Source organism: Pseudomonas lini, from assembly GCF_030812475.1.
Lineage (GTDB): Bacteria > Pseudomonadota > Gammaproteobacteria > Pseudomonadales > Pseudomonadaceae > Aquipseudomonas > Aquipseudomonas lini_A.
This window is the reverse complement of record NZ_JAUSSR010000007.1, coordinates 285,757-341,315: the sequence shown is the minus strand read 5'-3', so window position 1 is coordinate 341,315 and position 55,559 is coordinate 285,757. Positions and strand designations below refer to the sequence as shown.

General features: G+C 59.9%; 61 protein-coding genes and 1 tRNA gene (2 of these 62 only partly in view). 53 read left to right on the top strand and 9 right to left on the bottom strand.

All coding sequences use genetic code 11. From position 1 onward, the window contains the following. The 5 genes from J2W17_RS16025 to J2W17_RS16005 form a co-directional block, all read left to right on the top strand. Positions 1-742, top strand: partial view of a DUF5906 domain-containing protein gene (locus J2W17_RS16025; protein ID WP_307335728.1) — the final stretch only. Its footprint begins 1,955 nt before the window's first position; 742 of the gene's 2,697 nt are visible here — the last part of the coding sequence; its start codon lies off the left edge, out of view; it ends in the stop codon at positions 740-742. A 328-nt stretch (positions 743-1,070) separates the two neighbouring features. Further along, positions 1,071-1,553 (top strand): hypothetical protein, encoded by a 483-nt coding sequence (locus tag J2W17_RS16020; RefSeq protein ID WP_307335725.1) that lies wholly within the window; start codon positions 1,071-1,073, stop codon positions 1,551-1,553. A gap of 176 nt (positions 1,554-1,729) precedes the next feature. Next, on the top strand, positions 1,730-2,080 hold the full coding sequence (locus tag J2W17_RS16015; RefSeq protein ID WP_307335722.1) for a phage holin family protein: 351 nt from the start codon (positions 1,730-1,732) through the stop codon (positions 2,078-2,080). 134 nt (positions 2,081-2,214) lie between these two features. Beyond that, complete coding sequence (locus J2W17_RS16010) at positions 2,215-2,778, top strand: hypothetical protein (protein ID WP_307335718.1); 564 nt, start codon at positions 2,215-2,217, stop codon at positions 2,776-2,778. Positions 2,779-2,782: 4 nt separating this feature from the next. Next, positions 2,783-4,804: a phage terminase large subunit family protein gene (locus J2W17_RS16005; protein ID WP_307335716.1), complete on the top strand. Its 2,022-nt coding sequence runs from the start codon at positions 2,783-2,785 to the stop codon at positions 4,802-4,804. 4 nt (positions 4,805-4,808) lie between these two features. Here J2W17_RS16005 and J2W17_RS16000 read toward each other — a convergent pair whose 3' ends face one another. Then, a complete protein-coding gene (locus J2W17_RS16000; RefSeq protein ID WP_307335713.1) occupies positions 4,809-5,246 on the bottom strand; it encodes a hypothetical protein in 438 nt (145 codons plus the stop codon). Between J2W17_RS16000 and J2W17_RS15995 the strand changes: the two genes are divergently transcribed. The 28 genes from J2W17_RS15995 to J2W17_RS15860 all read left to right on the top strand — a co-directional run bounded on the left by J2W17_RS15995 (position 5,245) and on the right by J2W17_RS15860 (position 29,120). Next, entirely contained in the window at positions 5,245-5,496 is a 252-nt protein-coding gene (locus J2W17_RS15995) for a hypothetical protein (RefSeq protein ID WP_307335710.1), read from the top strand. The genes J2W17_RS16000 and J2W17_RS15995 overlap by 2 nt on opposite strands. 44 nt (positions 5,497-5,540) lie before the next feature. Next, positions 5,541-5,747 (top strand): phage head-tail joining protein, encoded by a 207-nt coding sequence (locus J2W17_RS15990; RefSeq protein ID WP_307335707.1) that lies wholly within the window; start codon positions 5,541-5,543, stop codon positions 5,745-5,747. After that, complete coding sequence (locus J2W17_RS15985) at positions 5,747-7,228, top strand: phage portal protein (protein ID WP_307335704.1); 1,482 nt, start codon at positions 5,747-5,749, stop codon at positions 7,226-7,228. Before J2W17_RS15990 ends, J2W17_RS15985 begins: the two co-directional genes overlap by 1 nt. After that, positions 7,225-8,379 (top strand): head maturation protease, ClpP-related, encoded by a 1,155-nt coding sequence (locus J2W17_RS15980; protein WP_307335701.1) that lies wholly within the window; start codon positions 7,225-7,227, stop codon positions 8,377-8,379. Before J2W17_RS15985 ends, J2W17_RS15980 begins: the two co-directional genes overlap by 4 nt. Next, positions 8,376-8,723 carry a head decoration protein gene (locus J2W17_RS15975; protein WP_307335698.1) on the top strand — a complete coding sequence of 116 codons (348 nt, stop codon included), beginning with the start codon at positions 8,376-8,378 and terminating at the stop codon, positions 8,721-8,723. The genes J2W17_RS15980 and J2W17_RS15975 overlap by 4 nt, the downstream gene beginning before the upstream one ends. Positions 8,724-8,784: 61 nt before the next feature. Continuing rightward, a complete protein-coding gene (locus J2W17_RS15970) occupies positions 8,785-9,780 on the top strand; it encodes a major capsid protein (protein ID WP_307335695.1) in 996 nt (331 codons plus the stop codon). A gap of 2 nt (positions 9,781-9,782) precedes the next feature. After that, entirely contained in the window at positions 9,783-10,097 is a 315-nt protein-coding gene (locus J2W17_RS15965) for a head-tail joining protein (protein ID WP_307335691.1), read from the top strand. Then, the gene (locus J2W17_RS15960) at positions 10,094-10,759 is read left to right on the top strand and encodes a hypothetical protein (RefSeq protein ID WP_307335688.1); all 666 of its coding nucleotides are present in this window, start codon (positions 10,094-10,096) and stop codon (positions 10,757-10,759) included. The genes J2W17_RS15965 and J2W17_RS15960 overlap by 4 nt, the downstream gene beginning before the upstream one ends. After that, positions 10,752-11,276, top strand: coding sequence for a hypothetical protein (locus J2W17_RS15955; protein ID WP_307335684.1), 525 nt, complete (start codon positions 10,752-10,754; stop codon positions 11,274-11,276). Before J2W17_RS15960 ends, J2W17_RS15955 begins: the two co-directional genes overlap by 8 nt. Further along, positions 11,273-11,872, top strand: coding sequence for a phage baseplate assembly protein V (locus J2W17_RS15950; RefSeq protein WP_307335682.1), 600 nt, complete (start codon positions 11,273-11,275; stop codon positions 11,870-11,872). Before J2W17_RS15955 ends, J2W17_RS15950 begins: the two co-directional genes overlap by 4 nt. A gap of 56 nt (positions 11,873-11,928) precedes the next feature. Beyond that, positions 11,929-12,135, top strand: coding sequence for a hypothetical protein (locus J2W17_RS15945; RefSeq protein ID WP_307335679.1), 207 nt, complete (start codon positions 11,929-11,931; stop codon positions 12,133-12,135). Between the two features lie 4 nt (positions 12,136-12,139). Next, positions 12,140-12,466, top strand: a complete 327-nt coding sequence (locus tag J2W17_RS15940; protein WP_307335676.1) for a GPW/gp25 family protein — start codon at positions 12,140-12,142, stop codon at positions 12,464-12,466. Beyond that, the gene (locus J2W17_RS15935; RefSeq protein ID WP_307335672.1) at positions 12,463-13,353 is read left to right on the top strand and encodes a baseplate assembly protein; all 891 of its coding nucleotides are present in this window, start codon (positions 12,463-12,465) and stop codon (positions 13,351-13,353) included. Before J2W17_RS15940 ends, J2W17_RS15935 begins: the two co-directional genes overlap by 4 nt. Continuing rightward, positions 13,346-13,984: a phage tail protein I gene (locus J2W17_RS15930; protein WP_307335669.1), complete on the top strand. Its 639-nt coding sequence runs from the start codon at positions 13,346-13,348 to the stop codon at positions 13,982-13,984. Before J2W17_RS15935 ends, J2W17_RS15930 begins: the two co-directional genes overlap by 8 nt. Continuing rightward, positions 13,981-14,508: a hypothetical protein gene (locus J2W17_RS15925; RefSeq protein WP_307335666.1), complete on the top strand. Its 528-nt coding sequence runs from the start codon at positions 13,981-13,983 to the stop codon at positions 14,506-14,508. Before J2W17_RS15930 ends, J2W17_RS15925 begins: the two co-directional genes overlap by 4 nt. After that, positions 14,489-17,323 carry a phage tail protein gene (locus J2W17_RS15920; RefSeq protein WP_307335663.1) on the top strand — a complete coding sequence of 945 codons (2,835 nt, stop codon included), beginning with the start codon at positions 14,489-14,491 and terminating at the stop codon, positions 17,321-17,323. The genes J2W17_RS15925 and J2W17_RS15920 overlap by 20 nt, the downstream gene beginning before the upstream one ends. Before the next feature lie 54 nt (positions 17,324-17,377). Further along, entirely contained in the window at positions 17,378-18,955 is a 1,578-nt protein-coding gene (locus tag J2W17_RS15915; protein WP_307335660.1) for a phage tail protein, read from the top strand. A gap of 66 nt (positions 18,956-19,021) precedes the next feature. Beyond that, positions 19,022-20,182, top strand: a complete 1,161-nt coding sequence (locus J2W17_RS15910; RefSeq protein WP_307335658.1) for a phage tail sheath family protein — start codon at positions 19,022-19,024, stop codon at positions 20,180-20,182. A gap of 12 nt (positions 20,183-20,194) precedes the next feature. After that, positions 20,195-20,698 carry a phage major tail tube protein gene (locus J2W17_RS15905; RefSeq protein WP_307335653.1) on the top strand — a complete coding sequence of 168 codons (504 nt, stop codon included), beginning with the start codon at positions 20,195-20,197 and terminating at the stop codon, positions 20,696-20,698. Positions 20,699-20,709: 11 nt separating this feature from the next. Then, on the top strand, positions 20,710-21,027 hold the full coding sequence (locus tag J2W17_RS15900; RefSeq protein ID WP_307335650.1) for a phage tail assembly protein: 318 nt from the start codon (positions 20,710-20,712) through the stop codon (positions 21,025-21,027). Between the two features lie 132 nt (positions 21,028-21,159). Then, positions 21,160-23,682, top strand: coding sequence for a phage tail tape measure protein (locus J2W17_RS15895; RefSeq protein ID WP_307335647.1), 2,523 nt, complete (start codon positions 21,160-21,162; stop codon positions 23,680-23,682). A gap of 9 nt (positions 23,683-23,691) precedes the next feature. Further along, positions 23,692-24,537, top strand: a complete 846-nt coding sequence (locus J2W17_RS15890) for a phage tail protein (protein WP_307335644.1) — start codon at positions 23,692-23,694, stop codon at positions 24,535-24,537. Next, positions 24,512-24,721 carry a tail protein X gene (locus tag J2W17_RS15885; RefSeq protein ID WP_030130864.1) on the top strand — a complete coding sequence of 70 codons (210 nt, stop codon included), beginning with the start codon at positions 24,512-24,514 and terminating at the stop codon, positions 24,719-24,721. Before J2W17_RS15890 ends, J2W17_RS15885 begins: the two co-directional genes overlap by 26 nt. 72 nt (positions 24,722-24,793) lie before the next feature. Continuing rightward, positions 24,794-25,834 (top strand): phage late control D family protein, encoded by a 1,041-nt coding sequence (locus J2W17_RS15880; RefSeq protein ID WP_307335640.1) that lies wholly within the window; start codon positions 24,794-24,796, stop codon positions 25,832-25,834. Positions 25,835-25,888: 54 nt separating this feature from the next. After that, positions 25,889-26,548, top strand: coding sequence for a glycoside hydrolase family 19 protein (locus J2W17_RS15875; protein ID WP_307335637.1), 660 nt, complete (start codon positions 25,889-25,891; stop codon positions 26,546-26,548). After that, a complete protein-coding gene (locus tag J2W17_RS15870; protein WP_307335634.1) occupies positions 26,539-27,084 on the top strand; it encodes a lysis system i-spanin subunit Rz in 546 nt (181 codons plus the stop codon). Before J2W17_RS15875 ends, J2W17_RS15870 begins: the two co-directional genes overlap by 10 nt. A gap of 150 nt (positions 27,085-27,234) precedes the next feature. Next, positions 27,235-28,029, top strand: a complete 795-nt coding sequence (locus tag J2W17_RS15865) for a DNA adenine methylase (RefSeq protein ID WP_307335631.1) — start codon at positions 27,235-27,237, stop codon at positions 28,027-28,029. A 38-nt stretch (positions 28,030-28,067) separates the two neighbouring features. Further along, on the top strand, positions 28,068-29,120 hold the full coding sequence (locus J2W17_RS15860; RefSeq protein ID WP_307335628.1) for a hypothetical protein: 1,053 nt from the start codon (positions 28,068-28,070) through the stop codon (positions 29,118-29,120). Between the two features lie 199 nt (positions 29,121-29,319). On the opposite strand, the gene J2W17_RS15855 is transcribed toward J2W17_RS15860, so the two are convergent. Both J2W17_RS15855 and J2W17_RS15850 read right to left on the bottom strand, forming a co-directional pair. Beyond that, a complete protein-coding gene (locus J2W17_RS15855; RefSeq protein WP_307335625.1) occupies positions 29,320-29,631 on the bottom strand; it encodes a hypothetical protein in 312 nt (103 codons plus the stop codon). A 161-nt stretch (positions 29,632-29,792) separates the two neighbouring features. Beyond that, positions 29,793-29,981, bottom strand: a complete 189-nt coding sequence (locus J2W17_RS15850; protein WP_307335623.1) for a hypothetical protein — start codon at positions 29,979-29,981, stop codon at positions 29,793-29,795. A 708-nt stretch (positions 29,982-30,689) separates the two neighbouring features. On the opposite strand from J2W17_RS15850, the gene J2W17_RS15845 reads away from it, so the two are divergent. The 4 genes from J2W17_RS15845 (at position 30,690) to J2W17_RS15830 (ending at position 34,066) form a co-directional block, all read left to right on the top strand. Continuing rightward, positions 30,690-31,154: a hypothetical protein gene (locus tag J2W17_RS15845; protein WP_307335620.1), complete on the top strand. Its 465-nt coding sequence runs from the start codon at positions 30,690-30,692 to the stop codon at positions 31,152-31,154. Between the two features lie 113 nt (positions 31,155-31,267). Then, a complete protein-coding gene (locus tag J2W17_RS15840; RefSeq protein WP_307335618.1) occupies positions 31,268-32,353 on the top strand; it encodes a hypothetical protein in 1,086 nt (361 codons plus the stop codon). A 506-nt stretch (positions 32,354-32,859) separates the two neighbouring features. Then, positions 32,860-33,249, top strand: coding sequence for a (deoxy)nucleoside triphosphate pyrophosphohydrolase (locus tag J2W17_RS15835; protein ID WP_307335616.1), 390 nt, complete (start codon positions 32,860-32,862; stop codon positions 33,247-33,249). Next, a complete protein-coding gene (locus tag J2W17_RS15830; protein ID WP_307335614.1) occupies positions 33,242-34,066 on the top strand; it encodes an HNH endonuclease in 825 nt (274 codons plus the stop codon). Before J2W17_RS15835 ends, J2W17_RS15830 begins: the two co-directional genes overlap by 8 nt. 363 nt (positions 34,067-34,429) lie before the next feature. Here J2W17_RS15830 and J2W17_RS15825 read toward each other — a convergent pair whose 3' ends face one another. From J2W17_RS15825 to J2W17_RS15815, 3 genes are all read right to left on the bottom strand, one after another. Beyond that, positions 34,430-35,080 (bottom strand): DUF4145 domain-containing protein, encoded by a 651-nt coding sequence (locus tag J2W17_RS15825; RefSeq protein ID WP_307335612.1) that lies wholly within the window; start codon positions 35,078-35,080, stop codon positions 34,430-34,432. A 311-nt stretch (positions 35,081-35,391) separates the two neighbouring features. Further along, complete coding sequence (locus J2W17_RS15820) at positions 35,392-35,601, bottom strand: hypothetical protein (RefSeq protein WP_307335610.1); 210 nt, start codon at positions 35,599-35,601, stop codon at positions 35,392-35,394. A gap of 209 nt (positions 35,602-35,810) precedes the next feature. Then, positions 35,811-35,898, bottom strand: a tRNA-Ser gene (locus J2W17_RS15815). 123 nt (positions 35,899-36,021) lie between these two features. Here J2W17_RS15815 and J2W17_RS15810 point away from each other — a divergent pair. Then, complete coding sequence (locus J2W17_RS15810; protein ID WP_150748592.1) at positions 36,022-36,693, top strand: Bax inhibitor-1/YccA family protein; 672 nt, start codon at positions 36,022-36,024, stop codon at positions 36,691-36,693. A 459-nt stretch (positions 36,694-37,152) separates the two neighbouring features. On the opposite strand, the gene J2W17_RS15805 is transcribed toward J2W17_RS15810, so the two are convergent. Beyond that, on the bottom strand, positions 37,153-37,593 hold the full coding sequence (locus J2W17_RS15805; protein WP_307335584.1) for an Lrp/AsnC family transcriptional regulator: 441 nt from the start codon (positions 37,591-37,593) through the stop codon (positions 37,153-37,155). A 136-nt stretch (positions 37,594-37,729) separates the two neighbouring features. On the opposite strand from J2W17_RS15805, the gene J2W17_RS15800 reads away from it, so the two are divergent. After that, positions 37,730-38,623: a DMT family transporter gene (locus J2W17_RS15800; RefSeq protein WP_307335581.1), complete on the top strand. Its 894-nt coding sequence runs from the start codon at positions 37,730-37,732 to the stop codon at positions 38,621-38,623. Positions 38,624-38,630: 7 nt separating this feature from the next. Here J2W17_RS15800 and J2W17_RS15795 read toward each other — a convergent pair whose 3' ends face one another. Beyond that, positions 38,631-39,662 carry an FUSC family protein gene (locus J2W17_RS15795; RefSeq protein ID WP_307335578.1) on the bottom strand — a complete coding sequence of 344 codons (1,032 nt, stop codon included), beginning with the start codon at positions 39,660-39,662 and terminating at the stop codon, positions 38,631-38,633. A gap of 56 nt (positions 39,663-39,718) precedes the next feature. Then, complete coding sequence (locus tag J2W17_RS15790; RefSeq protein WP_307335575.1) at positions 39,719-41,344, bottom strand: NADP-dependent glyceraldehyde-3-phosphate dehydrogenase; 1,626 nt, start codon at positions 41,342-41,344, stop codon at positions 39,719-39,721. A 340-nt stretch (positions 41,345-41,684) separates the two neighbouring features. Here J2W17_RS15790 and J2W17_RS15785 point away from each other — a divergent pair, with 340 nt between their 5' ends. The 14 genes from J2W17_RS15785 to J2W17_RS15720 all read left to right on the top strand — a co-directional run. Continuing rightward, complete coding sequence (locus J2W17_RS15785; RefSeq protein ID WP_307335572.1) at positions 41,685-42,572, top strand: Dyp-type peroxidase; 888 nt, start codon at positions 41,685-41,687, stop codon at positions 42,570-42,572. A 158-nt stretch (positions 42,573-42,730) separates the two neighbouring features. Further along, positions 42,731-43,699 carry a Gfo/Idh/MocA family protein gene (locus J2W17_RS15780; RefSeq protein ID WP_307335569.1) on the top strand — a complete coding sequence of 323 codons (969 nt, stop codon included), beginning with the start codon at positions 42,731-42,733 and terminating at the stop codon, positions 43,697-43,699. Positions 43,700-43,894: 195 nt separating this feature from the next. Next, entirely contained in the window at positions 43,895-44,647 is a 753-nt protein-coding gene (locus J2W17_RS15775) for a GntR family transcriptional regulator (protein WP_307335565.1), read from the top strand. Continuing rightward, complete coding sequence (locus tag J2W17_RS15770; RefSeq protein WP_307335563.1) at positions 44,644-46,389, top strand: fumarate reductase/succinate dehydrogenase flavoprotein subunit; 1,746 nt, start codon at positions 44,644-44,646, stop codon at positions 46,387-46,389. Before J2W17_RS15775 ends, J2W17_RS15770 begins: the two co-directional genes overlap by 4 nt. 22 nt (positions 46,390-46,411) lie before the next feature. Beyond that, positions 46,412-46,657: a 4Fe-4S dicluster domain-containing protein gene (locus J2W17_RS15765; protein WP_007946457.1), complete on the top strand. Its 246-nt coding sequence runs from the start codon at positions 46,412-46,414 to the stop codon at positions 46,655-46,657. Between the two features lie 312 nt (positions 46,658-46,969). Then, the gene (locus tag J2W17_RS15760) at positions 46,970-48,376 is read left to right on the top strand and encodes an ABC transporter substrate-binding protein (RefSeq protein WP_307335549.1); all 1,407 of its coding nucleotides are present in this window, start codon (positions 46,970-46,972) and stop codon (positions 48,374-48,376) included. Between the two features lie 262 nt (positions 48,377-48,638). Further along, a complete protein-coding gene (locus J2W17_RS15755) occupies positions 48,639-49,421 on the top strand; it encodes an ABC transporter permease (RefSeq protein WP_307335546.1) in 783 nt (260 codons plus the stop codon). After that, positions 49,421-50,269: an ABC transporter ATP-binding protein gene (locus tag J2W17_RS15750; RefSeq protein WP_307335543.1), complete on the top strand. Its 849-nt coding sequence runs from the start codon at positions 49,421-49,423 to the stop codon at positions 50,267-50,269. The genes J2W17_RS15755 and J2W17_RS15750 overlap by 1 nt, the downstream gene beginning before the upstream one ends. Next, positions 50,266-51,228, top strand: coding sequence for a HEAT repeat domain-containing protein (locus J2W17_RS15745; RefSeq protein WP_307335541.1), 963 nt, complete (start codon positions 50,266-50,268; stop codon positions 51,226-51,228). The genes J2W17_RS15750 and J2W17_RS15745 overlap by 4 nt, the downstream gene beginning before the upstream one ends. After that, positions 51,225-51,500, top strand: a complete 276-nt coding sequence (locus J2W17_RS15740) for a DUF971 domain-containing protein (RefSeq protein ID WP_307335538.1) — start codon at positions 51,225-51,227, stop codon at positions 51,498-51,500. Before J2W17_RS15745 ends, J2W17_RS15740 begins: the two co-directional genes overlap by 4 nt. 120 nt (positions 51,501-51,620) lie before the next feature. Beyond that, positions 51,621-52,238 (top strand): transcriptional repressor LexA, encoded by a 618-nt coding sequence (gene lexA / locus J2W17_RS15735; RefSeq protein ID WP_307335535.1) that lies wholly within the window; start codon positions 51,621-51,623, stop codon positions 52,236-52,238. Beyond that, entirely contained in the window at positions 52,238-52,855 is a 618-nt protein-coding gene (imuA, locus tag J2W17_RS15730) for a translesion DNA synthesis-associated protein ImuA (RefSeq protein ID WP_307335531.1), read from the top strand. The genes lexA and imuA overlap by 1 nt, the downstream gene beginning before the upstream one ends. 7 nt (positions 52,856-52,862) lie before the next feature. Further along, the gene (locus J2W17_RS15725) at positions 52,863-54,278 is read left to right on the top strand and encodes a Y-family DNA polymerase (protein WP_307335529.1); all 1,416 of its coding nucleotides are present in this window, start codon (positions 52,863-52,865) and stop codon (positions 54,276-54,278) included. After that, positions 54,254-55,559 carry the start of an error-prone DNA polymerase gene (locus J2W17_RS15720; RefSeq protein ID WP_307335525.1) on the top strand. The gene runs 1,790 nt beyond the window's last position, so only the first 1,306 of its 3,096 coding nucleotides appear in the window; it begins with the start codon at positions 54,254-54,256; its stop codon lies beyond the right edge, outside the window. Before J2W17_RS15725 ends, J2W17_RS15720 begins: the two co-directional genes overlap by 25 nt.

The following is a 55,559-nucleotide window of genomic DNA, read 5'->3' as shown; positions in this document are numbered from 1 at the left end:
AGAGGTGGTGAGCCGTGATCAGCGGTACAACCAGGTGGGCAAGATCAAGCACCTAATCACCGGCAAGACGGTGCGGATGGAATCAAAGTTCATCAACGGTTGGGAGGAAGCCAACCATATGAACGCGGTGTTCCTGAGTAACGAAATTCTGCCGTGGCCGATCAGCGACAGTGATCGGCGGATGTTGGTGATGTGGCCTATGGAAACCTTGCCGGTCGAGCGGCAAAAAGCGATCGGACGCGAGCTGGAGCAGGGCGGCGTCGCTGCACTCTATGGCTGGTTGTTGTCGATCGATCTGGGCGACTTCAACCAGCGGACACGACCACCCTCAACGGATGCCCGTGAGCGCTTGGTGGCCTTGAGTCGTGCCGGATGGCAGACGTTCTTGCATCTGTGGAAGTACAGCGAGTTGGGCCACGGTCTTTGGGGGCCGTGTCTCTCGACCGACCTCTATTCGCTGTTCCTCGAATGGTGCCAGCGCAATAAAGAGCATGTGATGAGTCAGACGAAGTTCTCGCTGTTCATCAGTTCCGAGGTTGATAAGACGCGTGCCATTCCCTGGACCGATGGCAACAATCGGCGCTTTGGCGCTTTCTTCTTTCCCGTCGATCAGGACGCTTCCCCGCCCCCATCACTGAAGGCGGCCGAGCTGGGCAAGCAGGTCGAAAACTGGCGGGCCAAGGCGAAGCTGGCGGGCTGGCATGTGGACAGCTGGGACCACATCAAGGCGGCCGCCGCATGACTACATCTAAAAGTGTGTTAGGTGTGTCGGGTGTGTGTTGGGTTGATTTCAGGTACCCCACACAGATTGGAGCATTCATTTTCGGCGGTTTGCGGACGTTATGTCGGGTGTGTTGGGTTTCGCTACGCGTGCGCGCATGCGTGACGTTAGATAGTCGGTTTCTGATGGCTGATTATTTTCTTCATGCGAGAACAGAAATACCCAACAAACCCAACACACTAAACACAATTCGATTAAACCTGTTGATTTTAAAGGGTTTTATTTGTGTTGGGTTTGTGTCGGGTTGGGTGTTTTTTGTGTTGGGTTCGGTTTTCGGTGGAGTAGGGCGATGATCGAGGCAATGGAAGTACTGCTGAAGCACTGGGGTGAGCAACTTCGGCTTAATGGCGAAAGCGGCGGAATGGGCAGCCCAATGGCAACGATCATGGAGTGGGGTGGCTGCGCACCACGCGGCACGCCCGGGTCCCGAGTCATCCTCGGCGCAGGAGCAGGGCCTGATGCAGTTGCACAGGAGATTGCCGCCGCGCTGTCGGAGATCGGGCGTCAGGGCGAGCAGGGTGATCGGCTGATGCGGTTGGCGGGCCTGCGTTATGGCGATGATCCGGCGCCGACCTGGCTGATGCAGTTGCATCTGCTTGGGATGGAGTCGAGAGCGAAACAGACTTACTACGACCAGGTGCACCGTCTGCATGAGCGGCTGCTGGAAGTGCTGGCCGAGCGTGCTGATGCCCGTAAGTGGCTTACCGCTGGTCGGGGCGTTTTGCCTCAAAGTCTTCTCAAAGTTGCGTCAAAGCTGCGTCGAGTTGGATAACCGAAAACGCCCCCTTTTCGGTTCCGTACTCAGGAGGTAAAAAGTCTCCACGATATGAAATTTGCGCCTCGGCGCTGACCTCGCACGTGCTGTGCAGATTCACCCGGCTCTCCCTGTGCCGGTCATCTAACCCCGCTTCGGCGGGGTTTTTCATTTCATTGCCGAGGAGGCAACGCATGTCGACTGAACAGGAGGTGCAGCAGTCGCTGGCCGATCTTCCAACCTGGCTACTGATTCTGGTGGCGCTCGCGGGTTTAACCGGGGAAATGTGGCGTGCTGATGCGGCAGGGATGGCGGTGCCGGTGTTGGTGAAGCGCGTGCTGTTGCGCTTCGGTGCTTCTGCAGTTTTTGGTCTGGCGACGGTGATGCTCGCCACGGCGCTGGGATGCAGCTTGATGACTGCCGCTGCAATAGGCAGCGTTGTCGCTTGTCTCGGCGCCGATGTGGCCAGCGGTTTGTACGCTCGGTGGTTGGCAAAGCGGGCAGGGATCTGCGACGCGCCGCCGAGCGGTGACGGGCAGGCATGAAATCGCCGGGGACCCTGGGGTTTTTTGGCGGGTACGGGGTCGGAAACCCGCGGGAAAGTGTTAGCGGCAAATTTTTTCACGTTGGTTGACAGAGGTTGACGTGGTTGACAGTCCTTGGTTGATAGGAGGTTTACATGACCATTTTGACCCGTACTGAGTACGCGGCCAGTAAAGGCTGGTCTCGCCAATACGTTGGCAAATTGGTTCAACGTGGCCGCCTGGTCCTGACCCTCGACGGCAAGGTTGATGTCGAAGCAAGCGAGCAATATCTTACGATGACCAGCGACCCCTCGCGCAGCAACTCGCTTGGCAATCTTCCGGTGGTCCTCAACACCCAAGAGAGAGAGCCAGAGTTCCCGCATGTATCGCCAGGAACGATTTCCCCCGCAGCGCCGGACTATCAAAAGGCACGAACTCGGCTTGCCCTCGCGCAAGCTGAAAAAGCCGAAAGTGAAGTGCGTAAAGCTAACGGTGAGTTGGTGGAGCGTTCGGTGGTGGATGAGGCCGCCTTCTCATCGGGTCGAATGGTGCGCGATCTATTGCTGGCGCTACCTGCGAAGCTCGCCCCAGAGCTTTCAGCAATGGGTGATCCTTGGGATATCGAAAAGCATCTGATGCAGGAGATTCGTAGCGCTCTTGAGGATGCCGAACGCATTTCCACAGAAGACTTTATTCACGCTGTAACGACGACGAGCTAAGCCTATGCCTGCTGAATATGCCAACGGTGCAGAGGTGTACCGCGAGGCGTATTACCGTGGGATCCGTCCAGAGCCAGCGCTTTGGGTTGATGAGTGGGCGGATGAGTACATGCGTATCCCGCGTGATACTGGCGCTGCTGAGCCCGGTCAATACCGCACCTCTCGCACACCTTATGCACGCGAACCTATGCGGTGCTTGTCACCGTCACATCGTTGTAAGCGAGTGGTCACTATGGTGGCTTCGCAGTTGATGAAAACGCAGATTGCGCTGAACTGGATTGGCGGTCTGATCCACATGGCACCATCCAATATTCTGACCCTACTGCCCAGCCTTGGCCTCGCCAAGCGGGTGTCATCGCGGATCGGCAAGACAATCAAGGCCACGCCTGTGCTGCGAGAGCGTGTGGCGTCAAGCCGTTCGCGGGACGCACGCAACACCATGGACACTAAAGAGTTTGAGGGTGGTTCACTGTACGTGACTACTGCAGGCTCGGCGGCCAACCTGTCGGAACTCTCGGCCCGTTACATTTATGGCGACGAGATTGATCGTTGGGAAGTGGACATCGGTGAAGAGGGTGACCCCATCGAGTTGGCTGAAACCCGCGGCAGTACTTTCGGGCGCAATGCCAAGTTCTATTTTTCCAGTTCTCCCACGATCAAGGGCGCCTCGCGTATAGCTGATCTATTTGAGGGCAGCGACCAGCGTTATTACTACGTGCCATGCCCGACCTGCAAACACATGCAAACCCTTGAGTGGGAACGACTGCACTACTCGAAAGATTTCAGCGTGGTGCATTACCAGTGCGCGGGCCCTGATTGTGACGTTCTGATCGACGAGTACCACAAGGGCGAGATGCTTGCCAAAGGCGAATGGCGCGCTCATGCCGAGGGTGATGGTGAGACCGTTGGCTTTAATCTTAATGCGCTGTATTCGCCCCTGGGCTGGATGGACTGGAAGTCTTTGGCCAAGCAGTTTGAGAAGGCCAAAAAGGCTCAAGCCAAAGGAGACTTGGAACCGATGCAGGTGTTCTATAACACCCGTCTCGCAAAGGTATGGGACAGTGCGCAGGAGCAAACTAAGGCCGAGGTGCTGATTGCTCAGGCGCGGTTGGAGGCGTACACCCTCGGCTCTATGCCTATCGGTGTATTGATGTTGACTGCAGCAGTCGACGTTCAAGCAAATCGCTTGGAATTGATGGTGATGGGTTTTGGCGTCGGCATGGAGCGTTGGGTCGTCGATCACCAAGTAATCTGGGGCGATCCGGCGGATGAGCGCACTTGGGCGGTTCTCGATGAAAAACTCAAGGCTCGTTATCTCCACCCATGCGGTGTTGCTCTCGCTATCTTGGCGGCAGGCGTTGACTCGGGCGGTCACCATACCGACGAGGTCTACCAATTTTGCCGCGTGCGGCGCTGGCGAAATGTGTTCGCCATTAAGGGTGCCAGCAAACCGGGCCGGCCGGTGATTGCCCAGCGGCCTTCCATGGTCGACGTAACTTGGAAGGGACAGACCGAACGCAACGGTGCTGAGCTTTGGTTCGTTGGTACAGACACCGCAAAAGACTGGATCTATAACCGCTATGGGTTTCCTCCTGGGCCGGGGGCACTGCATTTTGCTAATGATCTACCCGATGACTTCTTCGCGCAGTGCGTTGCGGAGCGCAAGGTGGCTCGCTACATTCGGGGCCATAAACGTATCGAATGGATCAAAGGCAAGGCCGAGCGCAACGAAGCACTCGACCTGATGGTGTATTGCTTGGCGATGGCGCATTACTTGGGTATTAATCGCTACCAGGAGCATGATTGGGAGCGGGTGCGTCAATCGTTGGCGCAGTCTGGTCTATTCGACGAAGCGCCAAGCATCAAGCCCGCGCAAATCGCGTCGCGTAGTAAAGCCGCAACGGTAGCGCCGGTTACCACCATCTCGCCACCGGCATTCCATACTGCTGCCCCGGTCATATCACGACCCGTAGCACCGCCACCCCAACGCCGCAGTTCCACCAGTGGTTACCTGAAAAGGCGATAAGCAATTACGGTAGACCTATTGCTGGGCCCAGTACGCGTGCGCCTAATCCCAGCAACTCAGAGACCGTTGCGCGCAAGGTTTCCTTGCCTCCTTCCTTTGCAGCGGTAGTAATGCTCTGTCCGAAAGACGGTCCTTTGGCCAAGCTGCTCGGGGAGGCCTTCAGGACTTCGAGCCCGGCTGCAGTAAGGACAGCATCCTGTGCGTAATAGTGGGTGCAATCCTTGAATGTAAGGTATCCAGAAGACTCTAACCAACGAACTGTAGCAATGAAGAACTCTGCTTTTTCGTTAGGTACATCTGCGCAAACGATGTCACACCAGCGTGTTGCGGGCTCGACGAAATGTTCAGGAACGAGAGATTTCGGCACCGGAAATTTGGCATACAGCTCGGCCAAAACCAGCCCGGTAGTTTCATTAAATTGGTCAATATTGGAGACGGCCATGTCAGAAAACTCTGTGGAAAAAGCGCAACGTGCGCAAAAAGTTAAATCAGCAGCAGAACTCCAACAGGAGCTACGCCAGGTAATTGCAGATCAGCTCACAGGACGAATGGACTGGGTACGCGCCCGTACTTACTGGCGCATGCGTTTACCAGATATTCCAGCAGAGGAATTGGCTGATGCACTGACCCATATCTTGGCGGGTGGTAGCTTTCGGCAAGAGATCCAGTCGAGAAACCAGAACTTCGTCTGACGTTTTTTTATATCACATTGCCAGCATCCTTCGAGCAAACTCCCATGTCTTTCACTCAAAAACACCTCGAAGTCATCGAGCGCGCGATTGCACGCGGTGAAAAAATAGTGCGCTACAACGACCGCACCGTGGAGTACCGCACGGTTGATGAATTGCTCAAGGCACGTGAAGAGATTCGCTCGTCGTTGATCAATGCTGCTGGCCCACGATCGCGTGTGGTTCGGCTGTATCACGGGGGCAAGGGAATCTAATGGCTCGACATTTTCCGACGCTAACCCGTAACGGATTTTTGCTGCCGTCGAACATCAAGGCCAGCTACGAAGGCGCTGGGGAAGGCCGACGATCAGCGAACTGGGATGCTCCCGACAACGGCATCAACAGCATCAACACGCCGGCGTTGCGCAACCTACGGTCGCGTTCTCGGGCAGCCGTACGCAATGACCCCTACGCCTTCAACGTCATCGACAAGCGTGTCAGTAACTTGATTGGCACGGGGATCAACCCTCGGCCAAAGACCGATGATCCAGTGCTGCGCAAGTTGTTGCAGGATCTCTGGGAAGACTGGGTCGACGAAGCGGATGCTGATGAACGCACGGATTTTTACGGTCAGCAGGCACTAATTGCCCGCACGGTCGAGACCTCGGGCGAGTGCTTTGTGCGCCTGCGTCCACGTAGCCGAGACGAAGGATTGGCCGTGCCGCTGCAGCTGCAGGTGTTGGCGCCTGAGTTCGTTCCGCACGATAAATTCGAGACCACGAAAGCCGGCAACATCATTCGCGCGGGCATTGAGTTCAATCCCGAAGGCAAGCGGCTGGCTTACTGGATGTACCTCTCGCACCCACGTGATTCCTCATCGCTGAACGCTGGCTACAACCAACTGGTACGTGTACCGGCGGCGCAGGTGCTGCATATTTTTGAGCCCGTTGAACCAGGCCAGCTGCGAGGGGTTCCGCGTTTATCGCCGGTCTTGAAACGCCTGCGCAGTCTCGACAATTACGACGATGCCGTGTTGTTTCGCCAGGAGGTGGCCAACCTCTTTGCCGGTTTCATCAGCCGCCCGGCTCCAGACTCCGGTCCTGTACCGCGCGATCCAGTCACGGGGCAGCCCCTGGTCACAGACGGTGATGGTTTTACGCCGATGGTGGCGCTGGAGCCCGGCACCATGCAGGAGCTGGGACCCGGTGAAGAGGTCGAGTTTTCCAAGCCTCCGGATGCCGGTAATAACTACCCGGACTTTATGCGGCAGCAATTGATGGCCGCAGCGGCCGGTTCAGGTACGCCTTACGAGATCCTCACCGGTGACATGCGCGAGGTAAATGATCGAGCATTGCGCGTCGTGCTCAACGAGTTTCGGCGACGCCTGGAGCAGCTGCAATTCGGTGTATACGTGCACCAGCTGTGCCGCCCGGTGCGGGCGGCTTGGATGGACATGGCGGTGCTGTCGGGGACCTTGGCGCTGGCTGACTACGCACAACGACGCCGCGAATACCTGCGTACCCGTTGGGTGCCACAAGGCTGGGCATACATTCAGCCAGTACAGGACGTCCAGGCTCGACGGATGGAAGTGCAGGCAGGGTTTGCTTCGCGCAGTGAAATGGTCTTGCGCACCGGCTACGACGCCGAAACTGTCGACGCAGAAAACGCTGCCGACCTGGCCCGTGCCACAAAGCTGGGCCTCAATTACAACACTCTCGCCGTCCTCGAAAAGATCGACGACAAGGAGCAAGAATGAGCAAGAAAACCCGCCCGCGCATTTATGACAAGGCCGGCAAGCTGGTCAAAGTCGAGGACAAGAGTTGGTATGCGTTGCAAGCCAGCGGCGAAGCTAATCAGCGCACGATCGAAGTGTTTGTCTATGGCGAGATTGGCGGTTGGGGCATTACCGCGAATCAGTTCTCCCAGGACTTACGGGCCATGGATGACGGTGTGTCGCCCGTCATCGCGGCCTTCAACAGCGTCGGCGGTGATCTGTTTGATGGTCTGGCCATGCATAACGCCTTGGCTCGGCTGGGTGAGCGTTGTACTGGCCGCATTGATGCATTGGCCGCCAGTGCCGCCAGTGTCGCCGTCTGCGGCGCCCATCGAGTGGTGATCGCGGCCAATGCCATGATGATGATTCATAACCCCTGGACTTACATGGCCGGTGATGCCGAGGACTTTCGCAAGGTCGCCGACGTGCTCGACCAGACGACGGAGGCAATCATTGCTTCCTACAAAGCGAAAGCGCCCAACATCGACGAGGTCGAGCTTCGGCGATTGGTCGCCGCCGAAACCTGGCTCACCGCCAATGAAGCGGTGGCACTGGGGTTGGCCGACGAAGTCGGGGATGGCGTCAAGGTCAAGGCCTGTCTCGGTCAGGGCGCGGTGCTGCAGCGTTACCAGCATGCACCGGCTGAGTTGCTGGCCCAACTTGAGGCTCCCGAGGAGCCGGATCCGGATAATGAGCCTGAAGACACGCCGCCGACGCCGCCCGTGGTTGACTCGACCAAGTTGGCGCTGATGATCACCCAGCGTTGCGCTGAGGCAGGGATCAGCAACCTGGTCGCGCCTCTACTCAGTTCGACCAAGCTGGAAAGCGAAGAAATCGTGCAGGCCGGTTTAACCCGCGCTAAGGCCGTCAACGACCTCTGTGTTGCGGCGCGATTGCCTGAATTCAGTGCCGAGTATGTCGCGGCCGGCTTGGATGCGGTGGCGGTTCGGGCACGCCTATTCGACAAGATCGTCAGCAGCGGCAAAGGCTTCGAGATTGATAACAGCTTGCCGCTGGACGACGACACACCGCTGCAGCCCCAAGCCAAACAACCCAATTCCGGTTCGATCTGGGCGGCGCGCAAAGCTGCTCACGGTGGTAAACCCAACACTGCTCGAGGAGCGCATTCATGAGTCACATCCAACGCGAACCGGTTCACGCCGGTGAGTTCCTGCTGTCCGAAGGTGCCGGGCAAATTTCCCGCGAGGTGATCAACGTCGCCGCCGGTGCCGCCTTGATGCCTGGACAGGTGCTCGGTCTGGTCACGGCGACAGGTTTTTTTGCTCCGTACAATCCGGTGGCCACAAACGGCAGCGAAGACGCTGCCTGCATTCTGTTCGGGCCCTTGGGCGAGTCCGATGTCACCCGTCGTGCGCGGGCTGTCGTGCGCTTGGCGGAAGTCAGTGAAGCCCATCTGACCGGGCTTGATCCCACTGCCGAGCAAGCCCTGGCCGAGCGATTCATCATCGTTCGATAGCCCATCTGACACTTCCCCCAACCCCGCCTCGAGCGGGGTTTACTTTTTCTGGAGTACTTTCATGGCTGATATCGCCATTTTTGAAGAGCAGGCGTTCTCTGTTTCTTCCCTGACCCATGCCATCAATGAGCAGGCCTATCTGCCCGGACGCATCAGCAGTCTCGGCCTGTTCCAGGAGGAGGGCGTCACCACGCTGACCGTGCAGATCGAAAAGGACGGCGACACCTTGGCGCTGGTACCGGCCGGCGAACGCGGCACTTCGGGTTTGGTGGTCGGTGCCAGCAAGCGTGATCTGATCCCGTTTAACACCGTGCACCTGCCGGAGCGCTTCACCATTCGCGCGGATGAGGTTCAGGGCATCCGGGCCTTCGGTGAGCAAACCGAGCTGCAGGCGGTGCAGGACGTGGTCAACGCACGGCTGGCCAAGGCTCGCCGTCAACTGGATGCTACCCACGAATTCCAGCGAGCCGGCGCCCTCAACGGCCTGATTCTGGATGCAGATGGTCAACGTGTGCTGCTTAACATTTATGACCGCTTTGGCGTGCAGCGCCAAGAGCTGTCGATGGGCCTGAACGCCGCGGACACCGAAGTGCGGGTCAAGTGCGGTGACGCCCTGGACATGCAGGAGGATGCGCTGGGCAGCACCACCAGCTCGGGCTCCCGTGCGTTCTGTGGCAAGACGTTTTGGAACAAGCTGGTTGCGCATAAGTCGGTTAAAGACACCTACCTGAACACCATCCAGGCCGCAGCGCTGCGCGGTGATGCACGCGATAGCTTCGAGTTTGGCGGGATTGTTTGGGAGCGTTACCGGGGCAAGGTCGGCGGTGTGGCCTATGTGCCGGACGATGAAGCGCGGTTGGCACCGGAAGGGGTACCGGATTTGTTTATCTCCGCATTCGCTCCCGCTGACTACATGGAAACGGTCAATACCCTGGGTATTCCGTACTACAGCCGAATCGAAACGCTGCCGTTCGGCAAGGGCGTGGCGGGCGAAGCCCAATCCAACCCCTTGCACCTGTGCACGCGTCCGCGCGCACTGATTCGCCTGAAGCTCTGACCATGAGCTTTCGGGACCTGGTCGATGACATCGACAGCACCGTGTTCGACACCCTGGCTGACACTGGTTACATCGAAGGTCGCCAGGTCCTGGGCATGTTCTCCGCCCCTTGGCTGCAGCCGCAGATGGGGCGGCTGAACACCGGCTTGCGGGAGCCGCGCTTTGTCATTCGTGTGGTCGATGCCGAGGGTGTGGACAAGGCGCAGACGGTGCGTATCGATTTGCCGGCGCTGGATGGCGGCGGCGTTTACACCCTGGTCAATGTCGAACCCAGCGGGGATGGTCTGGTGGCACTGATATTGAGGATGCAGGCATGACTGTTGGGAGTTACTACAAGACATCCGCCACCAGCGCGATGATCACGCTGCAGCCTTCAGCCTCCGATCTACAGGCCTTCCAGGAGTTTTCCGCACGGGTGCCGAAGGCTGCAGCAAATGCCCAGCGGCGGGCGATCAACAAGACTCTGAGATGGTTGCGCACCCAGATTGCGCGCACGGTCGGTAAACAGGAACGCATCGCGGTGGCTGCAGTACGACAACGGCTGCGCAGCTACCCGGTCAAGGGAGATACCGGACAAGGCAAGCTCTGGTTCGGTATCAACCCGATCGAAGCCAGCCGCATCGGTCGACCTCGGCAGGGCAAGGCGGGCGTGTCGGTGGCCGGTCGTCGGTACCGTGGTGCGTTCTTCAAACGGGTTTACGGCAGTCGGGCCGATATCTGGATACGCACCGGCAGCAAGCAATTTGCTGCCGATGATTACCCAGACACTCACGCGTCCACTGGCGGTGGCCACCGCTCTGGATGGATCTCGGAGAACGACAACCGATTCCCCTTGGCGAAAGCCAAGGTGTCGCTCGAAGACGTTCGTCCGCATTTCGAGTCCTGGACCCGGCGGGCCAATGAGCGACTGCTTGTGGTGCTCAAGCAAGAGCTGAATTTTGAACTGCAGAAATCTTTGAAGGGGCGCGCTCGTGTCTAATCAGCCATTCAGCCTGGATCAACTTTACAGCGCGATCGAGCAACATCTACGCGAGGCATTGCCGGCGGTGCAGTTCGTCGCGACCTGTCCGGATATTCGGGATCGGGTGGCTCTGCCGGCGGTGTTTCTTGAGCTGGCCGAGTTGGAGCCGGGTCGAGACATCGGTACCGGCGAGACGACGCTGGTGGCCAAGTTTGAGGCGCGGGTGATCGTGGCGCCTGAGCAGGCCCATCATCAGCAGAAGGCCGCGCACTTGGCCGCGCAAATTGCGGTGCTGCTGCGCATGCAAAACTGGGGCTTGGCGGTAGAGCCTGCCGAGTTCATTCAGGCCTCGCAGGACTGGACCAAACCCGAACTGGATGGTTACACCGTCTGGGTCGTGGAATGGATTCAGCAGATCTACCTCGGTGAGATCAAATGGCCCTGGCCGGATGAGCCGCCCGGCACGCTGCTGTTCGCCATCCACCCGGGCGCGGTGGATCCTGACGCGCCGCTGGTGGCGCCGGAGGACGCATGAGTTACGCCGGCGCCGAGCATGACCGCATGCTGGCCGGGCTGGTGAAGCCGTGCTTCGTGGTCGCTTTGGACCTGGCGGCGGTGCCGCCGGTGTGCCGGGTGTCGGACGGCGAATGGGTCAGTGCCTGGGTGCGTTGGCACAGCCTGGCCGCCGGCAAGGCGCGGCACTGGCGAGTGCCCAGCATGAACGAGCAGGGCGCGTTGATCAGTACCAGCGGTGACGTGTCACAAGGCACCTTTGTGCCGGGGCTGTACGGCAACGCGGGACCGGCCCCGGACACCCGCGACCATGTCGAGCGCTGGCTGTTCGACGATGGCGGCTCGCTGACTTACGACTGGCAGGCCAAGCGGTACAGCATTGTCTTGCCGTCTGGCACCGTCGCGATTCAGGTTGCCGGCTCGGATCTGACCGTGGCGGATGACACCGTGACGGTGAAGTCGGGGCATATCACCCTGGACGGTCCTGCGCTGCTCAAGGGTGACGTGCAGATCGAGGGCGACGTGCTGATCACTGGCGCGTTACGCGTAACGGAGGACATTTTCGGCGGCGGCCAGATCGTCGACACCGCCGGCAACACTGCGAACCACCAGCACTAAACGCAACCCATTAACCAGCCCGCCGCGTGCGGGCTTTTTGTTACCTGGAGAACACTGTGGCCAATCCCACTACCCCCAAGGCCGAGGCCGAAAGCCCGCGGCCGACCACTTACCAGGACAGCGCGTTCACGTCGCGGACCCTGATCATGACCAGTGGCCGACAGCACGCGGTAGCCGCCGGCAAAGTCACGGTCAGCAGTGCCGACGCCGAGGCGCTGGCGTTCCTCGACAGCGACCCGGCTTTCCAGCGCTTGCCGGAGTAAACCCATGATCGGAATGGACCGCCATACAGGGTTGCCGATCTCGGGCATCGAGCATTTGCGCCAGTCCATTGCCGACATCCTCGGCACGCCGCTGGGCTCGCGGGTGATGTTGCCCGAGTACGGCAGCAAGGTGCGCCGCTTCGTCGACCTGCCGGTTAACGCCGGTTGGAAAAGCGCGGTGCAGGCCGAGGCGGCCCGCGCCCTGGGACGCTGGGAAAAACGCCTGGTGCTGGAAAGCATCCAGGTGTTAGCGGTGCTGGATGGGCAAGTGCGCTTTCGCTTGCGCGGCACCTTCAACGATGTGCCGATTGATATGGAGGTTGCCGCATGAGCACTCTGGACCTGGCCAGCCTGCCGGCGCCGACCGTGATCGAGGCGCTGAGCTTTGAAGAGTATTACCAGCAGGCGTTGACCGAGTTTCGCGCGCTGATGGGGGCCAACTGGAACGCCGCCCTGGAGTCGGACCCGGTGGTCAAGCTGCTGGAACGGGCGGCCTATGAAAAGCTGATGACCCGGGCGCGGATCAACGACGCGGCCAAGGCGCAGCTGGTGGCCTTTGCGCGCAAGTCCGACCTCGATCACCTGGCGGCCAACTACAACGTCAAGCGCCTGACAGTGATCGAGGCCGACCCCACGGCCGTGCCGCCGATCGAGGCGCAGTACGAGGAAGACGATTCACTGATGGAGCGGGTCTTGCTGGCGTTCGAGGGCATGGCCGTGGCGGGCCCGAGCGGCGCCTATGAATTTCACGCGCTGTCGGCCGATGGCCGGGTCGCCGATGCCAAGGCCAGCAGCCCGAGCCCGGCCACGGTGCTGGTGAGCATTCTCAACCGGCTCAATGGTGGCGTTGCCACCGAAGACCTGTTGAACAATATCCGCGTCGCGCTGAGCGACGAGACCATTCGCCCGGTCGGCGATCGGGTGATTGTGCAGTCGGCCGAGCTGATCGATTACGCAATTGAGGCGGTGCTGTACCTGTACCCCGGGCCGGAAAACGAACTGAGTCTGATCGAGGCCAACGCGTCCAAAAACCGCTACATCAACACCCAGCGCCGTTTGGGTCGGGACATTCGGCGTTCGGCGATCCATGCCGCGCTGCATGTGTCGCGGGTGCAGCGGGTCGAGTTGATCAAGCCGGCGGCGGATGTGGTGATCGCCGATCACCAGGCGGCCAACTGCATCAGTTCGCTGGTGACGATCGGGGGCACCGATGAATGACGCCAGCCTGTTGCCGTCCAACCGCACGCCGCTGGAGCAGGCCCTGGCGCAAGTGGGCCTGGAAAACCCGGGCCTGGCGGACGTGCTGCGCGACACCAAGTCGCCTGAACATTGCTCGGCGAACATGCTGCCCTGGCTGGCCATTGAACGCAGCGTGGACCGCTGGGACCCGGAATGGTCGGAGGACATCAAGCGCAAAGCGGTGCGCGCCTCGTTCGAGATTCACAAGCGCAAGGGCACGATTGCGGCCCTGCGTCAGGTGGTCGAGCCGTTCGCCGACATCATCGACATTACCGAGTGGTGGCAGCTGGAACCGATGGGGCCGCCGGGCACCTTTAGCCTCGGCCTGGCGTTGCTCGATACCGGCCTGAGCGATCGCGGCATTGCCGAGCTGGAACGGATGATCACCGACACCAAGCCGATCAGCCGGCACCTGGTGGGCCTGAGTATCACCTACAGCCCGAACGGGATGTTTCACCTGGGCGCGGCCGTGTTCTCGGGCGATGAAACGGAAATCCTGTCGCCGGAGCTGATGGCGGGGGACTTCCTCGACCTTGAGTTGATCATGCTGGCCAACGACCTGAGCTATTTCAGCCACCAACTATTACCCGCACTGATGAGGGTTACATGAGCGAACTTTCAGACCGCCAGCGCGCCGCCATCGAATTGCTGGAGGCGGCGGCGCAAGTGGCGCACGACATCGTGCACAAGCCGGCCGGCGAGGTCGTCGACACCGAGTCGGGGCCGTCTCCGACCTTTCAGACGCTGTCGGGGCTGATTCTCGACCTGGTGGGAGGGCTGTTGCTGCCGCGCCGCGTGGCAATCGCCTCGGCGGGCCCGGCGCTGGCCTTGGACGTGGCCTATACCGCCGGGATGTCGTTCTTTGACGTGACCCTGGATCAGCCGAACTGCGCGCTGACGTTTCTCAACACGGCGGTGCCGGCTGGTTATACCTGGTCGTTTACCGTGCGCCTGGTACAGGGCACCGGGGCCAATCAGGTGACCTTTCCGGCCGCCATCCACTGGCCGGCCGAACGGCCGCCGCTGCTGTCGTATGAGTCCGGCTCGGCCGACCTGGTGACGTTCACCTGGGACGGCGCGCACTGGCTCGGTCTTCATGAGGGGAGCTGGTTCAATGTTTCAAACCCCGCTTAACAGTCGGCGACCGACATGCCAGAAAGCCGCGCTGGCCAATGCCCTGAACATGATCGAAGGGCACCACCGTTTCTTGCAACGCAACACCGGCGACACCACCGACGCCACGCTGCAGCACTTTGTGCAGAACACCCAGGGCGTGCTGGCGAACAACCGGCATTTCATCGCGCATTCGCAGATGGAGTACCAGCCCAACGGCGACGGCACCACCGAAGGCCAGTCCTTGCACATCCTCGGGTATGCCCATGCCTACCTGGCCACCCGGGACCCGCGTTACCTGGAGGCGGCGGTATGGTACTGGGAAGCCTATGAGGCGTATTTCTACGCGGGCCAGCCGATCCCGGACACGCCGCAACGCCGGATTGCCAACTGGATCGTTAATGCCAAGGAGCCGGTGCTGGCCAACTGGCCGATCAACGTCGCCGAGCCGACGCACAGCGGCTTTAAGGGCGTGGAATTCACTTTCAGCAACGGTGCGCTGGCGATTCCGCACGGGGCGCCGCACTGGGGCGAGTATCTGGACAAGGCCACCTTTGCCTTTGACGGGGCGCTGGCCTGGGATGCGATCAACGCGACAGTCCAGGGCGTGAAGCCGGATGGGGCAACCGACTGGGACCAGGGCGGTGTGCAGTATGACGTCGACTGGATCATTGCCTGGACCGGGCAAAAGATTAATTGGGATGGCGACGTATTGTCGGCGGGCCATCCGCTCGCCGAGCGCGGTCAGGTGCAGCTGAAGAACACCGGCGTCAACGGCGCGCACAAGTTCAACTATGCGACCCGGCAACCGGTCGAGCATGGGGGCTATCTAATCCCGCGTAACGCGGTGCAACACAACCGGCCGCTGCATGTGCCGCTGCTGGGCAGCGTCAACCAGATGGGCAACGCGGCGGACGGCGAAGAGTGGTACATGGACGCCTGTTACCTGCTGTGGCGGATCACCGGTGAGAGCCGCTACAAAAAGGCCATGGACGCGTGCCGTTTTACCGCGCACGAGTACACGCAAATCGACTCGACCGACCGCTTTTTTCGGCAGAGTACGACGGCGGGCACGCCGTTTACCGATGGCATTTCCTACGAGTTCACGTACCCGAGCGAGGTCACGCCGGTGCTGGGTCGCGATTCGCTGGGATACATCACGATGCAGACCGACGCGGCCGCCCAGGTGTCGATCGAGCAGCAATCGGTGTGGTTTCGCATTAGCCCGGATTCGCTGGTGCGCACCTGTTACGGCGGCGTGGACATCAACAACGGTCCGCTGACGGCCAAGGTGGAAGTGACCATTTCCCAGGACAAGGCCGAGGGCAGTGGCATCAAGTACGGCTGTGCGCTGCCTAAGTCGGTGTCCAGCGTCGAGCTGGTGACGCACGACATACCGTTATCGCAGTTCACCCGCCTGACCAAGGACGACGGCAGTGAGTACATCATGGCCGACCTGCGTGCCGTGTCGAGTTCGGACGATATCGTTTCGGTGGAGAGTTACGAACCGGCGATTTTTGAAGGGCGCGCCGGCACGGTGGTGAAATCGTTTTTCCCCGATGATGAGGGCTGGTACTCGATCGGGCATTACCTGCTGGCCGGCGAAAAGGCGCCGATGCACAGCATCACTTATCGGGCGGACGGCTATTTCAACTTGCGCTTTGCCGATGACGACGGGTGGCGTTGGTGGTGGATGCTGCCGCCGACTGGCGGCGCCTTTGTCACCCTGCAGATTCGCCCGGAGGACGCGACGCTGTCGGGCTATCAGCCGGGCGCGGCGGGGCGGCCTGACCCGGCGGCGCCGGTGTATTCGCAGATCGAGGAATTCAGCATTTTGATGGATTCCTCGGACACGAATCTGACCTTTGAATATTACTGCATCAACGAACTGCCGCCGGCCTTCGCCGAGCAAGACGGTTACACGCTGCAGTATCGGTTGACGGTCAGCGGCCAGGCGCAGTTTCGGGGGCTGGTGGGCGATTGCACGATCCGCAATTACCGCAACGATTCGTTGGCTTATTGCCCCGGGGTGATCCCGTTCTCCAATATCTATTCGGAGGGCACCGACCAGATCGGCGCGTGGCACGGCATGCCGTACCCGGGCTATCAGTACCCGTTTATTTACTGCATCGATCCGCTGGACCAGTACGTCGGCGAACTGCAGAACATGGTCGAGTTCCTGTACGACTCGCAGCACTGGTATCAGCAGCGGTTCGGCCAGCTCGGCCCGGGCGCCTCGGCCTACGTGTGGAACCGTTGGGACAACTACAAGTACGGCGAGCCGGACACCTGGACCATGCACCACTGGGGCACCGGCACCGCCTGGAGCGGCTACCAGCCCCGGGCCATGATGGGCGCCTGCCGCGCCTGGTATGAGCTGGTGCACCAGGGCAAGCCAGTGCCATCCAAGCTGATCGCCTACGCGGAAAACTGGATCACCTGGTTGATTCAGTTTGTGAAGGCGCACGACGGCATATTGCCCACGGATTTTCCCATGGCCAGCGTGCCGCAACCGGTGCCGGACGACTTCACCGGGCACATGACCGGACTGTGGCTCGCCGGCGCCTGTCTGGCGGGTTTGGCGGGCAGTCAGGTGGCAGAGCTGGACGTGTTGATCGAGGCCTGCGTCAGCGAGCTGCAGCAGTACTACGTGGTTACGCCCGTGCCGGGTCAGCCCATGAACGGCAGTTGGTCGCCGGCGGTTCGCCTGGGCACCGATAACGGCATGTTCTTCGGCTTTTGGGCCGGGGAGATCCTGCGCGGCCTAAGTCTGTACATCCAGTACCGCACCCTCGGGGCGGGGGCGAACATCTACGGCGCGCCGCTCCCGGCGTAGCCATTCAAGGCCTGGCCAGCAAGGCGGGCGCAGACTTCAAGACAAGGCGCAGGTATGGCAGAGCAGGATATTCTTTATATCGCGATGCTGACGGAGGTGGGCGCGGCGCAGTTGGCCAAGTCCATTGCCAACGGCACGCCGTGGAAAATTCCCAAGATGGCGGTCGGGGATGGCAACGGGGTAACGCCGCTCCCGTCGAAATTGCAAAAGAAGCTGATCAACGAAAAGCTGCGTTTCGACCTCAACCGGCTGACGGTGCAGAGCGAAAAGTCGGCGATCGTCGCCGAGGGCATTTTGTTGCCCGAGATGGGCGGCTGGTGGGTGCGCGAGGTCGGCCTGTACGACGACGCCGGGCTGTTGATCGCGGTGGCCAGCTACCCGGCCACCTACAAGCCGATTCGCGAGCAGGGCAGCGGGCGCACCCAGGTGATCCGCCTGGTGATCCAGATCAGCAGCACGGCCACCGTGCAAATCATCAACGACCCGAACACGGTCACGGCGACCCTCAGCGTGGTCCAGGAAGCGATCGACCAGGGCGAAGCGGCCAGCGCGCGCAAGCTGAAGACGTCGCGCGCCATTGCACTCACGGGCGACGCCACGGGGGAAGGGCAGTTCGACGGCTCGGCGGCCTTGAGTATCGCCTTGGCGCTGTCCAAGACCGGCGTGGCCGGCGGCACCTACACCAAGGTCACGGTCGACGACAAAGGCCGGGTGAAATCGGCGGCCAACCTGGCGGCGGCGGACATTCCGGCGCTCGATGCCGCCAAGATCACCAGCGGCACGTTGGACCGCAACACCACCGGCAACGCCGGCACGGCGACCAAGTTGCAGGCCGCGCGCAAAATCAGCTACAGCGGCGACCTGGCGGGCAATGGCCTGTTCGACGGCTCGGGCAACGTGGACATCAACCTGACGCTGCGCAACACCGGCGTGCTGGCCGGCAGTTACGGCAAGGTCCGGGTCAATGCCAAGGGCCTGGTCTTGGAAGGTATGGCGCTGACGGCGGCGGACATTCCGGCGCTCGATGCGAGCAAGATCACCACCGGCACGCTGAGCCGGCCCACCAGCGGCAACGCCGGGTCCGCGACCAAGTGGCAGAACGCCCGGGCGCTGACTTTTAGCGGCGCGGCGACTGGCGGGGGGTGGATGGATGGCACCGGGAACCTGGACATTGGTTTGACCTTGGCCGGCTTTGATGCCAGCAAGATCGTTTCGGGGGCGGTGCCCATGGCGTGCGGTGGCACCGGCGGCTGGAACGCGGCGTCGGCCCGGGCCAGCCTCGGGGCCGCGTCGCCGGCCTTGCTGTGGCACAGCGGCAACGGTTTTTGGTGGGACAAAAACACCGGGCTGTTTGTGCAATGGGGTGTCCGCGAACTCGGGGATATGCCCGGGGGGATGTGGAACGTGCCGTTTGGTTTCAACTGGGCCTTTGATACGCCGCCGTTTATTTTGATCCCCGTGATTACCCAACTGTCGGGCGGCAATGTGGCGGCCGCGACGGTGACGTGTGCCATGAACGAAGGAACATTGACCAACGGCGGCTTCACCCTGAGTTTCACTGAACATGCCAACAACGTGCAGAACTTCGGTGTGCGCTGGCTCGCCGTGGGCTACCGCTTGAGCCCGATGTAATTCAGGCAATACCCGTTTCACGCAACCGCCGACTGGCGGTTTTTTCGTTTCTTAGGAGAGCGTTTTATGAGTGGCTTCTTTCACGGTGTCACGACCAGCCTGGTCGAGTCCGGCGCCCGCATCATCAGCTTGCCGTCGTCGTCGATCATCGGTCTGGTCGACACCTTTACCCCCGGGCTGGGTCTGGTCCAGGACAACGTGCCTACCCTGCTGACCACTCCCCGCGAGGCGGTGGCCGCGTTTGGCGCTGACTCGCCGATCACCAAGGCCGCGCAGACGATTTTTGACCAGGCAGCGGCGGCCATTGTGGCGGTTGGAGTGACGTCCTCGGGCGAGGCGGCGGCGGTGACCAGCGCAGTGATCGGCGGTGTCCAGGCGAACGGTAAGCGCACCGGCTTGCAAGCGCTGCTGGACGGCAAGAGCCTGTTCAACCTTCAACCCCGGCTGGTCGTAGCGCCCAAGCACAGCGCGACCGAAGCGGTGGCCACCGCCATGGGGGTGCTGGTGGGCAAGCTGGGCGCGATCGGCATCGTCGACGGCCCGGGCACGACGGACGAGGCCGCGATTGCCTACGCCACCGAACTGAGCAACAAGCGCCTGTTCCTGGTCGATCCGGGCATCAAGCGCTGGAACACCACCACCGACGCGGAGGAAGTCCTGGCAGGTTCGGCCATGGTGGCCGGTCTGTTCGCGCAGACCGATGCGCGTTATGGCTTCTGGTCGTCGCCGTCGAACAAGGAAATTGCCGGCATCACCGGCACCGGCCGCGCCGTGGAGTACCTGGACAACGATCCGTCGTGCCGGGCCAACGTCCTCAACAACGCCAATATCACCACCATCATTCGCGATGGTGGGTATCGCCTGTGGGGCAACCGCACGCTGTCCAGCGATGCGAAATGGGCGTTTGTCACCCGGGTGCGCACCGTCGACATGGTGATGGCGGCGATTCAGGCGGGCCACCGTTGGGCGGTCGACCTGGGCATCACCAAGACCTACATCAAGGAAGTGACCGAAGGCCTTAACGCCTTTATGCGCGACCTCAAGGCCCAGGGCGCGGTGATCAACTTCGAGGTCTTTGCCGACCCCGAGCGCAACACCGCGACCCAGATCGAGCAAGGCAAGGTGGTCTGGTCGATTCGTTTCTCTGATGTGCCGCCGGCGGAAAACCCGATTTTCGAAGTCGAGGTAACCAACCAGTGGATGACCGAAGTTCTCGACGTAGCCTAAGGAGGCGCGCACATGATTCCTGAAGTACTGCACAACACCAACATGTTCGTCGGCGGTAACAGCCTGCAAGGCGATGTCCCGAGCCTGAGTTTGCCCAAGCTGTCGGTCAAGGTTGAGGAATACCGCGCCGGCGGTATGGATGCGCCGATCGACATGGACATGGGCCTGGAGAAACTGGAGGCCAGCTTTACCACCAACGGCGTGCGTCGCGAGGTGCTGAAGCACTTTGGCGCCTTCGACCAGACCGGCTTTAACGCGACGTTCCGGGGCTCGTTCAAGGGCCAGAAGGGTGCGACCAAGGCGGTGGTGGCCACCCTGCGTGGCGGCCTGCGTGAAGTCGATCCGGGGGAGTGGAAGGCGGGCGAAAAAGCCGAGTTTAAATACGCGGTGTCCGTGACCTATTACAAACTGGAAATTGACGGCCGGGTGATGTTTGAAATCGACCCGCTCAACTGTGTACGCGTCATTGATGGCGTGGATCAACTGGCCGCCGAACGCGCCGCCCTGGGCATTTAAGGACTAAGACGATGACGACTGCCAAGACACTGCCAAGCTGGCTGGAACTGACCGACGAGGGCGCGAACATCACTTTGCGCAAGGCTTCGGAGATCAACCAGGTGAAAGTCCAGCGCGTTAGCCTGCGCTCGCCCACGGTGGCCGAGTTGCGCGCCGCCACCCTGCAAGCCGGTGGCGATGCGGAAAAGCGCGAGGTGATCCTGTTTGCCTCGCTGGCGGAGGCCGGTACCAAGGATATGGAGGCGCTGACGATCGTGGACTACAACCGCATTCAGGCCGGCTATTTTCGCCTGGTCGAGGATGATGAACCTTACCCCTACGACGCTTAAGGCTGCGGCCAAGCGGCTGGCCCGGGAGACCCATTTTTCGGCCAGCGAAATCGAAGCCATGCGGTTCGACCGCGTGCTTTGGTGGCTCACGGATTGAGCCTTTCCCTTCGTTACGCGTAACAGGGCATTCCTATGGCAAACAAGATGGCGCTCGGCCTGGTGATCGGCGGCGTGGTCAGCTCGACGGTGGGCGCCGCATTTCGGGACGTGGAGAACCGCGTCAAGACGCTGAGTGACAAGGGCAAAAAGGCGCGCGTGCTGCAGAGCACCATCGGCGAAACCATGCGTCTGCGCGATGAGTGGAAAAAGGCTCACGACGCGGGCGAAAAAGGCGCCGCCGGGCTACTGCGACGCCTGGAAAACAACCTCACGGTGTTGCGTAAGGAGGGCATCGAGGTCGGCCACCTGGCGCGGGAATATGATCGCTTGGGCCGGGCAGGGCGCAGCGCTGAGTTGCAGGCCAAGGGACGCCACCAGATTGACCAGGGCAAGCACGGGCTGCGCAATGGCATAACGCAGGCCACTGTCGGCGCCGGCGTGGTGGCGATCCCGGCCAAGATCAGCGCGGACTATCAGGCGATCATCCGCGACATTGCGATCAAGGCCGGGGTGGCCAAGACCGATCAAGAAGCGCAGATGTCGCGCCGGGTGATTCAGACATCGCAGGACGTCGGCATGGGCCGCAACGACGTGGCCAACGTGGTTAACCAGTTGGTCGGTGCCGGCATGGAGCTGCGCCAGGCACTGGAGTTCGCCCCGGTGGCGGCCAAGTTTGTGGTCGGTCAGGGTTCGACCGGGGTCGACACCGCCAAGATGATTTATGCGTTGCAGAGTAACGCCAAGATCACCGACCCCAAGCAGCTGGAAAAGGCCTTGGAGGCGGTGGCCTTCCAAGGCCAGGCGGGCAGCTTTGAGGCCAGCGACATGGCCCGCTGGTTCCCGGAATTGCTGGCCGGCATGCAGAAGCAGGGCATCACCGGCATGGATGCGGTGACGCAACTGGGCTCGATGCTGCAGGTGCAGATGAAGACTGCCGGCAGCGCCGATGAAGCGGCCAACAACCTCAAGAACTGGATGGAGAAAATCGGTTCCGGGGATGTGGTCAAGGCTTACCAAGTCGCCGGCATTGATTACCAGAAGTCGCTCAACGACGGCATTCAAAACGGCATGTCGACGCTGGAGGCGAGTTTCGGCCTGGCTAAGAAGTACATCGAAACCACCGACCCGAAAAAGGCCCGGGAAATGGCCGAGGCGACGGCCAAGATCAACAAGGAGACCGATCCAGCCAAGGCCAAGGAAATGCTCGCCAACCTGGAGCAGATGCTGCGCACCGGCGACATTTTCGCGGACATGCAGGTCAAGTCGGCGCTGGCTGCCTACGTGCAGAACAAGGCCTTGTATGACCAGCTGAAAAAGGATGCGGGCAACGCCTCGGGCATCCTCGACAAGAACCTGGCCGAGCGCCGCGATACATCGTCGCAAAAGTGGAACGAGGCGCTGCAAGCGGGCAACGATGCGTTGCGCAGCGTGGGTGACGCGATTCGGCCCGCCACCGATGCGCTGGCCAGCGGGTTGACCTCGGCGGCCAAGGGCATCACAAGCATCAGCGATGCGTCGCCGATGCTGGTCATGGGCCTGACCGGCCTGGGCGCCAGTGCGGTGGCGGCCATGACGGTGCTGAAAACCATCAAGATCGGCCAGGGCGTGTTCAACGTCGGCCGGGGGCGGCGGGGCGCGCGTGACGGCGGGGCCCCGGGCGTCCATTCACCAGAGGGGCAGGGTGAGGGGGCGCACGCTGGTTCAAGCGTCGATCCGGTGGACACTGGCCGGAAAGTGCGCGATGCCCTTGGCGGAGGCACGCCCGGCGAAGCGGCCGGCAACGCTCACATTCAAAAGGTATTTGTGGTCAACGCCGGGGACCTCGGCGGTCCGGGCGGCGCGGGTGGCAGTCGTCGCGCCCGGCGCCGGGCTCGCCTTCGAGCTTCGCCACCGTCATCGCCACCAACGCCATCGTCGCCGTCGCCTTCCTCCGGGTTGGGCCTCAGGGATGTGGTCGGGAAGGTCGGCAAGCTGGGCAAGGCGCTCCCAGGCGAAGCGGTATTCGAGGCGGGTATTAAGGCATTTGAAACGTTCAACACGGCCAAGACCGACGACGAAAAGGGCGAAGGGTACGGCGCCGCCGCCGGCGGTCTGGCGGGGACCATGGCCGGTGCGGCCGCCGGCGCGGCGATCGGTTCGGTAGTGCCCATCCTCGGCACGGCGGTGGGCGGTATGGTTGGGGCCATGCTGGGCGCGATGGGGGGCGAATCGTTGGGGTCGATGTTGGGCAAGTCGACGTTTGCCAAGACGCTGTTTGGCAGTGAGTCGGCGCCGGGGGATGTCGTGCGCTCGATGACGGCGCAGGCGGGCCCGCCACCACCGCCGTCGCCGCTGTTGCTCAAGCCGGAGATCAAGCCGGCCGCGATCGAGCAGAAAATCACCTTTGCCCCGCACATGCCGATCACGATCGAGGGCGACGTGAAGGACCCGGCGGAGTTGACCCGCCAGCTGGACACGCTGCTGCAAAGCCGCTTCCGCGACTTTTCGCGGGAGCTGGAAGACTCGGCCCGGCGGGCCAATGATCGGCAACTGTACGACAGCCCGCACGTCGGGTAAGGAGGTGCCATGGCCTACATGGAACAGATGCAAAGCACCCTCGGTTATCTGGCGTCGGCCGGTGAGGCGGGGCGGCGCAGCCTGGACGGCATGCTGGGGCCGGTCAACGGCGCGATCAGCGAAATCTCCGGCGCCGCGTCGGAGCTGGAAAGCCTGCCGATCGTGGGCCCGATCGTCGGTGAGAAACTGCAGCGAGTAATGCGCGGCATCAGCACCGCCCAGGCCAATGTCGGCCGGGTGGTGGCGGTCTACAACCAGGCCACGCGCGCCGCGTCGCAGATCGATGAGCGCTTAGGCGTGTTGGGCGTGCAGGCGGCCCGGGCTAAAAGCGCGGTCAACCAAATCGCCGGCAAGCTCAATCCGGCGCTGGGCGACATCCTGCCCACCAGCGTGTTTGCGCCCAACGAAACGCCGGCGGTGGAGGCGATCAAGGCCTTTCCGCACCTGCTGATTCTTCAGCCGCACAAGACCACCGCGCAGCCGTATTACTTCAACCTGGACACGGCCGCCTTTGACGAACTGCGCCGGCAAAGCGCGTTCCGCTGGGCTAGCCAGGAGCGGCTGACGCGGCGCCAGGCGCAACAGGCGGTCGGCATTGGCGATGAGAAAATGACCCTCAAGGGCGCGATCTTTCCTGGGCACAAGGGCGGGCTCAAGCAGCTGGACACCCTGCGCAGTATCGGCAGCCAGTTGCTGCCGCTGGGGTTGACCACCGGTTACGGGCTGGTCCTGGGCGATTGGTGCCTGACCAATATCGAGGAAGAACAAAGCGCCCTGTTGCAGGGCGGTATCCCGCGCAAACAAGCCTTTACCCTGGAGTTTGTCCGCTATGGCGAGGACCTGCAGAACCTCTGACGGAGACGTGCTGTACACCCTCTGTCACAACTATTACGGCCACCTGGACGGCAGCGTGGAAGCGGTCCTTGAGGCTAACCCGGGGTTGTCGGTCGAGGTCCAGCCGTATCGCGGCGGGCTGCTGATCGTGCTGCCCGAGCTGGCCCGGGCCAGCGATGACCAGGTGATCCAATTGTGGTCCTAAGCGTTACGCGTAACGACCTGTTGAAATTCCCCCGAGCCCCGCCTAAGTGCGGGGCTATTTGTTGGAGCCGCCATGACCCCCCTGTTTCGGATCGTTGCCAACGGCAGCGACATCACCCGCGTGATCAACGACCGCCTGCTGTTGCTGCGCACCCTGGACAAGCCCGGCATGGAGTCGGACGAATTCGAGTTGCGCATTGATGACCGTGACAGCGCGGTGTCGCTGCCCGAGCGCGGGGCCAGCATCGAAATCTATTTAGGTTATGCCGAGACCAGCCTGGTGCGCCTGGGACGTTACACGGTCGATGAGATTGAGCTGTCCGGCCCGCCGGATACCCTGGTGATCCGGGGCCAGGCCAGCGACATGCGTGGCAGTGGCAAGACCACCCGCAGCGGCAGTTGGGAGGGCGTCAGTCTGGCCGCCATTGTGGCCACCGTTGCCCGGCGCAACGGCTGGGAGCCGGCCTGTACCGTGGGCACGATCGTGCCCCGGGCTGACCAGCTAGGCGAATCGGATTTTAACTTCATCACCCGGCTGGCCAGGCAACACGACTGCACCGCCAAGGTGGCGGACGGCAAGTTGCTGGTGATGCCGCGTCAGGGTGGCGTCACGGCCAGCGGCAAGGCCTTTGGCATCGTGACCATTACCCGGGCCGACGTCAGCCGCTTTTCATTCCGCCTCGGCGATCGCTCGACCCACAAGGCGGTTAACGCGCAGTACCAGGACAAGGCCACCGGCAAGCTGACGGTGGTCAGCCTGGGCAATGCCGACGCACCGGACGGCCTGCCGCCGGTGCATACCGATCGGCATATTCACCCGAACAAGACCGCCGCCGAGCAGGCCGTCAAGGCGCGCCTGGCCGCGTTCAATCGCTCGACGGCTGTCGTGCGCCTGGAAATGCCCGGGCGTAGCGACCTGTTTGCCGAGCGAGTGATTAACGCCTCGGGCTTCAAGGTCGGGCTCGATGGTGAGTACCTGGTCGATTCCCTGGAGCAGGTATTCACCCAGTCCGGCTGGTCGACCACGGTTGAATGCAACGGCGGCAAACAGGGCAAGGCCAAGGCCAAAGGCAAAAAGCCCACCACGCCGCTGAGAGTCGTTTCCCCGCTGTAATCCCTATCCCTCTGGCCGCCTACGGGCGGTTTTTTTGTGCCTGGAGTTCATGTTATGGCTTACCTCCCGCTGACCCAACAACACCTGCTCGCCATCCTGCCCAACTGCCGGCCGGTGGTCGGTGTCTTTCTGCCGGCGCTGAATCGCGCCATGGCCCGCTTTGAGATCAACACCCGGGCACGCCAGGCGGCGTTTCTGGCGCAGATTGGCCACGAGTCGGCGCAGCTGACCAAGTTGTCGGAAAGCCTGTACTACAAGGACCCGGTGCGGGTCGCGCAGCTGTTTAAGTATGGCTTTGACCTGAACCACAACGGCCGCGTCGAGTTGGCCGAAGTCGAGTTTGCCAAGGGCTATCTGCGCAACTCGGAAAAGCTGGCCAACCGGGTGTATGGCGGCCGTTACGGTAACGGCCCCGAGGCGTCCGGGGATGGCTTCAAGTACCGCGCTCGGGGGTTGATCGGCATCACCTTTCGCGACAACTACCGGTTGTGCGGCAAAGCCCTGGGCGTGCCCCTGGTCGAGCAACCCGAGCTGCTGGAGCAGGCGGAATACGCGGCGCTGTCGGCCGCCTGGTTCTGGTGGGATCGCAACTTAAGCGACAAGGCTGACCTCGGGCTGTTTGACGGCATCAGCAGCGTGATCAACGGCGGCGGCAATGGCCGGGCCGAGCGCCGCGAGGTGTGGGCCAAGGCCAGGGCGGTGTTATGCGCCTGATCGACTGGATACCCGTCGGCTATCGCGCCGGGGTGCTAGTGCTCGCCCTGGTGTTGCTGGCCGGCCTGAGTGCCGGCGGCGCCTGGCAGGTGCAGGACTGGCGTTATGCCCAGGTGCTGGCCAAAGAGGCCAAGAAGACCGCCGAGCAGTACAGCCAGGGACTGGCGGCGGTGGTGGGCCAGCTGGAGCAGCAGAAGACCGATAGCCGCGCGCTCGAGGCGCGGCTAAAGACCAACGACGAAAGCCACTACCAGGAATTACAGCGTGAACAAGCTCATCAGAAACGCCTGCGCGATCGTCTTGCTACTGGCGAACTACGGCTGTCAGTCCTACTCGCCAGCGGCTACGCCGCCAGTGGTGGTGGGCCAGTGTCAGCCGCCACCGGCCCCGGCGGCGTGGTTCATGGCACCGCACGAGCCGACCTTGAGCCAGCGCATGCGCAACGAATTATCGGCATCACCGACGACGGCGACGCCGGATTAATTGCGCTGGCGGCCTGTCAGGCTTACGCCAAAGAAGTCTCAACACCGAAGTGAAAAAGAGCGACCGGGCTGGATGCGTCAACATCCGACCCGGCCGCCGTCCCTGCAGAATGTCCCTGCAAGTCCAGCCAAGGCTCTTGCTCCGTGCACAAAGCGCGGCGAGCCTAGCACCTGTTTATCCATACAGTAAAGGTCTTGCTTATCATGTCTACCCCAATCATCCCGTGGATGGGCGGCAAACGCCGTCTGGCCGATCGCCTCATTGCGCTGTTTCCGCCGCACGATTGCTACGTCGAAGTCTTTGCCGGCGGTGCCGCGCTGTACTTTATGCGACCTCAGGCCGCGCCCGTCGAGGTCCTCAATGACATCAACGGCGACTTGGTGACGTTGTACCGCGTCGTGCAGAACCACTTGGAGGAATTCGTGCGCCAGTTCAAATGGGCACTCAGTTCCCGGCAAGTGTTCGAGTGGCAGAAAATGACTCGCCCCGAAACCCTCACCGACATCCAACGCGCCGCTCGATTTTTCTACCTCCAGCACCATGCTTTCGCTGGCAAGGTCACCGGGCAGACGTTTGGTACCGCCACCACCGGCCCAGCCATTAATCTGCTACGGATCGAAGAGAATCTCTCGGCTGCCTGGCAGCGTCTGTCCGGCACCTACGTCGAAAACCTCCCCTGGCTGGAATGCGCGGAGCGTTATGATCGCGCCCATACCTTCCACTACATGGACCCACCTTACTGGCAAACCGCGGGCTATGGGGTGGACTTTCCGTTCGAGAACTATGAACGGATGGCCGACTTTATGCGCCGCTGCAAGGGCAAGGTGATGGTCAGCATAAATGATCATCCTGATATTCGAAGAGTCTTCGATGGTTTTTATTTCGAGAAGGTAGATATCCGCTACAGTATTAGCAATCAGAAAAATGGACGGCAAGATGTTAGCGGGGAGCTGGTTATAATGAACTGGGAGCCGCTAGAGTTAGGAAGGCTTTTCTAGTTGTGGATATGATTTTTTTGCCAAGATAAGGGGTGTATATGTTTAACGGGTTTTTGCTTGCGATAATACTGGCTCTTCCAATAATTGTTTCTATATTGGTCGTGGCTATATTTTTGGGAAAAGGAGAGTGGAGTGGAAGGCGGCTGATTTCTGTCTTTGAGTTTGATACAAGCAAAGGGTTGATTTCGCAAGGGTTGCTATGGTTGTCAATTACTACGCCAATTTTTATCGCCTTGTCTTTAGGGGCGAGAATTTGGCCGGATTATGAGGTCTTAATTTCTTCGGAAGGTTTCAAGAATTTCATCGAAATAAGTATTTTGCCATTGGCGGTAATGTCTATATCTCTTCCCTTAACTGGTTTGATATCAAGATTTCACTCAACTCAGCAGACAGCTAAACAGATCGAAGTGGTGAGTTTTAAGAATAATTTAGATGCGTTTTATGCTCACAGAAAAGAATTGATGTCATATTTTTCTGCTATGGAGCCTATTACTTATCTAGGGGTGGTTGAGTTTAAATATATTATACATCCTGTATTGCATGTGCGATTTTTTGAGGGTGTGCCTGAGAAAGGTTGGCCTGTAGCAAAGAGAGAGTCTTTCGATAATGTTGAGCGTGGAATACTTCAAGGGGCTAAACATTTGGTCGGCGTGCTATCTCCTAATGAGGATAGCGGGCTTGGTGATCTGGATTGTTATTTGCAAGGATGCAAGGCGATATATTTGGCTGCTCAAGCTTTGCATATACGCGAAATTACCCAGGGGCTGGTATCCAAAGGTGTAATGATAAAGAGTAATTCCTGTCCGGATCACGGGTGGGACTTATTCACGATCGGAACCACAACCGCTGAAATACTTGCTGCTGTTAGATACGTGAAAAACTATTACGATAATTTGTGTGATTTTGCCGGCGTGCCCCGCATGATAGTTTCAGATGGATACGAGGTGGTATTTCGAGGAGGACAAAGGCTCCTGGCGGGGGATCTCACAATAGAAAATCTACACATGTTTGACATTCAACAAATGGTTGAGGACGGGAGAGCACAGTACGATGAAAAGCATCCCTCCGTACGGAAGGCTGAGGCTGCTTGATCATCGTCGACGTCGAGCCTTGGGCAAGGAAAGAATCGATTAATTAAATTTTGAATGGGCAAAATTGGACAAGCCATACGCCAATCAATGCCGGGCGAATAAATGAATCGCAGTCACCCAAGCCCCTACAACCTTTTGTTTACAGGGGTTAGGGCTTTTACTTTCCTACTCCAACACCATTTGCATGTGCGCGAGTGTATTATAGTGCTTCGAATAGGTTAAAGCTCGATCGCCACTCTCTCCAACCGAGCGTGACATATGTTTTGAGCGCTATCTGGTTTTCGAAAGACAACAGACGAGTGTCGTCCAGAGCGTCCAGATATGCTTCCAGGTCACCAAGGGCATCGCTGAATGGACCCGGCGCGTGAGCCTTAAGTATTTCGTTGAGCTTTTCGCGCAGGCCATTCCCAACTTCTACCGGCAACACTGCCAGAATCTTGCGTATCTGGTCGGCTGTAGGAGCCGGTTCTTCGTACTCATTGAAAGCCATTGGGGGTAACGATTGGGTCATGGGTTGTCCTTTTTGAATCAGGCGCTGAGCCTGCGTGTAAACAGACTTTGAGGGTAGATCGCCCAGTCTACTGGGCAATTCGACGAGTGCAAAAAAGACATTCGTACTCTTAGCGAGTGTGGGCTTTTTTTATCATCGGCGTTACTCGTAACGCGCGGGGATCACTCATTTTCGGTTGTCTTCGCCTCCTGGGCAAGCCTCGCCATCGCTTTCGCCAGTTCGGCGGCCGTCTTGGCCAGCTCAGCGTTCAGTTGCTTGCCCATGGGGCCGAATCGCGGGTTCATCGACCAGTCGTGATAGGTCTGACGATAGCTGTTCAAGGCAGCCAGCGCGGCGGGGTCCAGGGTCATTGTCAACGGCCCATCGATAATCGGCGATGGTACGGATATCACTCATTGCGGGGGGCCTCTATTCCGACACCGCTGGTAAACACGCAGCAGAGTACCCGCCCGTTATTTCTGCGGTGGGGGCAACTGTTCCGGTGAGGATTGGCCTGGCAGATGAAGTACTTGGAGGAACAAATTTTAGGGCAAAATTAGGGCGTATTCAGAGTTGCTATAGACCGCAAAAAAATTACGCTCATTTCTGACCAGTGTGTCAGCAATGATTCAACTGATAAATAAATGTTACACATGAAACATAATTGAATAGGTTTTATAACGTCTTCTACTAATCGTCATCCTTGACAGGCAAGTTTGCACCGACTAAACCCAATCAACAACCAGGAGCAGAGCTTATGACTAGGTTTGTCCAGCCAGTTAAGACTGAAAGCTCGATAATGTGTTTGAGAGTCTCTAATCAAACGGCTTGCAACGGCTTTCTAGTGACGGTTGGTGAAGTAAACCTAGACATTGCGTTGCGTGATGGCTTTTGGAGAGTGTGCAGATACTGGCCTGCTACATCGGATGTATCTTTGGACCATTCGCTAAATGGTTAGATCTGATTTTTAACTAGATCTTGAAAGGAATGCTATTTTTGATAGGGTGTATCAAAAGGCAATAGTATTTCTTTGTATGGCTCGGCATGCGCGCTGATCTCATAATCTATGGAGAAATGCAATGACGATCTTGAAAAATGCAGTTGTCATGATTGCGCTTGCTCTGTTGTCTGGATTTGCCTTAGGAGGGGATGCGTCGCCCACACCGACGTTGGTAAAAAAGCAGCAACTTTATGTTGGTAATGAGTCTTGCAATAATGGAGAAGTTACTACATACGACAGGCACAAAGGTTGCGGCACCGAAAAAATTGGATATACGATTGATGATGCTAGCGCTATGCCGAGGAGTAATTTTATAGAGGTGTTTTCTGGTAATGATACGGTAAATAACAAAATTGTTAGTAAGAATCCTAACCATCTAGGCGGGTCAGCGAAAAGTATCGGCTATCTTTCAAAACAACCGATAACCGGCGGCGAACAAATACGCAGCGGAAATGAACCATGTAATAACGGTACTGCCACACTTAGTACACTTCATCTTGGCTGTGGAACGGAGTTCTTAGGGTACGCATTGCCTCAAAAATAAAAAATTAATATCCGTTGTTCAGAGTTAAAAGAATGTAGTCCGTTCATGAACAGATGACTATGGGGGAGTTCTCCTTTCCATTATTTCAGAGAGCGACCCGCAACGGAGCTTCCATGAAAACAAATAAATGTACTTGTGTGGAATTCACGATTGTAAAGGCGGTAATCGCCCTAATGTGCATTGCGACCACCAATGCATTCGCTCAGTCATCAGAATGTGGGGATGTTTTAAAAGATGGCACAAAAGCTGTTCAGCTTTTTCACGAAAATAATGAATATAGACGTTTGTTGGAAACGAAACTAGTCAGCATGACTTTTCAGCAGGCAAAGACTGATACCTCGATAACAGGAAATATTCCCATCGGGGATGTCGTACTCGGAGCGGGCTTCACTGAAAAATCATTTGACGACTACCAGAGTTACTTGCAGAAAAATTCTTCACTGTTTATTGAATCATCACACTCGGTCGACATTTTGCTCTCGACGGGCGACTCGGAGATTCTTGCTGCATGGTCTGGATGCATGCAAAATCGATCTGGGCTTGCCCTGAGATTTAAAGAATCACATGCTCGATCGGCAGTTTTGGTAATTCAGTGGTTCGCCGCAGCGGGAGTTCCGCAAGTAAAAATCGCTCAGGATTATAAGCTGCCCTCTGGGGTTTCCGTTACTAGTGGTAAAGACTTTCTTGATGGAAAGCTGCCGATTATCGCTGGTACGAATCATGAAGTTAAATTCGAACTCTTGAATCCTGAAACGACGCTAGCACTAACTTTAAATGCTATTACTGAAAATACGCCGCGTGGTGCAGATAGCGCCTTTCTTCCTTCAAGGATGAAGTGGTTTCGAGATACGAGGCCATACCAGTTCAACGTGTCGGGAGGGATTTGCAGTACAGCTCCCACGATTTATTTGGATGCGCCTCACCATAGCGGCACCGTTTTACCAACGGTTACTTATTGCAGTTCACTCAAGGATGGGTGGCGATTTTCGAAGCGATTAGGTGACTTCAGCGTGACATCTGGCGTTAGTCCCTCGTACATACCAGGTGTTCAAATCGCGCATGCACCGTCATGGTGGACCGGTGAAGATCAGTTCAATGTCTCACTCGGTTGTTCTAGTAGCACCAATGCCGATATTCAATGTAGTGCGACCACCAGGCTAACAGAAGAGAGACAAGTATGGATGCCTAGTAGTGATTGAGAGAATTCTCCGCGTTGCTCCACCCAGTTTGAAAGCTCCAAGATGGCAGCCTCAAGGGCGAGCTGGTTTTCGTTGATCTTGAATAGCAGGGAAGGGTGCAGGTCTCAGTTTGGCATCGCGGATCCTCCGTGGAGAGTTCGGCTTAGCAGTTGAAAATCAACGCAACGCAGCGATGGTCTGTGCAGATGGCGTTTTCAAGGTCTCCCTGAGGTCCGCAATCGATCCAGGCTGTGTGAAAACGCATGCACTGTTTTGAAGTCTGCGTTGCTACGTAAAATCTGCCAGCGCTTGGTGGTTAATCAGCAGAGCTGAAATTTGCGTAGGAGCGCGATTTTCGTACCGGTTCTGACTTTCAAACGTGCTCTAAAACGTTTTCACACAGCCTAGATCCTTAGCGGACCTTGAAAAGTAGCCAGTCGACTTAATATTATGCAATGTTTAAATCAGATAGGATGACGAGCGATTGAATCTGTGGATCTCACGGAGTAAGCCATAGGAGTAGCGCCATGAAGAGCCCAGTGGCTGCCGCGGTGGTTCATCTAGATGGAAAAGTACTCATCACACGTAGGGCTCCAGGCGAGAAGCTGGCGGGTATGTGGGAGTTTCCAGGCGGCAAGCTCGAACACCTTGAAACTCCAGAGGATTGCATCACTCGCGAGTTACGTGAGGAGCTAGGTGTCGAGTCAAATGCCGGCGAGATCCTCACCACCACTGTGTACACCTACCCCGGCGGTACCATCGAACTGATTGCCATCATGGTCAGCTTGCAGTCCACGCAGTTCACCTTGCAGGTTCATGACCAGTTTGAGTGGGTGGTGCCTCAAGACCTTCTGCGATACGACCTTGCTCCTGCCGACATCCCGATTGCCGAGGAGATCGTCCGAAAGTATGGATAACTTCATTTCCCCAAGCCATGGTTCGAACCTTAACAATGACGAACTGACTACCTTGTTTCTGTGTAGTACTCAGGGTGGAATGCGCCGCTCGAATAGGACCAACACCCTGGTTATCGTTTCGAATCATGTCGCGACAATTTATGACGACCGCTGGGTTGATGACGTGCTGCACTACACTGGCATGGGCCAGGTTGGTAACCAGTCGCTTGAGTTCAAACAAAACAGGACGCTAAATGAGTCACCCACCAATGGGGTGGCCGTGCACCTGTTCGAAGTCTTTACCGAAAAAACCTATACCTACATTGGTGAGGTGGAGCTGGCCGATGCTCCATATCAAGAGAAGCAGTACGATGTAGAAAATCAGGAGCGTTTCGTTTGGATTTTCCCGCTGCGCCTTAAATCAGGTGATCAGCCGGCAATTTCAGATGCCACTCTCAAGAAGCTAAACCAGGTAAAAGAAAAGCAAGCTCGCAAACTAAGTGACGCCCAGGTAGAGGAGCTTGCTCGGCGACAAGGGCGGACCAAAGTCGGTAGACGCAGTACCAACGTTACACAGCATCAGCGCTCATTCTGGGTGGCGGAATATGCCAAACGCAGGGCTAAGGGCCGATGCAACCTTTGCCAAGAGACTGCACCCTTTAACAAGAAAAACGGGGCACCTTATCTGGAGACTCACCACATCGAATGGCTTGTGAATGGCGGGGCAGATACGGTGGAAAACACTGTCGCACTGTGCCCCAACTGTCACAGGAAAATGCATGTACTAAACGACCTGGCAGATAGAGAACTGTTGCTCGCGAGACCAAGAACACACTGATACTGGAGCGACCAATCGCGAACGACCGGGACTGGCCGAGGATTGTCGGTCACGACCGTCCGCCTTTGGCTGATAGCAGCCTATCGAGAATTTCTCTCTGATGCGGGAAAGGTTTAGGGCAAAATTAGGGCAGATTCAGGGCCGCGAAGGGGTTCGAATCCCTATTCACATATCGAGCGAGTGGGAGGTATCGAATTGAAATTCTATGCGGCAAAAAGGGCAAATCGTACGCCAACCAATGCCATTTAATGCCAAATGAACAATAACCTCTGTCAAGAAAGCCCTACAGCCCCTTATTTGCGGGGCTGTAGGGCTTTTTTTTTCTTTAGTACTCCAACACGATCGGCGTGTAGCTATGATCAGCTATTTTGGAGCCTTATCTCTATTTTCGATGCCCTTCAGTTTGTTAGCTGGAAGCGAGTCAAAAATCTCGTCGGCTTCGTTTGGGTCGGTTACGCAATTTTGTACGATTAGATTCACTAGGCGGAATAAACCTAGCGCGAGCTCAGGAGTATCATTTAAATCCATCGTGCCGGGATGTACTGATTCATTACCAATCACCCGTACCGAATCCAAGGCCTTCTGCACCTTTACCGGTAACCCTTTCTTCACGAGCTCTCCGATTTGAGTGTTGATGTCACCTTCTTTTTCTAGCAGATGGTTGCATAACTTTTGTACACACAATCGAAGTAAGGCCGCGGCGGCGCGGGGGGATTGGGCACAGATCAGACGCGCCTCTTCGAAGTCGGATTGAATGTGCTCGGGTAGATCGGGGTGCTGATGCGGAGCCTGCGTCGCGACGGGATAGAGCAATGCTCCATGGTTTACGAAGCCTAACCCGTTTTGCCTGATGGTTTTGCGCCAAATCGATTTTGCATTGCAACTCGCGCACTCTGCTGTATAAATTTCGTTATTTAACCGTAGCCAGCTCATCTGAGCAAAAGCACCGCAGCTTGAAAGCGGACAATGGAAGCGCTCTGCTTCAAAAACAGGTGGGCTATAATCTCTAGACATCATTAGTCCTCTAGCCAAAGTAATCCCAGGTCAGCATCATCACTAGGTTTAGGGAGATTTTAAAGTGCCATTGTCGGTGTTATCTGGATGGGAGCGACAGTCACTGGCGAAAAGATTTGCTGATGGCAGCTGGCAATGTGCGGCCGGTGGTACGAAAGAGGTACGCTGCAAAAACAGATTCTCTGAAAGCCTTTATTTATAAGGCCCTCAGGATTAGACGTTCCAATCCGTCATTGGGCCAGCTTCACTCAGCTTGTTACAGGTCCCGCTCAGCAGGACGACTTAGGGGTCTAGAACTGGAGACGGGGGAATCACTCAGGTGTCATGAGCACCGCGAGTGTCATCTTGATGAACTCCTCATTGCGGTCGATTGTGTCCAGAGCCCCGCGGACGTTGTCGGCGACCTCGGCTGATCCGCGTTGTTCCACCCAGTTCGAAAGCTCCATGATGGCAGCCTCAAGGGCGAGCTGGTTTTCGTTGATCTTGAATAGCAGGGAAGGCAGCAGGTCTGAGTTTGGCATCGTGAATCCTCCGTGGATTTTTCAGCGTAGCAGCAGGGTTTTCTTGGATGGTGGTCAAGGGTGTTGGCAAGGATGCCGAAAGGCGGGAAAAACAGGAAAGTTTTGTAACGGCACCCGAAAAGTTTTGTAACGCTTCGGGTGTGGTCGGATTTTTGCCAAACCCCAGAAACGACAAAGCCCTGAAAAATCAGGGCTTTGTCGTATAAAGATGGCGGAGGCGATGGGATTCGAACTCATGGACCTGTTACAGTCGACGGTTTTCAAGACCGTTGCCTTAAACCACTCGGCCACACCTCCGTTTGCGTTGCGGGCGCCATAATACCTGAATGAAACACACTGTCAAACTCTCTACGTAGCTTGTTACAGCACGTCTGTTATGATCTTTGCGACTGAACGTTTCAAACCAACAGGAGTGTCGCCATGCGCGAACAGGATTACGCAGTTAATAACAGCGTGCAGGCTGAGCAGCTAGAGGTTAGCCGCGTCCTGCGCAACACTTACGGCTTACTCGCCCTCACGCTCGCATTCAGCGGCGTGATGGCGTATGTCGCCCAGCAGATGCGGGTCGGCTACCCGAACATTTTCGTGGTGCTGATCGGTTTCTACGGCCTTTTCTTCCTGACCAACAAGCTCCGTGATTCCGCCTGGGGCCTGGTGTCGGCATTTGCCCTGACCGGTTTCATGGGTTTCCTGCTCGGCCCGATCCTCAACCGTTACCTGGGCATGCAGGGCGGGGCGGAAGTCGTGAGCTCGGCCTTCGCGATGACCGCGCTGGTGTTCGGCGGCCTGTCGGCCTATGTACTGATCTCCCGCAAGGACATGAGTTTCCTCAGTGGCTTCATCACTGCGGGTTTCTTCGTGTTGCTGGGTGCGGTGGTTGCCAGCTTCTTCTTCCAGATCAGCGGCCTGCAACTGGCGATCAGCGCAGGTTTCGTGCTGTTCTCCTCGGTCTGCATTCTGTTCCAGACCAGCGCCATCATCCACGGCGGCGAGCGTAACTACATCATGGCGACCATCAGCCTGTATGTATCGATCTACAACCTGTTCGTCAGCTTGTTGCAGATCTTCGGCATCATGAGCCGCGATGATTGATCGCTGGCGTTGAGTAAAAAAACCCGCTTCGGCGGGTTTTTTTTATTGGGTTTTATAGAGTGATGCGGGGGCCAGGGCGAAAGCTTGTACTGAGGAACGGTTAATGTAGAGGCAGAAGATTGCAGCCTGTGGCAGAGGGGATTGCGTACGGTCGAAATGGATGGGTTGGCTGTCGGGACGCCTTCGCTGGCAAGCCAGCTCCTACAGTTGGATTGCGTGCGGATTAGAAAGCCAGGTCGGCCAGTAGGCCGCCTCGCTTTTGCTTTTGCTTTGGCGGTGCACGCCCCCTCGAGGGCATGCCGAGCACTAGCGAGGCACCGAACGACAGGGACAAGAGCGCTTGGTTACTTGGGGTCGGGCGGCGTTCCGTTTTTCCAAGTGACCCGCTGTAAGAGCGGAACCCTAGGTGGCCGTTACCGCAGCAATGGATATGTACACGATCAAAAACCCTGCCAAATCTCAGAACGCCATCGGCGGCAACCGCCGCTTGACCGGGGTCTTCTTGACGATCGCGGTGTTGGTTTCGGCGTGGGTATTGAGGCGGTCGAGGAGGGTGTCCAGTTGTTCCATCGAGCGCACATGCAGGCGGGCGATGAAGCAGTCGTCGCCAGTGACTTTGTCGCACTCGGTGAACTCGGTGATCGCCTGGATCTGCCGCTCCACCTCCTGCAACTGCCCCGGCAGCGGGCGGATACGGACGATCGCCTGCAACTGATAACCAAAGCACCGTGGATCGATCTCGACGGTATAGCCCTTGAGCACCCCCCGTTCCTCAAGACGGCGCAAGCGCTCGGCAACACTGGGCGAGGACAGCCCGCTGATATTGGCCAGAGCCTTGAGTGAGCGCCGCGAATCCTCCATCAAGGCCGTAATCAGCACCTGGTCGATGTCGTCGGTCATGGCGAAATCCTCGATTAGGCAATTAATCGGAACCGCCTTGATAAAAAAGGCAGATACCGAGTTTAGCCTGATTTTTGCGCTGGAGAAGCCCCCCGGCGGATTGGCATACTTTGGGCTCAAACACAGGAGTCTGATGATGGACAAGTCAATTCGTCACGGGTCATTCGAGATGACCGCCGCCATGCTGATTTCCGGGACCATCGGCTGGTTCGTGCTGGTTTCCGGGCAGCCGGTGCTGGACGTGGTGTTCTGGCGCTGCCTGTTCGGCGCCGGCACCTTGCTGCTGATTTGCGCGGCATTCGGCTTCCTGCGCCCCGGCATCCTGACCCGCACCACCTTCCTGCTGGCCGTGCTCAGCGGCGTGGCGATTGTCGGCAACTGGGTATTGCTGTTCGCGTCTTACTCCCGCGCCTCGATCGCCATCGGTACTGCGGTGTACAACGTTCAGCCGTTCATGCTGGTGGGGTTGGCTGCGCTATTTCTCAATGAGAAAATCACCCTGCAGAAACTGTTCTGGCTGGGCATCTCGTTTTTGGGGATGCTGGCGATCGTCAGCGCCCACGGCGACCAGGGTGGAAGCGGCAATGATTACCTGGTTGGCATCGCCCTGGCGCTGGGCGCTGCGTTCCTTTATGCGATTGCCGCGCTGATCATCAAGCGCCTGACCGGTACACCGCCGCATCTGATCGCGCTGGTCCAGGTCAGCACCGGCGTGCTGCTGCTCGCGCCGTTCGCGCACTTCTCGGCGCTGCCGCAAGCACCGAGCGCCTGGGCCAGCCTGGTGACCCTGGGCATCGTCCACACCGGCGTGATGTATGTACTGCTGTACGGCGCCATTCAAAAACTGCCGACGGCACTGACCGGTGCGCTGTCGTTCATCTACCCGATTGCGGCGATCTTCGTCGACTGGTTTGCCTTCGGCCATCGCCTGGAGCCCCTGCAATGGCTGGGTGTCGCCGCGATTCTGCTGGCGGCTGCCGGCATGCAGCAGGGCTGGACCCTGAAATGGCGGTGCACGGTCACGCCATGAACCGGCGTCAGATGTTCCAGCGCGGTGCGGTCTTGGCCAGGCGCTGGCGCATCTGGCCGATGTTGGCGGCCAGTTGGCGGTTCAGCAACCGGTAGCCGTCCAGCGAGGTATAGACCGGGGCATCCAGGCTGGCATCGGTCGGCAGTTCGGCGGGCCGGCTGAGGCGCTGGGTAGCACCGGATTTCAACGCCCGGGCCATGCCGATCAACTGCACCCGAACCAGCCGATGCTCGGCTTTGAGCGTCGCTTGCAGATTGGCCATGGCCACGGGGTCGTTGGCATCCGGCCGGGTGTTGCCGAGGATCTCCAGGGTGCTGATGCACAGGCGCAGATGGCGCTGGATGGCATCGAGTTCGGTCATGGAAATCTTCACTTCCTTGGACACCGACGGCATCAGCGAGCGCAGTTGCACCATCACCGTGTTCAAGCGGCCCATAACCTTGTGGTATTCGTCATCGCTGACCGACTGGCCATTGATGATGCGTGCGTGGATCGCCGCGCAGTCGCGCAAGGCGTCGGCCAGGTTGTAGCGCCAGGAGTAAACCGCGTACAGCGGCAGGGCGAAGGAAAACGCCAGAGCCAGGGCAATGCCGATCAGGATATCGACCCCGCGCCACAACCCGTCGGTGACCGGATTGTCGCCGTGGCCGGCGACGATGAACACGGTGATCGCCGACAGCAGCGCGGTGTAGCCGCCCTTGCCGATGGCGTGGTACGAGAAAAACCCGCACACCACGGCCATCTCGAAATAGGTCAGCCATGGCATTCCGAGCCAGGCCTCTTGCGCCACCAGCGCCAGACCGACAGCGGCGCCGATCAAGGTACCGATGGCGCGCTCGGCGGCCTTTTTGCCGATGTTGCCGTGATGCTGCAAGCCGCCGATCACCACCAGCATCGTCACCGACGCCCACTCACCATGGGGCAGGTTGATGCCGGTGGTCAGCAGGATCGTGGCCAGCAACCCAAGCGATACGCGCACCGCGTGGATCAGTCTGGCGTGGCGATAGCGCCGGTACGGGTCCAGTAACGGACGCAGCATCCGGCGCAGCAGCAGTGGCAGTCGGTTGGCTCTGAATGTGCTCAGGCTTGATCTCCTCAGAAGATGTAATCGGTGGTCAGGAAACTCGAGCTGCGTCCGCTGATGATGTCGCTGATGAGTTCCTTGTTGGTTTCCTGGAACTTGGTCGCCACCAGCGTGCGAATCGAAAACACTCGCAACGCATCATGTACCGACAGCGTGCCTTCGGCGGAGTTCTTGCGGCCGTTGAACGGGTAGGTGTCCGGGCCGCGCTGGCACTGGGCGTTGAGGTTGATCCGCCCGACCTGGTTGGCGAAGGTGTCCACCAGCCGGCCGACCGCCACCGGGTTGGTGCCGAAGATGCTCAACTGCTGGCCGAAGTCCGATTCCAGGACGTAGTCGATCACGGTGTCCAGATGCCGGTAAGGCACGATCGGCACTACCGGGCCGAACTGTTCTTCCTGATAGACACGCATCTGCGGCGTCACCGGGTACAGCACGGCAGGGTAGAAGAACGACGCGCGGGCTTCACCGCCATTGGGGTTGACCACGGCGGCGCCTTTGCTCACCGCATCGGCCACCAGCGAGTGCAGGTAATCGACCTTGCTCGCCTCGGGCAATGGTGTCAGCGCGACACCGCTGTCCCATGGCATGCCGGGTTTGAGCGTGGCGAGTTTGGCGTTGAATTTATCAATGAAGGCCTCGACCACGTCTTCATGGACGAAGAGGATTTTCAGCGCGGTGCAACGCTGGCCATTGAAGGATAGGGAGCCGGTGACGGCTTCATTCACGGCGTTGTCCAGATCTACCTCGGGCAAGACGATGCCGGGATTCTTCGCATCCAGACCCAGCGCCGCGCGCAGACGGTGCGGTCTTGGGTGCAGTTTTTTCAGGTCGCTGGCGGCCTTGTTGGTGCCGATGAACGCAAAGATGTCGATCTTGCCGCTGGCCATCAGCGCGCTGACTGTCTCGCGGCCGCTGCCGTAGATCACGTTGATCACCCCGGCCGGGAAGCTGTCGCGAAAGGCTTCCAGCAGTGGACGGATCAGCAGCACACCGAGTTTGGCCGGCTTGAACACCACGGTGTTGCCCATGATCAGGGCCGGAATCAGCGTGGTGAAGGTTTCGTTCAACGGGTAGTTGTAAGGCCCCATGCACAACGCCACGCCCAGGGGCACGCGGCGGATCTGGCCGAGGGTGTCCTGTTCCAGTTCGAAGCGGCTGGAGCGGCGGTCGAGTTCCTTCAGGGCGTTGATGGTGTCGACGATGTAGTCGCAGGTGCGGTCGAACTCTTTTTCCGAGTCCTTGAGGTTCTTGCCGATCTCCCACATCAGCAATTTGACCACCGCTTCTCGCTGTTCGCGCATGCGACCGAGGAAGGTTTCGACGTGCTGGATGCGTTCGGCCACGCGCATGGTCGGCCACAAGCCCTGGCCCCGGTCATAGGCGCGGACGGCGGCGTCGAGGGCCATCAATGCGGTGTCGGCGTCGAGCAATGGCGTGCTGCCGAGGATGACTTGTTCGTCGCCGTTCGCACCGGCCAGGTACACCGGGCTGCGGACTTGGGCCAGAGGGCCTGGCCAGGTTATCAGCTCACCGTCGACCAGGTATTCACGCTGCTCGATCTGGCCGTCGAGGCGGTATTTTTCCGGGATGTCGCCGGCAGAGGGAAACAGGTTGCCAAGGATCTGTGCTGTGGTCATGTCGCTACCCCGTCTGGATTGGGTGATGCGGATCAGGTCTGTTATCGCCATGCACCGGGATCAGGTCAAGGCTTGATCACGATGCGGCTGTCGAAAAGTGGTGGTCAGGCCATAAACTCAGGCGCGCAGTGGTTTGATCCCTTTGCAGGCTGCGCGCTTGATCAGTATGGCTGAATCGTTTTAGCAGATCGCTGCACGGATTGTCATGTCCCACAGCATGCTAGCTGTCTTGATTGTTTAAAGTTCCTGTCCAGCGCATCGGGTCTGTGATCTTTTGCCCTGAGAACACACAACGGCCAACGCTGCGGGTAAACTTCGCGTTCTTTCCAAAGGAGTTCATATGAGTCACTACCAGCCGGGCATTCTCGCCACCCCCGTTCCACCTCAAGCCCGTCATATGTTCTTTGCACTGGAGTCCGCCGCTGCACTCCCGGCCGCGCTCGACAACTTGATGCAACTGGTGGACGGGCAGTCGGCAGTAGTCGGTTTCGGTGAATCCCTGGTCAAGGCGCTTCATGGCCAGATCGAAGGCCTGCGTCCCTTTCCGGCGCTGACCGGTGTCGGCGTCGACAATCCATCGACCCAACACGCGCTGTGGTGCTGGTTGCACGGCGTCGACCGTGGCGAATTGCTCAATCGCAGCAACGCCATCGAAGCGGCCCTGGCACCGGCCTTGCGCCTGGTGCAGATGAACGAAACCTTCCGCCACCTCACCGGGCATGACCTGACCGGTTATGAAGACGGCACCGAAAACCCCCACGACGAAGCCGCCGTGGCCGCCGCGCTGGTGGGCGAGGGCGCTGAAGGCCAGGTGGGTGGCAGCTTCGCCGCGATCCAGCAGTGGCAGCACGACCTCAAAGGCTTCCACGCGATGGCGCCCCATGAGAAGGACAACATCATGGGCCGGCGCTTGAGCGACAACGAAGAACTCGACGACGCGCCGATCTCCGCCCACGTCAAACGCACCGCCCAGGAAAGCTTCGCCCCGGAAGCGTTCGTGGTGCGCCGTTCGATGCCCTGGATCGAAGGCGACCGCGCCGGCCTGATGTTCCTCGCCTTCGGTTTCTCCCTCGATGCGTTCGAAGCCCAACTGCGGCGCATGAGCGGTCTGGAAGACGGCATCACCGATGGTCTGTACCGCATGAGCCGACCGATCACTGGCGGCTATTACTGGTGCCCGCCGCTCAAGGACGGTCATCTGGACCTGCGCGCATTGCGCATCCGCTGAACTGTAGGAGCCGGCTTGCTGGCGAAGGCGTCGTCAGGGGCGCTGCATGGCTCAAGGCCGTCTTCGCTGGCAAGCCAGCTCCTACAGGTGTCCGCCGCTCAAGGACGGTCGCCTGGACCTGCGCGCATTGCGCATCGGATAATTATCAAGGGGGGAATATGAACGTGGTGCGCTGGGGCATGATTGGGTGTGGGGATGTCACCGAACGCAAGAGCGGACCGGCCTTCTACAAGGCTCCCGGTTCGGCGCTGGTGGCGGTGATGGGGCGACGGCTGGAGGCGGTGACCGATTATGCCGCGCGTCACGGCATTGCCAGGACCTGCACCGACGTCGACGCGTTAATCGATGATCCCGAAGTCGACGCGGTGTACATCGCCACGCCGCCCGCCAGTCATCACGCCTACGGCTTGAAGGTGGCTGCCGCAGGTAAACATTGCTGCGTCGAAAAACCTATGTCGCTGAATGCCGGGCAAAGTCGGGAGATGCAACAGGTGTTTGCCGATGCCGGGTTGCACCTGTTCGTGTCGTATTATCGACGTTCGTTGCCGCGCTTCCAGCAAGTGCGGCAGTGGCTGGAAGCGGGACGGATCGGCGAGGTCCGGCACCTGACCTGGACCCTGACCAAGGCCCCGTCGGCAGAGGACCGCAGCGGCGCCGGCAACTGGCGTACCGATCCGGCGATCGCCGGCGGTGGCTATTTCGCAGACCTGGCCAGTCATGGCCTGGACCTGTTTCAGTACCTGCTCGGTGACATCGTCGACGTGGCCGGTTTCACCGCGCGCCAGGCCGGATTGTATGCCGCCGAAGATGCGGTTAGTGCCAGTTGGCGCTTTGCGTCCGGGGCGATGGGCATGGGCTGCTGGAACTTTGTCGCGGATCGCCGCGAGGATCGGGTCGAGGTGATCGGCAGTAAAGGGCGGATCAGCTTCTCCGTGTTCGATGAGCATCCGGTCCAGCTTGAAGCCGATGAACATCTCAGCCTGCACATTGAACATCACCAACATATCCAGTGGCATCATGTGATGGGCATGAACGCGCATATCCGGGGCGAAGCCCGGCATCCGGCGGTTGCCGAAGAGGCATTGAAAACCGACTGGGTGATGGACCGGATACTCAAGCGCGGTTGAACCAGTGGGAGCGAGCTTGCTCGCGAAAGCGTTGGCGCAGTCGGCAATGATGTTGACTGACTCGGCGCCTTCGCGAGCAAGCTCGCTCCCACAGGGACCGGTGGTGCGCATCTAACCTTATTCCCAATCAGTATTTCCCAGCCATCCGTTAGAACTTTAAGATCACGTCATAACTCGTTATGACAAGTGACCTTCATGACCGATAACGTTCTATCCCTGAGCAGCGTTCCGCTCCACACCCAACTACGGGATGTGCTGCGCGCCCGCATCCTCGACGGAAAATATCCGCAAGACAGCCAGATGCCCTCCGAAAGCGAGCTCGGTGCGCTGTTCAAGGTCAGCCGCATCACCGTGCGCCAGGCGCTGGGGGATCTGCAGAAGGAAGGGCTGATCTTCAAGATTCACGGCAAGGGCACCTTCGTCGCCAAGCCCAAGACTTTCCAGAACGTCAGCACCCTGCAAGGCCTGGCCGAGTCCATGAGCGGTCGCGGCTACGAGGTGATCAACCGCCTGCGCAGCTTCAAATTCATACCGGCCGACAAACTCGTCGCCGAGCGGTTGCAGGTCGCCGAAGGTGAGACCGTGGCCCAGATCAAACGGGTGCGGCTGATCAACCGCGAGCCGATCTCGCTCGAAATCACCTACCTGCCCAAGGCGATTGGCGAGCGACTGGAGAAGGCTGACCTGGTCACCCGTGACATTTTCCTGATTCTCGAGAACGACTGCGGCCTGGCCCTCGGTCACGCCGACCTGGCCATCGACGCCGTGCTCGCCGACAGCGACCTGACCCAGGCGCTGAACGTCGAGACCGGCTCGCCGATCATGCGCATCGAGCGTCTGACCCACGAGGCCAGCGGCCAGCCCCTGGACTTCGAACACCTTTACTACCGCGGCGATGCCTTCCAGTACCGCCTGCGGATCGACCGGCAAAAAGGGGATCAGGCATGACCCACAGCGCTAAAAACAGAAGTACGCTCGAGCAGGAATACGACATCGTCGTGATCGGCGGCGGCACGGCCGGGCCCATGGCAGCGATCAAGGCCAAGGAACGCAACCGCGAGCTGCGGGTACTGCTGATCGACAAGGCCAACGTGAAGCGCAGTGGCGCGATCAGCATGGGCATGGACGGCCTGAACAACGCGATCATTCCCGGTCACTCGACGCCGGAGCAGTACACCAAGGAAATCACCATCGCCAACGACGGCATCGTCAATCAGGCGGCGGTGTATGCCTATGCGACCCACAGCTTCGAGACCCTCTCGCAACTGGACCGTTGGGGCGTGAAATTCGAGAAGGACGAAACCGGCGATTACGCGGTGAAGAAGGTCCACCACATGGGCGCCTACGTGCTGCCGATGCCGGAAGGGCATGACATCAAGAAAGTCCTGTATCGCCAGTTGAAACGGGCACGGGTGAGCATCACCAATCGCGTCGTGTGCACGCGCTTGCTGACCGACGAAGAAGGCGCGGTCAACGGCCTGATGGGCTTCGATTGCCGCACCGCCGATTTCCACGTGATCAAGGCCAAGGCCGTGATCCTCGCGTGCGGTGCCGCTGGCCGTTTGGGCCTGCCGTCCTCAGGCTACCTGATGGGCACCTATGAAAACCCGACCAACGCCGGCGACGGCTACGCCATGGCTTATCACGCAGGTGCCGAACTTGCGAACCTGGAATGCTTCCAGATCAACCCGTTGATCAAGGATTACAACGGCCCGGCCTGTGCCTACGTCACCGGCCCATTGGGCGGCTACACCGCCAACAACAAGGGCGAACGCTTCATCGAGTGCGACTACTGGAGCGGGCAGATGATGTGGGAGTTCCACCAGGAACTGGAAAGCGGCAACGGTCCGGTGTTCCTCAAGCTCGATCACCTGGCCGAGGAAACCATCCAGAACATCGAGGAGATTCTGCACAGCAACGAACGCCCGAGTCGCGGCCAGTTCCACGCCAACCGCGGCACTGACTACCGCACGCAGATGGTCGAGATGCACATCTCGGAGATCGGTTTTTGCAGCGGTCACTCGGCGTCGGGGGTTTGGGTCAACGAGAAGGCCGAGACGTCGGTCAAGGGTTTGTATTCGGCAGGGGACATGGCGGCGGTGCCGCATAACTACATGCTCGGCGCGTTCACCTATGGCTGGTTTGCCGGCACCAACGCGGCGGATTTCGTCGCCGGGCGTGAGTTTTCAGCGGTCGATGCCCGGCAGATCGAAACGGAAAAGGCCCGGGTCTACGCGCCACTGGATCGTGAACACGGTCTGCCGCCGGCCCAGGTCGAGTACAAGCTGCGGCGTTTTGTGAACGACTACCTGCAGCCGCCGAAAGTGACCAGGAAGATGCAAATCGGGTTACAACGCTTCAGCGATATCCAGCGCGATCTCGATCAGATCAAGGCCCACAACGCCCACGAGCTGATGCGCGCCATGGAAGTCAGCATGATCCGCGACTGCGCCGAAATGGCCGCCCGCGCTTCGCTGTTTCGCGCCGAGAGTCGCTGGGGGCTTTACCACTATCGGGTCGATCACCCGCAACGCAACGACAGCGACTGGTTTTGCCATTGCCACCTGAAGAAGGATGAAAAGGGTGAGATGAGCAGTTTCAAGAAAGCCGTCGAGCCTTACATCATCCCGCTGGATGCCGAGGAAATGCAGGCCTATGACCGGCTGCGAGTCGGTGCCTTTGCTGCCTGAGCCCAAAAAGAGAGACCGCGAAATGGCCTATCAACCCCAGGAAATATTTTTTCGCTCAAACGCGCCGGTCACGGTCGATGAGGACCTGTGCATCGCCCATAAAGGCTGCACCGTGTGCGTGGATGTTTGCCCGATGGACCTGCTGGCGATTAACCCGGCCACGCAAAAGGCCTACATGGCCTTCGATGAATGCTGGTACTGCATGCCCTGTGAAAAGGACTGCCCGACCGGGGCGGTGAAAGTGGAAATACCCTATCTGTTGCGCTGAAACACCGACCTGTAGGAGCTGGCTTGTCGGATCGCCGCATCGCAGCGAAAGCGGTGTGTCAATCACAGAGATGCTGAATGTGCCGACGCCTTCGCCGGCAAGCCGGCTCCTACAGTAGATCGAAGCCAGTCGCAAACCCTGCCAACACCACGAAACCTGTGGGAGCGAGCTTGCTCGCGATGAGGCCGGCCCAGACAACAAAAAAGCTATCCGGCAACCACCGGACGCCTGTTTCACGACACCCCTCGTTTCCCACCGCGCCCTGATCGTGGCGGAGACGAACATCCTATAAATGATTCGAGGGGATTCACCATGCTCTTGCGTGCAGCATTTGCCGGTCTGGTACTGGCTTCATTCACCTTGTCGGCGCAAGCCGAAACCATCCGCATTGCCATCGGCACCCAGGACACCACCATCAACTGCGCCGCCGGCGGGCTGTTGATTCGCGAGTTGGGTCTGCTGGACAAATACCTGCCCCACGATGGCCCCTACAAGGACGCCAAATACGAAGTGCAGTGGAAGAACTTCACCAGCGGCGCGCCCCTGACCAACGAGATGGTTGCGGGCAAACTCGACTTCGGCGCCATGGCCGATTTCCCCGGTTCGTTCAACGGCGTGGCGTTCGAAACCGCGGGCAAGCACAGTCAGTTCATCAGTGTGTTGTCGGGTAGCATCAAGGGCAGCGGCAACGGCATCGTGGTACCGAGCGCCTCTGGCGTGCAGTCATTGGCCGAGCTCAAGGGCAAGACCATATCCGTGCCGTTTGCCTCTACCGCCCATGGCATGTTGCTGCGCGCCGTGGCCGCCCAGGGTTGGGATCCACTGAAAGACGTGAACATCATCGCCCAGCCGCCGGAGGTCGCAGGCTCGGCGTTGCAGGCCGGGAAGATCGACGCCCACGCCGACTTCGTGCCCTTCGCCGAACTGTTCCCGAGCCGTGGTTTTGCGCGCAAGATCTATGACGGTTCCCAGGCGAATGCCCCGACTTTCCATGGCGCGCTGGTCGACCAGGCGTACGCGAAAAAGTACCCGGAAATTGTCGTCGCCTACCTGCGCGCCAGTATCGAAGCCAACCAGTTATTGACGGCCGAGCCCGAGAAGTACAGTGAGTTGATCGCCAAGGTCACCGGGGTCGATGCCGAAGTCAATTACCTGTTCTACGGGCCGCTCGGGGTGCAGACCCGCGACCTGAGCTGGAAGCCGGAATACCGTCAGGCCGTCGGCACCGCCATCGATACCCTCAAGTTGCTGAAGAAGGCTGACCGCGGTCTCGACCTGAACACCTTCATCGACGATCAATACATTCGCGCCGCCTTCAAGGCCTCGAACCTGGATTACTCCGCGCAACTGGCCAACTACGAGCCGACGCCGCTCAAGGCGCAGGATGCGCTGAGCGGCAAGGCCATCACCGACTTCAGCCATGTGGCCGAGATCTGGGTGCGCGGCGAGGCGAAAGTCCGTCAATACGCCTCGGCGGAATCGGCATTCAGCGCGCTGGCGAGCCTGAAGCAGGAAGGCAAGAACATCCGCGCGGTGTATGCCCAGGCGAGTGACAGCGGGATCAAGTTGCTGGCGGACCAGGCGTGGTTTGCCAGTGACGCGCAAGGGCACCTGAGCGCGTTCCTGCTCAAAGGCCAGGCTCAGCAGTTCGCTACGGCCCAGGGCGGCAAGGTGCTGGACTTCACCGATGCCACCACCCAGGCCGTTGCCGTGCGCTGACCCTGAAGCCCTTTGTAGGAGCCCGCTTGCTCGCGAATGCGGTCTGACATTCAACAATGATGTTGGCTGGTCCGACGCCTTTGCCGGCAAGCCGGCTCCTACAAAGGAAGGAAGTCGTATGAAAATATCGAGTTCACCCACGATAACTGTGGGAGCGAGCTTGCTCGCGATGAGGGAGTGTCAATCGACATCATTGTTGCCTGACCCACCGCTATCGCGAGCAAGCTCGCTCCCACAGGGTTCAAGGTTGAGAGGAAGAATTGTGTACCGATCATATTTGCGTTGGGTCCCAAGAGCCGCCTCGCTACTGCTCTGCCTCCTGTTCTGGCAACTCGCCGCCAGTGGTCACTGGAACCTCGGCCTTGTCACCTTCGCCAACGTTCCGACGCCGCTGGCGGTGATCGAAGCCGCCCTCGGGCTCGGCGATTCCGGCAAGCTCGGCCAGCACCTGAGCAGCAGCCTCGGCCGGGTGTTTGCCGGTTACCTGTCGGCGCTGGTCATCGGTATCGCCCTGGGCCTGGCCATCGGTCGCTCGAAATGGGCCGAAGATTTCCTGCTGCCGCCTTTGGAAGTCCTGCGCCCGATTCCGGCGGTGGCCTGGATTCCGCTGGCAATCCTGATGTTCCCGTCATCCGAGCTGTCGATGGTCTTCATCACCTTCACCGGCGCGCTGTTCCCGATCCTGCTCAACACGGTGCACGGCGTCGAAGGCGTCGATCCACGGCTGATCGCCTCGGCGAAAAGCCTCGGGGCAGGGCGGCGGGCGATTCTGCTGGAAGTGATCCTGCCCGGCGCCGCACCGAGCATCATCACTGGCCTCGCCATTGGCATGGGCACTTCGTGGTTCTGCCTGGTGACCGCGGAAATGATCTCCGGCCAGTACGGCATCGGCTATTACACCTGGGAGTCCTACACCATCCAGAACTACGCCGACATCGTGGTCGGCATGTTGCTGATCGGCGTACTCGGGATGGGCAGCAGTCTGCTGATCAAACGGCTGGGCGGGTTGTTCACGCCCTGGCATCGACCACGAGGAAAAGCCTGATGAGCGCGATGCAAGCCCCTGAAGGGCGGATCGATATCCGCCAATTGTCCATTGTCCTTGGCGAACACAAACACGCCTTCGAAGCGGTGCAAGGCCTGGACTGTCAGATCGAACCGGGGCAGTTCGTGTGCATTCTCGGACCGTCCGGTTGCGGCAAATCGACCTTGCTCGGTGCATTGGCCGGGCATCTGCAAAGCTATGCCGGCACCCTGAACGTCGACGGCGCGCCAGTCTCTGGCCCGTCACCTCAGCGTGGCATGGTCTTCCAGCATCACACGCTGTTCCCGTGGCGCACGGTGCGCGACAACGTCGCCTTCGGCCTGAAAATGCGTGGCATCGGCAAAGCCGAACGGCACCGGGCCGCCGACGAAATCCTCGCGTTGGTCGGCCTTGAAGGTTTTGCCGAGCGCTGGCCCGATCAACTGTCCGGCGGCATGCAGCAGCGGGTGGAAATCGCCAGGGTGCTGATCAATCGACCACGGCTGTTGCTGATGGACGAGCCTTTCGGCGCCCTCGATGCCCTGACCCGGTTGAACATGCAGGAACTGTTGCTGGATATCTGGACGCGCATCCGCACCACGGTGGTTTTCGTCACCCATGACATCGACGAGGCGCTGTTCCTCGCCGATCGGTTGCTGGTGATGAGTTCGCGCCCGGGGCGGATCATCGAAGACCTGCGCCTGGATTTCCCCCGGCCACGCACCACCGAACTGGTGACGAGCCACGCGTTCTCCCGCTCGAAGCGTCATTGCCTCGAGTTGCTGCGTCACGAAGACGGTCGGCAGCTGCCGCGCCTGAACCCTCTCGGACTTCCCCCTGAAAATAAACTGCCGCGGTTTGCCCTATGACCTCTCTATTCGATGTAACCGATAACGACGACATTCTTGCCCTGCAACCGCGCCTTATCGATGAAGACCCCGGAGTGCGGCGGATTGCCCTGATCGAACTGGCCGATCTCGAGGAACCGGATGGCCTGCTGTGGCTGGTCAACCGGCTGGCTGAAGACCCGACCGAAGAGGTCCGCGCCGAAGCGGCACGGCTGCTGGAAGCCTGGGAGGACGAGCCCGTGGTCGAAGCACTGTGCCAGGCCCTGACCGACCCCGCTCAGGCGGTGCAGGCCGCTGCGGCGCAAAGCCTCAGCCTGCTCAAGAGCGAAGCGGCGGGCCGGGTGATTCTGCCGTGGACCGGGCACGCCGACATCAGTGTACGCATTGCCGCGTTCAGGGCCTTGCGCGAGTTGCGCTTTCCCGATGCTGCCCAAGCGGCTGTGGCGGCGCTGAATGATGCAGACGCCAGCGTTCGCCGCGAAGCCGTCGGCGTCCTCGGTTGGCTCAAGCAGCTCGATGCCTTGCCGGCGCTGGCCCGATCGGCCAGTGCCGATCCGGACACTGAAGTGCGCCGCGCCGCCACCGGGGCCTTGGGCCTGGCGTCCGACGCACAGGTGCTGCCAGCGCTTCGCCAGGCCTTGCAGGACCAGGCCTGGCAAGTGCGCGAAGAGGCTGCCACCACCCTGGGCAAGGTCGGGCACGTCGACGCCGGGCCGGCGCTGGTCGACGCCTTGGGCGACGATTACTGGCAAGTGCGCCTGCGCGCCACCCGCAGCCTCGGCCGCTTGCGCTACGTTCCGGCCCTCGACGCGCTGATCGAAACCCTCGGCCACCGCATCAGCAACCTGCGCAAGGAAGCCGCGCTGGCCCTCGGCGAGTTGCACGATAAAGGCGCCATCGCACCCTTGCAGGCGGCACAGGATGATGGCGATCCGGAAGTGCGCAAGGCCGCGCGCATAGCCTTGGGTCAGCTGCAATGAACCCGGTTGCGATTGGCAATTCCCGGAGCAAGCAGCAACTGCGGTTGAACTGGCCGGATGGTCGTGAACAGTTGCTGGATCATGCCGAGTTGCGACGTCAGTGCCCTTGCTCGCAGTGCCGGGCGTTTCGGTTGCAAGGCTTGACGGTGAAAGTCGATGAGCGCATCCGCGTGATCGAACTCAACCAGCAAGGCTACGGCCTGCAACTGATCTTCAGCGACGGCCACGAACGCGGGATCTACCCATGGCCCTATCTCTCAGGACTCACCTGAACCTGTAGGAGCTGGCTTGCCAGCGAAGGCGTCCTTGAGCCTTGTGATGATCTTTCGGCCGCCTTTGCTGGCAAGCCAGCTCCTACAGATGCTTGCCAGGAAAACACCAAAAGAGTACAAATGTACTCCATGACGACTCTAACCCCCCGCCGTACCGCCATCCTGACCTTTATCCGCGAGCGAATCGCCGAGCACGGTCAGTCCCCGAGTCTCGCTGAAATCAGCGAGGCGTTCGGTTTCGCCTCGCGCAGCGTGGCGCGCAAGCATGTGCTGGCGCTGACCGAAGCCGGTTTCATCGAGGTCAATGCGCATCAGGCCCGGGGCATTCGTTTGCTCGGGCAACCGGCGCGGCCCGAGCTGCTGGACATTGCGGTGCTCGGCCGGGTGGCGGCGGGGGCGCCGATCGGCGCGGATGCCGAGGTGCACAGCCGCTTGCTGCTCGACCCGTCGATGTTCTCCCGGGTGCCGGACTACATGCTGCGGGTCCGGGGCGACTCGATGATCGAGGACGGCATTCTCGACGGTGACCTGGTGGGTGTGCATCGCAATCCGGAGGCCGTCAACGGCCAGATCGTCGTGGCCCGACTGGACGGGGAAGTCACCATCAAGCGTTTCGAGCGGGTCGGCGATGCCGTTCGCCTGTTGCCGCGCAACCCGGCCTATCTCCCGATCATCGTTCGTGCCGATCAGGACCTGGCCATCGAAGGGGTGTTCTGCGGCCTGGTGAGGCAAGGGTGATGGGCGCCGTCGTTGCGTTGGATACGCTGTTCAATGGCGGCCAGGTCTGGCGCGGGCGAGCTGCGCCACCCGCCGCCAGCCCGCAACCCACCGGGCATGCCGCGCTGGATGCGGCCTTGCCCACGGGCGGCTGGCCGGAAGCGGCGTTGACTGAAATCCTCCTGGCCGGGCAGGGCGTCGGCGAGTTGCGACTGGTGTGGCCGGTGCTGGCGCGGTTGTCGGCGGCGGGTGAACGCATCGTGCTGGTGGCGCCGCCCTACGTGCCGTATCCCCAGGCGTGGCAGAACGCCGGGGTTGATCTGCGCCAGTTGTCGATCATCCAGGCCAGCGAGCGCGATGCGCTGTGGGCGGCGGAACAATGCTTGCGTTCGGGCAGTTGCGGTGCGGTGTTGTGCTGGCCGCACAAGGCCGATGACCGCGCCTTGCGCCGCTTGCAGGTGGCGGCGGAAACCGGCTCGACCCTGGCATTCGCCTACCGCTCGATCCATGAGGCCATCAACCCTTCACCCGCCGCCCTGCGCATCGCCATTGATGCCAAGCCTGCGCAATTGCGGGTGCTCAAGTGCCGGGGCGGGTTGGCGCGTTCGGCGCCGATTGCCTTCCCGGTGGGGCATTGAGGTTGCCATGCGCTGGGTGTGCATTCTCTTCCCGCAATTGGCGCTGGACGCGGTCCTGCGTCAGCGCGCCGATCCCGATGAACCGCTGGCGCTGCTGAGCGGCCCGGCCCAGCGTCGGGTGTTGCAGGCGGTCAACGCTTCGGCGCGGGCGCTGGGCTTGCGTCCGGGTCAATCGATGACGGCTGCCCAGGCCCTGAGCAAGGGCTTTGTCACAGCCGAATATGACGCTGCCGAGATCGAGCAATGGCAGCAGTTTCTCGCTGCCTGGGCCTATCGGTTCAGCTCCCAGGTCAGCGTGCATTACCCGCGGGCGGTGGTGTTTGAAATCGAATCCAGCCTGGGGTTGTTCGGGCCCTGGCCACACTTCGAAGCACGCTTGCGCGCCGAACTCGGCGAGCTGGGGTTTCGCCACCGCATCGTTGCCGCGCCCAACCCGGTGGCGGCGCGGGTATTGGCCAATGCCTATGACGGTCTGGTGGTGCCCGACGATCAAGCCTTGCAGGCTCACCTGGGGCAGTTGCCTATTGACCGCATCGGGTTGGAGGCGGGAGTCGCCACGGCGTTGTCGCGCATGGGGTTGCGCACCCTGAGCCAGGTGCAGGCGTTGCCCCGGCAGAGTCTGGCCCGGCGTTTCGAGGCCCAGGTGCTCAAGCACCTGGATGCCTTGCTGGGCACCCGTCGCCTGGCGCTGGCATTCTACTTGCCGCCGGACCGCTTCGATGTGCGCATCGAGCTCAATTTCGATGTGCAGTCCCATCAGGCCCTGCTGTTTCCGTTACGCCGCCTGACCTGTGATCTTGCTGCTTTCCTCTGTGGCCGGGACAGCGGCGTGCAGCGCTTTGACCTGCACCTGGAACACGCCGGGCTGCCGGACAGCGTGATCAAGGTCGGCCTGCTCAGCGCCGAGCGCGATCCGGCGATGCTCTTCGAACTGGCCCGGGGTCGGCTGGAACAGGTCCAGGTCGAGGCCCCGGTGCGCGGTTTTCGCTTGCGCGCCGAAGACTTGCCGGCCTTCGTTCCCCAGTACCAGGAACTGTTCGACGACCGCCCGCAGCAGTCCTTGCCCTGGGAGCAACTGCGCGAACGCCTGCGCGCGCGGCTCGGGGATGACGCGGTGCAGGGCTTGCGGTTCCAGGCCGATCACCGGCCGGAGTGCGCGTGGCAGGCCGGTGTCGACAACCAGCCCTGTGCAGGGGTGTCGGGCGTGCAGCGCCCGGGCTGGTTGCTGACCGAACCCTTGGCGGTCCACGAAGGTTCGACGCGCATTCTCATGGGACCGGAACGCATCGAGTCCGGCTGGTGGGACGGCGCCGACGTGCGCCGGGATTACTACCTGATCGAAACCCGCTCCGGCCAGCAGGGCTGGGCCTGGCGGGCGGTGGGTGAAGACGGCCCGTTGTGGCTGCAGGGCTGGTTCGCATGACCATCGACTATGCCGAGCTGCACTGCCTGTCGAACTTCAGTTTCCAGCGCGGTGCGTCCAGTGCCCTCGAGCTCTTCCAGCGGGCGAAAAAGCAGGGCTATCAAGCGTTGGCAATCACCGACGAGTGCACCCTGTCGGGCATTGTCCGCGCCTGGCAAGCAGCCAGCTCCGTGGAGCTGCCGCTGATCATCGGCAGTGAAATCCGCATCGAAAATGGCCCGAAACTGGTGCTGCTGGTAGAAAATCTCGAGGGCTACCAGGCCCTGTGCCGACTGATTACCCAGGCCCGGCGCCGCACGCAGAAAGGCCAGTATCAGGTGCTGCGCGAAGACTTCAGCGAGCCAATGCCGGGACTGTTGGTGTTGTGGGTACCGGACGCGGTCGATGATTTTGAAAACGGTCGCTGGCTGCAGCAGACCTTCGCCGAGCGGCTGTGGCTGGCGGTCCAGTTGCATCGCGGCCAGGACGATAGCCGCCGGCTGAACCAGCTCCTGGCGCTGGCCAGGGAGTTGCGCATCCCGGCGGTGGCCAGCGGCGATGTGCACATGCACGCGCGCGGGCGGCGCGCCTTGCAGGACACCATGACCGCGATCCGTCATCACCTGCCGGTGGCCGAGGCCGGGTTGCGCTTGCATCCCAATGGCGAGCGCCATCTGCGCAGCCTCGATGCCTTGGGTGATCTGTATCCGCAAGCATTGCTCGACGAAACGCTGAACATCGCCCGGCGCTGCACGTTCGACCTCGGCCAGTTGCGATATCAGTACCCTCGGGAGCTGGTGCCCGAGGGGCACACGGCCACCTCCTGGCTGCGGGTGCTGACGGAACAGGGCATAGCCTGGCGCTGGCCACAAGGCCAGGCCAAGGTGCTGGCGCAGATCGACAAGGAACTGCAGCTGATCGCCGAGCTGGGCTACGAAAGCTACTTCCTCACGGTTCACGACATTGTGCGTTTCGCCCGCGAGCAGAAGATTCTGTGTCAGGGCCGTGGCTCGGCCGCCAACTCGGCGGTGTGCTTTGCCCTGGGCATCACCGAAATCGATCCGGATCGCACCACGCTGTTGTTCGAGCGCTTTCTCTCCAGGGAGCGCAACGAGCCGCCGGACATCGACGTCGATTTCGAACACGAGCGGCGTGAAGAAGTCCTGCAGTACGTGTTCCGGCGTTATGGCCGAACCCGCGCGGCGCTGACCGCGGTGGTCAGCACCTATCACTCGGCCGGCGCAGTGCGCGACGTGGCCAAGGCCTTGGGGTTGCCGCCGGACCAGGTCAATGCCCTGGCCG

Bases quoted from the DNA above. Each gene is read 5' to 3' on its own strand.
- imuA (WP_307335531.1), top strand. From the start codon at position 52,238: ATGGGCGCCGTCGTTGCGTTGGATACGCTGTTCAATGGCGGCCAGGTC.
- lexA (WP_307335535.1), top strand. From the start codon at position 51,621: ATGTACTCCATGACGACTCTAACCCCCCGCCGTACCGCCATCCTGACC.
- J2W17_RS15835 (WP_307335616.1), top strand. From the start codon at position 32,860: ATGAAGAGCCCAGTGGCTGCCGCGGTGGTTCATCTAGATGGAAAAGTA.
- J2W17_RS16005 (WP_307335716.1), top strand. From the start codon at position 2,783: ATGCCTGCTGAATATGCCAACGGTGCAGAGGTGTACCGCGAGGCGTAT.
- J2W17_RS15745 (WP_307335541.1), top strand. From the start codon at position 50,266: ATGACCTCTCTATTCGATGTAACCGATAACGACGACATTCTTGCCCTG.
- J2W17_RS16010 (WP_307335718.1), top strand. From the start codon at position 2,215: ATGACCATTTTGACCCGTACTGAGTACGCGGCCAGTAAAGGCTGGTCT.
- J2W17_RS15885 (WP_030130864.1), top strand. From the start codon at position 24,512: ATGGCGAGGACCTGCAGAACCTCTGACGGAGACGTGCTGTACACCCTC.
- J2W17_RS15965 (WP_307335691.1), top strand. From the start codon at position 9,783: ATGAGCTTTCGGGACCTGGTCGATGACATCGACAGCACCGTGTTCGAC.
- J2W17_RS15765 (WP_007946457.1), top strand. From the start codon at position 46,412: ATGGCCTATCAACCCCAGGAAATATTTTTTCGCTCAAACGCGCCGGTC.
- J2W17_RS16015 (WP_307335722.1), top strand. From the start codon at position 1,730: ATGTCGACTGAACAGGAGGTGCAGCAGTCGCTGGCCGATCTTCCAACC.
- J2W17_RS15800 (WP_307335581.1), top strand. From the start codon at position 37,730: ATGGACAAGTCAATTCGTCACGGGTCATTCGAGATGACCGCCGCCATG.
- J2W17_RS15940 (WP_307335676.1), top strand. From the start codon at position 12,140: ATGATCGGAATGGACCGCCATACAGGGTTGCCGATCTCGGGCATCGAG.
- J2W17_RS15785 (WP_307335572.1), top strand. From the start codon at position 41,685: ATGAGTCACTACCAGCCGGGCATTCTCGCCACCCCCGTTCCACCTCAA.
- J2W17_RS15990 (WP_307335707.1), top strand. From the start codon at position 5,541: ATGTCTTTCACTCAAAAACACCTCGAAGTCATCGAGCGCGCGATTGCA.
- J2W17_RS15950 (WP_307335682.1), top strand. From the start codon at position 11,273: ATGAGTTACGCCGGCGCCGAGCATGACCGCATGCTGGCCGGGCTGGTG.
- J2W17_RS15780 (WP_307335569.1), top strand. From the start codon at position 42,731: ATGAACGTGGTGCGCTGGGGCATGATTGGGTGTGGGGATGTCACCGAA.
- J2W17_RS15935 (WP_307335672.1), top strand. From the start codon at position 12,463: ATGAGCACTCTGGACCTGGCCAGCCTGCCGGCGCCGACCGTGATCGAG.
- J2W17_RS15845 (WP_307335620.1), top strand. From the start codon at position 30,690: ATGACGATCTTGAAAAATGCAGTTGTCATGATTGCGCTTGCTCTGTTG.
- J2W17_RS15895 (WP_307335647.1), top strand. From the start codon at position 21,160: ATGGCAAACAAGATGGCGCTCGGCCTGGTGATCGGCGGCGTGGTCAGC.
- J2W17_RS15980 (WP_307335701.1), top strand. From the start codon at position 7,225: ATGAGCAAGAAAACCCGCCCGCGCATTTATGACAAGGCCGGCAAGCTG.
- J2W17_RS15910 (WP_307335658.1), top strand. From the start codon at position 19,022: ATGAGTGGCTTCTTTCACGGTGTCACGACCAGCCTGGTCGAGTCCGGC.
- J2W17_RS15865 (WP_307335631.1), top strand. From the start codon at position 27,235: ATGTCTACCCCAATCATCCCGTGGATGGGCGGCAAACGCCGTCTGGCC.
- J2W17_RS15975 (WP_307335698.1), top strand. From the start codon at position 8,376: ATGAGTCACATCCAACGCGAACCGGTTCACGCCGGTGAGTTCCTGCTG.
- J2W17_RS15860 (WP_307335628.1), top strand. From the start codon at position 28,068: ATGTTTAACGGGTTTTTGCTTGCGATAATACTGGCTCTTCCAATAATT.
- J2W17_RS15740 (WP_307335538.1), top strand. From the start codon at position 51,225: ATGAACCCGGTTGCGATTGGCAATTCCCGGAGCAAGCAGCAACTGCGG.
- J2W17_RS15870 (WP_307335634.1), top strand. From the start codon at position 26,539: ATGCGCCTGATCGACTGGATACCCGTCGGCTATCGCGCCGGGGTGCTA.
- J2W17_RS15760 (WP_307335549.1), top strand. From the start codon at position 46,970: ATGCTCTTGCGTGCAGCATTTGCCGGTCTGGTACTGGCTTCATTCACC.
- J2W17_RS15985 (WP_307335704.1), top strand. From the start codon at position 5,747: ATGGCTCGACATTTTCCGACGCTAACCCGTAACGGATTTTTGCTGCCG.
- J2W17_RS15805 (WP_307335584.1), bottom strand. From the start codon at position 37,593: ATGACCGACGACATCGACCAGGTGCTGATTACGGCCTTGATGGAGGAT.
- J2W17_RS15875 (WP_307335637.1), top strand. From the start codon at position 25,889: ATGGCTTACCTCCCGCTGACCCAACAACACCTGCTCGCCATCCTGCCC.
- J2W17_RS15960 (WP_307335688.1), top strand. From the start codon at position 10,094: ATGACTGTTGGGAGTTACTACAAGACATCCGCCACCAGCGCGATGATC.
- J2W17_RS15900 (WP_307335650.1), top strand. From the start codon at position 20,710: ATGACGACTGCCAAGACACTGCCAAGCTGGCTGGAACTGACCGACGAG.
- J2W17_RS15795 (WP_307335578.1), bottom strand. From the start codon at position 39,662: ATGCTGCGTCCGTTACTGGACCCGTACCGGCGCTATCGCCACGCCAGA.
- J2W17_RS16020 (WP_307335725.1), top strand. From the start codon at position 1,071: ATGATCGAGGCAATGGAAGTACTGCTGAAGCACTGGGGTGAGCAACTT.
- J2W17_RS15770 (WP_307335563.1), top strand. From the start codon at position 44,644: ATGACCCACAGCGCTAAAAACAGAAGTACGCTCGAGCAGGAATACGAC.
- J2W17_RS15850 (WP_307335623.1), bottom strand. From the start codon at position 29,981: ATGACCCTGGACCCCGCCGCGCTGGCTGCCTTGAACAGCTATCGTCAG.
- J2W17_RS15725 (WP_307335529.1), top strand. From the start codon at position 52,863: ATGCGCTGGGTGTGCATTCTCTTCCCGCAATTGGCGCTGGACGCGGTC.
- J2W17_RS15970 (WP_307335695.1), top strand. From the start codon at position 8,785: ATGGCTGATATCGCCATTTTTGAAGAGCAGGCGTTCTCTGTTTCTTCC.
- J2W17_RS15820 (WP_307335610.1), bottom strand. From the start codon at position 35,601: ATGCCAAACTCAGACCTGCTGCCTTCCCTGCTATTCAAGATCAACGAA.
- J2W17_RS15750 (WP_307335543.1), top strand. From the start codon at position 49,421: ATGAGCGCGATGCAAGCCCCTGAAGGGCGGATCGATATCCGCCAATTG.
- J2W17_RS15880 (WP_307335640.1), top strand. From the start codon at position 24,794: ATGACCCCCCTGTTTCGGATCGTTGCCAACGGCAGCGACATCACCCGC.
- J2W17_RS15925 (WP_307335666.1), top strand. From the start codon at position 13,981: ATGAGCGAACTTTCAGACCGCCAGCGCGCCGCCATCGAATTGCTGGAG.
- J2W17_RS15855 (WP_307335625.1), bottom strand. From the start codon at position 29,631: ATGACCCAATCGTTACCCCCAATGGCTTTCAATGAGTACGAAGAACCG.
- J2W17_RS15890 (WP_307335644.1), top strand. From the start codon at position 23,692: ATGGCCTACATGGAACAGATGCAAAGCACCCTCGGTTATCTGGCGTCG.
- J2W17_RS15905 (WP_307335653.1), top strand. From the start codon at position 20,195: ATGATTCCTGAAGTACTGCACAACACCAACATGTTCGTCGGCGGTAAC.
- J2W17_RS15840 (WP_307335618.1), top strand. From the start codon at position 31,268: ATGAAAACAAATAAATGTACTTGTGTGGAATTCACGATTGTAAAGGCG.
- J2W17_RS15920 (WP_307335663.1), top strand. From the start codon at position 14,489: ATGTTTCAAACCCCGCTTAACAGTCGGCGACCGACATGCCAGAAAGCC.
- J2W17_RS15915 (WP_307335660.1), top strand. From the start codon at position 17,378: ATGGCAGAGCAGGATATTCTTTATATCGCGATGCTGACGGAGGTGGGC.
- J2W17_RS16000 (WP_307335713.1), bottom strand. From the start codon at position 5,246: ATGGCCGTCTCCAATATTGACCAATTTAATGAAACTACCGGGCTGGTT.
- J2W17_RS15830 (WP_307335614.1), top strand. From the start codon at position 33,242: ATGGATAACTTCATTTCCCCAAGCCATGGTTCGAACCTTAACAATGAC.
- J2W17_RS15995 (WP_307335710.1), top strand. From the start codon at position 5,245: ATGTCAGAAAACTCTGTGGAAAAAGCGCAACGTGCGCAAAAAGTTAAA.
- J2W17_RS15825 (WP_307335612.1), bottom strand. From the start codon at position 35,080: ATGTCTAGAGATTATAGCCCACCTGTTTTTGAAGCAGAGCGCTTCCAT.
- J2W17_RS15775 (WP_307335565.1), top strand. From the start codon at position 43,895: ATGACCGATAACGTTCTATCCCTGAGCAGCGTTCCGCTCCACACCCAA.
- J2W17_RS15810 (WP_150748592.1), top strand. From the start codon at position 36,022: ATGCGCGAACAGGATTACGCAGTTAATAACAGCGTGCAGGCTGAGCAG.
- J2W17_RS15790 (WP_307335575.1), bottom strand. From the start codon at position 41,344: ATGACCACAGCACAGATCCTTGGCAACCTGTTTCCCTCTGCCGGCGAC.
- J2W17_RS15930 (WP_307335669.1), top strand. From the start codon at position 13,346: ATGAATGACGCCAGCCTGTTGCCGTCCAACCGCACGCCGCTGGAGCAG.